This window comes from Martinezella lusitana (assembly GCF_900094565.1).
Lineage (GTDB): Bacteria > Pseudomonadota > Alphaproteobacteria > Rhizobiales > Rhizobiaceae > Rhizobium > Rhizobium lusitanum.
In genome coordinates, this window is sequence record NZ_FMAF01000008.1 from 1 (window position 1) to 54,710 (window position 54,710).

Annotated in this window: 60 protein-coding genes, 2 tRNA genes and 1 riboswitch (1 of these 63 running past the window's edge); of the genes, 28 read left to right on the plus strand and 34 right to left on the minus strand. The window is 59.8% G+C overall.

Going from position 1 to position 54,710, the window contains the following annotated elements; genetic code table 11:
- The coding region (locus tag GA0061101_RS17755) for a hypothetical protein (protein ID WP_092574371.1) at positions 1-473 on the minus strand (473 nt) is incomplete at its 3' end.
- A 438-nt stretch (positions 474-911) separates the two neighbouring features.
- Here GA0061101_RS17755 and GA0061101_RS17765 point away from each other — a divergent pair.
- The 7 genes from GA0061101_RS17765 to GA0061101_RS17795 all read left to right on the plus strand — a co-directional run bounded on the left by GA0061101_RS17765 (position 912) and on the right by GA0061101_RS17795 (position 4,645).
- Positions 912-1,703 (plus strand): XRE family transcriptional regulator, encoded by a 792-nt coding sequence (locus GA0061101_RS17765; protein ID WP_245297497.1) that lies wholly within the window; start codon positions 912-914, stop codon positions 1,701-1,703.
- A 213-nt stretch (positions 1,704-1,916) separates the two neighbouring features.
- Complete coding sequence (locus tag GA0061101_RS17770; RefSeq protein WP_092574373.1) at positions 1,917-2,111, plus strand: hypothetical protein; 195 nt, start codon at positions 1,917-1,919, stop codon at positions 2,109-2,111.
- A gap of 66 nt (positions 2,112-2,177) precedes the next feature.
- Positions 2,178-2,321: a hypothetical protein gene (locus GA0061101_RS39440; RefSeq protein ID WP_167669570.1), complete on the plus strand. Its 144-nt coding sequence runs from the start codon at positions 2,178-2,180 to the stop codon at positions 2,319-2,321.
- A 253-nt stretch (positions 2,322-2,574) separates the two neighbouring features.
- Complete coding sequence (locus GA0061101_RS39855) at positions 2,575-2,859, plus strand: hypothetical protein (protein ID WP_208865011.1); 285 nt, start codon at positions 2,575-2,577, stop codon at positions 2,857-2,859.
- Positions 2,859-3,341, plus strand: a complete 483-nt coding sequence (locus GA0061101_RS17785) for a hypothetical protein (RefSeq protein WP_092574379.1) — start codon at positions 2,859-2,861, stop codon at positions 3,339-3,341. Before GA0061101_RS39855 ends, GA0061101_RS17785 begins: the two co-directional genes overlap by 1 nt.
- A gap of 64 nt (positions 3,342-3,405) precedes the next feature.
- A complete protein-coding gene (locus GA0061101_RS17790) occupies positions 3,406-3,636 on the plus strand; it encodes a hypothetical protein (protein WP_092574382.1) in 231 nt (76 codons plus the stop codon).
- The gene (locus GA0061101_RS17795; RefSeq protein WP_092574384.1) at positions 3,623-4,645 is read left to right on the plus strand and encodes a tyrosine-type recombinase/integrase; all 1,023 of its coding nucleotides are present in this window, start codon (positions 3,623-3,625) and stop codon (positions 4,643-4,645) included. Before GA0061101_RS17790 ends, GA0061101_RS17795 begins: the two co-directional genes overlap by 14 nt.
- A gap of 17 nt (positions 4,646-4,662) precedes the next feature.
- Here the strand turns inward: GA0061101_RS17795 and GA0061101_RS38705 are convergent, their stop codons facing one another.
- The 4 genes from GA0061101_RS38705 to GA0061101_RS17815 all read right to left on the minus strand — a co-directional run bounded on the left by GA0061101_RS38705 (position 4,663) and on the right by GA0061101_RS17815 (position 7,193).
- The gene (locus GA0061101_RS38705) at positions 4,663-5,262 is read right to left on the minus strand and encodes a hypothetical protein (protein ID WP_141694088.1); all 600 of its coding nucleotides are present in this window, start codon (positions 5,260-5,262) and stop codon (positions 4,663-4,665) included.
- Between the two features lie 66 nt (positions 5,263-5,328).
- Positions 5,329-5,550 carry a hypothetical protein gene (locus GA0061101_RS17805; protein ID WP_092574388.1) on the minus strand — a complete coding sequence of 74 codons (222 nt, stop codon included), beginning with the start codon at positions 5,548-5,550 and terminating at the stop codon, positions 5,329-5,331.
- A 416-nt stretch (positions 5,551-5,966) separates the two neighbouring features.
- Positions 5,967-6,040 (minus strand) — tRNA-Gly (locus GA0061101_RS17810).
- 58 nt (positions 6,041-6,098) lie between these two features.
- Entirely contained in the window at positions 6,099-7,193 is a 1,095-nt protein-coding gene (locus tag GA0061101_RS17815) for a 2'-deoxycytidine 5'-triphosphate deaminase (RefSeq protein WP_037203141.1), read from the minus strand.
- Positions 7,194-7,365: 172 nt separating this feature from the next.
- Positions 7,366-7,444, plus strand: a riboswitch (SAM riboswitch).
- A gap of 43 nt (positions 7,445-7,487) precedes the next feature.
- On the opposite strand from GA0061101_RS17815, the gene GA0061101_RS17820 reads away from it, so the two are divergent.
- Positions 7,488-8,675: an O-succinylhomoserine sulfhydrylase gene (locus GA0061101_RS17820; protein WP_047641049.1), complete on the plus strand. Its 1,188-nt coding sequence runs from the start codon at positions 7,488-7,490 to the stop codon at positions 8,673-8,675.
- 82 nt (positions 8,676-8,757) lie between these two features.
- On the opposite strand, the gene GA0061101_RS17825 is transcribed toward GA0061101_RS17820, so the two are convergent.
- Positions 8,758-9,471, minus strand: a complete 714-nt coding sequence (locus GA0061101_RS17825; protein WP_037203136.1) for a DNA helicase — start codon at positions 9,469-9,471, stop codon at positions 8,758-8,760.
- 610 nt (positions 9,472-10,081) lie between these two features.
- Here GA0061101_RS17825 and apaG point away from each other — a divergent pair.
- Positions 10,082-10,474 carry a Co2+/Mg2+ efflux protein ApaG gene (apaG, locus tag GA0061101_RS17830; protein WP_037203135.1) on the plus strand — a complete coding sequence of 131 codons (393 nt, stop codon included), beginning with the start codon at positions 10,082-10,084 and terminating at the stop codon, positions 10,472-10,474.
- Between the two features lie 6 nt (positions 10,475-10,480).
- Here apaG and GA0061101_RS17835 read toward each other — a convergent pair whose 3' ends face one another.
- The 3 genes from GA0061101_RS17835 to GA0061101_RS17845 form a co-directional block, all read right to left on the minus strand.
- The gene (locus tag GA0061101_RS17835; RefSeq protein ID WP_037203133.1) at positions 10,481-11,470 is read right to left on the minus strand and encodes an Hsp33 family molecular chaperone; all 990 of its coding nucleotides are present in this window, start codon (positions 11,468-11,470) and stop codon (positions 10,481-10,483) included.
- A gap of 47 nt (positions 11,471-11,517) precedes the next feature.
- Positions 11,518-12,435, minus strand: coding sequence for an ornithine carbamoyltransferase (gene argF, locus GA0061101_RS17840; protein ID WP_037203131.1), 918 nt, complete (start codon positions 12,433-12,435; stop codon positions 11,518-11,520).
- Between the two features lie 73 nt (positions 12,436-12,508).
- Complete coding sequence (locus GA0061101_RS17845; RefSeq protein WP_037203129.1) at positions 12,509-13,708, minus strand: aspartate aminotransferase family protein; 1,200 nt, start codon at positions 13,706-13,708, stop codon at positions 12,509-12,511.
- A gap of 424 nt (positions 13,709-14,132) precedes the next feature.
- On the opposite strand from GA0061101_RS17845, the gene GA0061101_RS17850 reads away from it, so the two are divergent.
- Positions 14,133-14,666, plus strand: a complete 534-nt coding sequence (locus GA0061101_RS17850; protein WP_037203127.1) for a GcrA family cell cycle regulator — start codon at positions 14,133-14,135, stop codon at positions 14,664-14,666.
- A gap of 192 nt (positions 14,667-14,858) precedes the next feature.
- On the opposite strand, the gene phoB is transcribed toward GA0061101_RS17850, so the two are convergent.
- The 7 genes from phoB to phoR all read right to left on the minus strand — a co-directional run bounded on the left by phoB (position 14,859) and on the right by phoR (position 22,459).
- Positions 14,859-15,542, minus strand: coding sequence for a phosphate regulon transcriptional regulator PhoB (phoB, locus tag GA0061101_RS17855; RefSeq protein WP_004128368.1), 684 nt, complete (start codon positions 15,540-15,542; stop codon positions 14,859-14,861).
- A gap of 32 nt (positions 15,543-15,574) precedes the next feature.
- Positions 15,575-16,288 carry a phosphate signaling complex protein PhoU gene (gene phoU / locus GA0061101_RS17860; RefSeq protein ID WP_037203126.1) on the minus strand — a complete coding sequence of 238 codons (714 nt, stop codon included), beginning with the start codon at positions 16,286-16,288 and terminating at the stop codon, positions 15,575-15,577.
- A gap of 51 nt (positions 16,289-16,339) precedes the next feature.
- Positions 16,340-17,155 carry a phosphate ABC transporter ATP-binding protein PstB gene (gene pstB, locus GA0061101_RS17865; RefSeq protein ID WP_047641053.1) on the minus strand — a complete coding sequence of 272 codons (816 nt, stop codon included), beginning with the start codon at positions 17,153-17,155 and terminating at the stop codon, positions 16,340-16,342.
- A gap of 14 nt (positions 17,156-17,169) precedes the next feature.
- The gene (pstA, locus tag GA0061101_RS17870; protein WP_092574390.1) at positions 17,170-18,504 is read right to left on the minus strand and encodes a phosphate ABC transporter permease PstA; all 1,335 of its coding nucleotides are present in this window, start codon (positions 18,502-18,504) and stop codon (positions 17,170-17,172) included.
- Positions 18,501-19,982, minus strand: coding sequence for a phosphate ABC transporter permease subunit PstC (pstC, locus tag GA0061101_RS17875; protein WP_037203120.1), 1,482 nt, complete (start codon positions 19,980-19,982; stop codon positions 18,501-18,503). The genes pstA and pstC overlap by 4 nt, the downstream gene beginning before the upstream one ends.
- A 62-nt stretch (positions 19,983-20,044) precedes the next feature.
- A complete protein-coding gene (locus GA0061101_RS17880) occupies positions 20,045-21,079 on the minus strand; it encodes a substrate-binding domain-containing protein (RefSeq protein ID WP_037203119.1) in 1,035 nt (344 codons plus the stop codon).
- 186 nt (positions 21,080-21,265) lie between these two features.
- Entirely contained in the window at positions 21,266-22,459 is a 1,194-nt protein-coding gene (gene phoR / locus GA0061101_RS17885; protein ID WP_037203117.1) for a phosphate regulon sensor histidine kinase PhoR, read from the minus strand.
- Positions 22,460-22,765: 306 nt separating this feature from the next.
- On the opposite strand from phoR, the gene ppk2 reads away from it, so the two are divergent.
- Positions 22,766-23,650: a polyphosphate kinase 2 gene (gene ppk2 / locus GA0061101_RS17890; protein WP_047641056.1), complete on the plus strand. Its 885-nt coding sequence runs from the start codon at positions 22,766-22,768 to the stop codon at positions 23,648-23,650.
- Positions 23,651-23,668: 18 nt separating this feature from the next.
- Here ppk2 and GA0061101_RS17895 read toward each other — a convergent pair whose 3' ends face one another.
- Positions 23,669-24,919: a RodZ family helix-turn-helix domain-containing protein gene (locus tag GA0061101_RS17895; protein ID WP_047641057.1), complete on the minus strand. Its 1,251-nt coding sequence runs from the start codon at positions 24,917-24,919 to the stop codon at positions 23,669-23,671.
- Positions 24,920-25,185: 266 nt separating this feature from the next.
- Here GA0061101_RS17895 and GA0061101_RS17900 point away from each other — a divergent pair, with 266 nt between their 5' ends.
- The 4 genes from GA0061101_RS17900 to GA0061101_RS17915 all read left to right on the plus strand — a co-directional run bounded on the left by GA0061101_RS17900 (position 25,186) and on the right by GA0061101_RS17915 (position 27,487).
- On the plus strand, positions 25,186-25,497 hold the full coding sequence (locus GA0061101_RS17900; RefSeq protein ID WP_047641058.1) for a hypothetical protein: 312 nt from the start codon (positions 25,186-25,188) through the stop codon (positions 25,495-25,497).
- Positions 25,498-25,645: 148 nt separating this feature from the next.
- Positions 25,646-26,605 carry an NAD(P)H-dependent flavin oxidoreductase gene (locus GA0061101_RS17905; protein ID WP_047641207.1) on the plus strand — a complete coding sequence of 320 codons (960 nt, stop codon included), beginning with the start codon at positions 25,646-25,648 and terminating at the stop codon, positions 26,603-26,605.
- Between the two features lie 135 nt (positions 26,606-26,740).
- Positions 26,741-26,816: transfer RNA gene (locus tag GA0061101_RS17910), tRNA-Thr, on the plus strand.
- A gap of 188 nt (positions 26,817-27,004) precedes the next feature.
- The gene (locus GA0061101_RS17915; RefSeq protein WP_052224431.1) at positions 27,005-27,487 is read left to right on the plus strand and encodes a hypothetical protein; all 483 of its coding nucleotides are present in this window, start codon (positions 27,005-27,007) and stop codon (positions 27,485-27,487) included.
- A 60-nt stretch (positions 27,488-27,547) separates the two neighbouring features.
- On the opposite strand, the gene GA0061101_RS17920 is transcribed toward GA0061101_RS17915, so the two are convergent.
- Entirely contained in the window at positions 27,548-28,153 is a 606-nt protein-coding gene (locus GA0061101_RS17920; protein ID WP_047641209.1) for a class I SAM-dependent methyltransferase, read from the minus strand.
- Between the two features lie 310 nt (positions 28,154-28,463).
- Between GA0061101_RS17920 and GA0061101_RS17925 the strand changes: the two genes are divergently transcribed.
- Together GA0061101_RS17925 and GA0061101_RS17930 are read left to right on the plus strand one after the other, a co-directional pair.
- Positions 28,464-29,342: a glycosyltransferase family 2 protein gene (locus GA0061101_RS17925; protein WP_037203106.1), complete on the plus strand. Its 879-nt coding sequence runs from the start codon at positions 28,464-28,466 to the stop codon at positions 29,340-29,342.
- A 132-nt stretch (positions 29,343-29,474) separates the two neighbouring features.
- Positions 29,475-29,774, plus strand: a complete 300-nt coding sequence (locus tag GA0061101_RS17930) for a putative quinol monooxygenase (RefSeq protein WP_037203333.1) — start codon at positions 29,475-29,477, stop codon at positions 29,772-29,774.
- Positions 29,775-29,852: 78 nt separating this feature from the next.
- Here GA0061101_RS17930 and GA0061101_RS17935 read toward each other — a convergent pair whose 3' ends face one another.
- The 3 genes from GA0061101_RS17935 to GA0061101_RS17945 form a co-directional block, all read right to left on the minus strand.
- Positions 29,853-30,218, minus strand: coding sequence for a hypothetical protein (locus GA0061101_RS17935; protein ID WP_234903696.1), 366 nt, complete (start codon positions 30,216-30,218; stop codon positions 29,853-29,855).
- 300 nt (positions 30,219-30,518) lie between these two features.
- The gene (locus tag GA0061101_RS38715) at positions 30,519-30,749 is read right to left on the minus strand and encodes a hypothetical protein (protein ID WP_131511987.1); all 231 of its coding nucleotides are present in this window, start codon (positions 30,747-30,749) and stop codon (positions 30,519-30,521) included.
- 104 nt (positions 30,750-30,853) lie between these two features.
- Positions 30,854-32,080 (minus strand): LysR family transcriptional regulator, encoded by a 1,227-nt coding sequence (locus tag GA0061101_RS17945; protein WP_047641060.1) that lies wholly within the window; start codon positions 32,078-32,080, stop codon positions 30,854-30,856.
- 447 nt (positions 32,081-32,527) lie between these two features.
- Here GA0061101_RS17945 and osmF point away from each other — a divergent pair, with 447 nt between their 5' ends.
- The 4 genes from osmF (at position 32,528) to GA0061101_RS17965 (ending at position 36,416) form a co-directional block, all read left to right on the plus strand.
- Positions 32,528-33,436 (plus strand): glycine betaine ABC transporter substrate-binding protein OsmF, encoded by a 909-nt coding sequence (gene osmF, locus GA0061101_RS17950; RefSeq protein ID WP_037203099.1) that lies wholly within the window; start codon positions 32,528-32,530, stop codon positions 33,434-33,436.
- 123 nt (positions 33,437-33,559) lie between these two features.
- Positions 33,560-34,726, plus strand: coding sequence for an ABC transporter permease (locus GA0061101_RS17955; RefSeq protein ID WP_037203097.1), 1,167 nt, complete (start codon positions 33,560-33,562; stop codon positions 34,724-34,726).
- A 5-nt stretch (positions 34,727-34,731) separates the two neighbouring features.
- Complete coding sequence (locus tag GA0061101_RS17960; RefSeq protein WP_244655110.1) at positions 34,732-35,670, plus strand: ABC transporter ATP-binding protein; 939 nt, start codon at positions 34,732-34,734, stop codon at positions 35,668-35,670.
- Positions 35,667-36,416 (plus strand): ABC transporter permease, encoded by a 750-nt coding sequence (locus GA0061101_RS17965; RefSeq protein ID WP_037203095.1) that lies wholly within the window; start codon positions 35,667-35,669, stop codon positions 36,414-36,416. The genes GA0061101_RS17960 and GA0061101_RS17965 overlap by 4 nt, the downstream gene beginning before the upstream one ends.
- A gap of 67 nt (positions 36,417-36,483) precedes the next feature.
- On the opposite strand, the gene GA0061101_RS17970 is transcribed toward GA0061101_RS17965, so the two are convergent.
- The gene (locus GA0061101_RS17970) at positions 36,484-36,867 is read right to left on the minus strand and encodes a YciI family protein (protein WP_037203094.1); all 384 of its coding nucleotides are present in this window, start codon (positions 36,865-36,867) and stop codon (positions 36,484-36,486) included.
- 214 nt (positions 36,868-37,081) lie between these two features.
- Here GA0061101_RS17970 and GA0061101_RS17975 point away from each other — a divergent pair, with 214 nt between their 5' ends.
- Complete coding sequence (locus GA0061101_RS17975; protein ID WP_037203092.1) at positions 37,082-37,477, plus strand: VOC family protein; 396 nt, start codon at positions 37,082-37,084, stop codon at positions 37,475-37,477.
- A gap of 63 nt (positions 37,478-37,540) precedes the next feature.
- On the opposite strand, the gene GA0061101_RS17980 is transcribed toward GA0061101_RS17975, so the two are convergent.
- A complete protein-coding gene (locus tag GA0061101_RS17980) occupies positions 37,541-37,933 on the minus strand; it encodes a PRC-barrel domain-containing protein (protein WP_037203090.1) in 393 nt (130 codons plus the stop codon).
- 347 nt (positions 37,934-38,280) lie between these two features.
- Here GA0061101_RS17980 and GA0061101_RS17985 point away from each other — a divergent pair, with 347 nt between their 5' ends.
- Complete coding sequence (locus GA0061101_RS17985) at positions 38,281-39,978, plus strand: long-chain fatty acid--CoA ligase (RefSeq protein WP_037203088.1); 1,698 nt, start codon at positions 38,281-38,283, stop codon at positions 39,976-39,978.
- 174 nt (positions 39,979-40,152) lie between these two features.
- Positions 40,153-41,778, plus strand: a complete 1,626-nt coding sequence (gene pgi, locus GA0061101_RS17990; RefSeq protein ID WP_047641062.1) for a glucose-6-phosphate isomerase — start codon at positions 40,153-40,155, stop codon at positions 41,776-41,778.
- Between the two features lie 80 nt (positions 41,779-41,858).
- Here pgi and GA0061101_RS17995 read toward each other — a convergent pair whose 3' ends face one another.
- The 3 genes from GA0061101_RS17995 to GA0061101_RS18005 all read right to left on the minus strand — a co-directional run bounded on the left by GA0061101_RS17995 (position 41,859) and on the right by GA0061101_RS18005 (position 44,346).
- Positions 41,859-42,785 (minus strand): carbohydrate kinase family protein, encoded by a 927-nt coding sequence (locus GA0061101_RS17995; RefSeq protein ID WP_037203086.1) that lies wholly within the window; start codon positions 42,783-42,785, stop codon positions 41,859-41,861.
- A gap of 77 nt (positions 42,786-42,862) precedes the next feature.
- On the minus strand, positions 42,863-43,561 hold the full coding sequence (locus GA0061101_RS18000; RefSeq protein ID WP_037203084.1) for an orotate phosphoribosyltransferase: 699 nt from the start codon (positions 43,559-43,561) through the stop codon (positions 42,863-42,865).
- A gap of 134 nt (positions 43,562-43,695) precedes the next feature.
- Positions 43,696-44,346 carry a TetR/AcrR family transcriptional regulator gene (locus GA0061101_RS18005; protein WP_037203082.1) on the minus strand — a complete coding sequence of 217 codons (651 nt, stop codon included), beginning with the start codon at positions 44,344-44,346 and terminating at the stop codon, positions 43,696-43,698.
- 99 nt (positions 44,347-44,445) lie between these two features.
- Between GA0061101_RS18005 and GA0061101_RS41070 the strand changes: the two genes are divergently transcribed.
- Both GA0061101_RS41070 and GA0061101_RS18015 read left to right on the plus strand, forming a co-directional pair.
- Complete coding sequence (locus tag GA0061101_RS41070) at positions 44,446-44,718, plus strand: hypothetical protein (protein ID WP_037203081.1); 273 nt, start codon at positions 44,446-44,448, stop codon at positions 44,716-44,718.
- On the plus strand, positions 44,715-45,194 hold the full coding sequence (locus GA0061101_RS18015) for an anthrone oxygenase family protein (protein WP_037203080.1): 480 nt from the start codon (positions 44,715-44,717) through the stop codon (positions 45,192-45,194). The genes GA0061101_RS41070 and GA0061101_RS18015 overlap by 4 nt, the downstream gene beginning before the upstream one ends.
- Before the next feature lie 40 nt (positions 45,195-45,234).
- Here GA0061101_RS18015 and GA0061101_RS18020 read toward each other — a convergent pair whose 3' ends face one another.
- The 6 genes from GA0061101_RS18020 to GA0061101_RS18045 form a co-directional block, all read right to left on the minus strand.
- On the minus strand, positions 45,235-46,386 hold the full coding sequence (locus GA0061101_RS18020; protein WP_037203078.1) for a GGDEF domain-containing protein: 1,152 nt from the start codon (positions 46,384-46,386) through the stop codon (positions 45,235-45,237).
- 202 nt (positions 46,387-46,588) lie between these two features.
- The gene (gene pyrC, locus GA0061101_RS18025; RefSeq protein ID WP_037203331.1) at positions 46,589-47,629 is read right to left on the minus strand and encodes a dihydroorotase; all 1,041 of its coding nucleotides are present in this window, start codon (positions 47,627-47,629) and stop codon (positions 46,589-46,591) included.
- 143 nt (positions 47,630-47,772) lie between these two features.
- Positions 47,773-48,405, minus strand: a complete 633-nt coding sequence (locus GA0061101_RS18030) for a nucleoside triphosphate hydrolase (RefSeq protein WP_037203077.1) — start codon at positions 48,403-48,405, stop codon at positions 47,773-47,775.
- A complete protein-coding gene (locus tag GA0061101_RS18035; protein ID WP_173410348.1) occupies positions 48,402-49,211 on the minus strand; it encodes an ATP-binding cassette domain-containing protein in 810 nt (269 codons plus the stop codon). Before GA0061101_RS18035 ends, GA0061101_RS18030 begins: the two co-directional genes overlap by 4 nt.
- Complete coding sequence (locus GA0061101_RS18040; RefSeq protein WP_037203076.1) at positions 49,187-50,251, minus strand: ABC transporter permease; 1,065 nt, start codon at positions 50,249-50,251, stop codon at positions 49,187-49,189. The genes GA0061101_RS18035 and GA0061101_RS18040 overlap by 25 nt, the downstream gene beginning before the upstream one ends.
- 176 nt (positions 50,252-50,427) lie before the next feature.
- Positions 50,428-51,453 (minus strand): sugar ABC transporter substrate-binding protein, encoded by a 1,026-nt coding sequence (locus GA0061101_RS18045; protein WP_037203075.1) that lies wholly within the window; start codon positions 51,451-51,453, stop codon positions 50,428-50,430.
- 252 nt (positions 51,454-51,705) lie between these two features.
- Between GA0061101_RS18045 and GA0061101_RS18050 the strand changes: the two genes are divergently transcribed.
- Together GA0061101_RS18050 and GA0061101_RS18055 are read left to right on the plus strand one after the other, a co-directional pair.
- Positions 51,706-52,953 (plus strand): ROK family transcriptional regulator, encoded by a 1,248-nt coding sequence (locus tag GA0061101_RS18050; protein WP_037203074.1) that lies wholly within the window; start codon positions 51,706-51,708, stop codon positions 52,951-52,953.
- Positions 52,937-53,371: an RbsD/FucU family protein gene (locus GA0061101_RS18055; protein ID WP_047556392.1), complete on the plus strand. Its 435-nt coding sequence runs from the start codon at positions 52,937-52,939 to the stop codon at positions 53,369-53,371. The genes GA0061101_RS18050 and GA0061101_RS18055 overlap by 17 nt, the downstream gene beginning before the upstream one ends.
- Before the next feature lie 205 nt (positions 53,372-53,576).
- Here GA0061101_RS18055 and GA0061101_RS18060 read toward each other — a convergent pair whose 3' ends face one another.
- Entirely contained in the window at positions 53,577-54,614 is a 1,038-nt protein-coding gene (locus GA0061101_RS18060) for a 4-hydroxyproline epimerase (RefSeq protein ID WP_037203072.1), read from the minus strand.
- A 33-nt stretch (positions 54,615-54,647) separates the two neighbouring features.
- Positions 54,648-54,710, minus strand: partial view of an NAD(P)/FAD-dependent oxidoreductase gene (locus GA0061101_RS18065; RefSeq protein WP_037203071.1) — the final stretch only. It continues 1,185 nt past the right edge of the window; the window shows 63 of its 1,248 coding nt (coding positions 1,186-1,248); its start codon lies beyond the right edge, outside the window; it ends in the stop codon at positions 54,648-54,650.

A 54,710-nucleotide genomic window follows, 5' to 3' on the forward strand; every position in this document is an offset into this window, starting at 1 on the left:
AGGCCGACCCTCTGCCCGCCGCGTGCTTTCACGTTGGCGAGCGCCTTGCGTAGCGCCGCAATCCCGATTTCCAGTTCCGCCGCGTCCCGGTCCATCTTGGTCGCTTCCGCTGGCGTCACCATGAGATCGGCAATCGCAACTGCCCCGCCCGAAATCAGGTCGCCCGCCTTTCGCACCATGTCGGAATAGGCGGCGATAAGGCAGTGATCGGCCCCGCGCTCGCTTTCCGGCTCGACCAGCCGCTTGCCGTGCAGTTCTGCCATCGCCGAGGTGACGACCTGCACGCCGCATTCGGATTCCAGGGCGTAAACGGCGTGCAACGGCATCATTTCCGGGTCCGTCGCATTGTTCATGCGCCCGATGTGACTTTTCGAGATCGAGGAGATTTCCGCAGCTCGCTCGATGCCGCCGACAAGCCGGATGAGATCGCGCTGTGCTGCCTTGATGCGATGAAACCATGCAGTTTGAATCATGAGACAATGCCTTTCCCGCACCGGGAAAAGCCCGGTGTTTTTCCCGTAGTGGGAAATGATCGAAGATGAGAAATTCAGGGCGTTACGAAGCTACGGAGGCCCACATGCAAAACGAGATTTCCCCGCGCCGGGCGACAGACAAGAGAGCGCCACGGCGCGGGGTGCAGCAGGCCGGGAGGATTGGCCGCGCAATAGGTGCAAGAGGCCGGTCATTCTGCGGCCTCCGAAATCGGAAGGGGGCGAGGCACTTCATTCGGCCATGGCGTTCCGTCCGGCCAGTTGACCGAGAACCAAACCATAGCTGCCTCAAACGTGCCCGTCGTTATGTCGCTTTGGCCTTGAGCGATGCGATCGAGCGTTGAGCCTCTATTCAAGACAATCGTGGACACGCGCTGACGACCGACCTTGCGGGCGTGGGCGTAGACATCGGAGACCGTTATGAGTTGTTCGCGCAGCGTCATGGTTGCCAAAAATGCGGAACTGATTCCGCAAAGTCAACCTAATTTATTACGCATGACAGAAATCACCTCTGCGGATAGAATTCCGCACATGGCAAAAACTATTCATGACCGCATTCAAGAGCGACTTGAAGCTCTGAAGCTAAATCCTTCAGCGGCCTCGCTGAAAGCAGGATTGTCGCGCGAAGCGGTAAGGAAGCTTTTAGGCAACCGAGAGCAGATCCCCAACGGGAAAACACTCTTCAAACTAGCGCATGCTCTTGAGGTCAGCGAACAATGGCTGCTATCAGGCAGCGACAACGAACCAGCATCACTAGCCAACCACAATGCCAGTAAGCCCGAAGTACCGCATCGCTATGAAATGCCGAACGATGTGCCGGTCATGGGCACTGCGGCCGGTTCTCATTTGCGTGGCGCGTTTCAGATTTCTACAGACCCCGTTGACTATGTAAGGCGACCGCCAGCCCTAATGAATGCCCGAAATATCTATTCCCTCTATGTTGAAGGCTCATCGATGGAGCCGCAATATTTTCCCGGCGACCTAATCTACGTCCATCCCGACAAGCCCGCACGATTTGGCGACGCGGTGATTGTGCAGTGTCAAACAAGCCAAAACGGATCGACAGAAGCCACCATCGGAATCTATTCGAAACGCAACGGCGAGAACATCACAATAAAGAAGCATAATCCGGCTGCGGAGATCGAAATTGCAAAGGACTCAATCGTTAGCATCCACAAGGTGCTGACGCTTAACGAGATATTTGGCGTGTAGTTTCGACCGTCACCAAAAGACCAAGCTGATTCGCCCCGCCAAATCGTGCGGGGTTTTTTCATGCCTAATCCAATTGCGTAAAAAATTACGCATCTTTCTTGACTGCGGAAAGAAATCCGCATAGCCTTTTGCTCGTCCGGTGAATTCACCGCCCCAGCAAGGAGACTATCGCCCATGCGCATAGTCCTTAGAGCAAACGCAGGAAAGAACATCATGCAGACAGCAAGCGCCTACAATCCGATTCGCATCCGCAACGTTCCGCAAGAAATGGCCGAACTGGCGCGCGAACGCGGCGGCATGACCGAAGCCGACTTGAAGGCTGAAGGCTTCACCAAAGACGAAATCGCGAAGCACGCCCCGAAGGCGGCTGAAATGCTGCGCGCAGCAGAAACCGCGCGCGCCGCCTGATCTGGCATCCACTCCGGTTTCCGGCCTTCGGGCCGGTTTCCCGAACGGATGAACGGAGACCACATCATGTTCCGCATTTCCCCGATGACAGAGACGCCCGCGAGCCTACCCCGGCTCGAAAGGGAAGTGCGCGCGCTCTGCACTGCAATCGGTCTCATTACCGCCACCATGGCCATCGCCGTGGTGGCACTCACGCTCCCCTTTGATTGAGGCGATGCATGGTCAGGATAGAGGTTTCACCAAGGCTCAAGAACGACGGAACGCACGCCGCGATAGCTGCCACGCACATAGGCCAAGCCCACATCGCGGGGACAGGGCCATTAGACGCGACTTGCGGACAATGCGCATTTTGGCACGCATGGAAGCGCGCGAAGATCGATGGCGAAAGCCAGCTTGTCGCCGTCGAGCCGGGCAGTTTCAGCATGCGGCATAAGCAGCACCCCGGCGAGCGCAAAGACGCACATTGCAACCGGCCAATTCTCAACAAGGCGCGAAAGACCGTTCCGGCAACCGCTATCGCATGCCGATTTTTCTTGCCCAAGAACCAAGTCAACGAGACGCAACAACCATGAAGTCGCCCGAGGCCGACCAACCTAGGACCCGGAAAGCTCCGCTGTTCCGTGTCCGCTTCCGTGACGGTGCCACCGTCATCACCACTGCCGCAAACGCCCTGCAAGCCGAGCAGAAAGCTCGCCGACAGCGCCCCGGCTTCGTTGAAACCGTCCGCATCTTGAAAGGAAATCGCTGATGTCCCGCGCCTCGCTACCCCTCCCCGACGACCTTCACTACCTGCCCGCCGACTGGCTGGATGAGTGCGTGCCGCCGCCGCTAGACCTGCCCGATGCGTTCATTTTCCGCGACGGAGACCGTTGGATACTTAGGCCGGCGAATGACGATGACGTTGAACCGCATCTGGTTCGCGAACTGCGCGCTGGCGATATCGTCCAATTCTGCGAACATCGCCACTTCGGAAGCTTCACGCTCGATGTCCGCGAAGATGGCGGTTGGGAGATTGATCGCGACTATCCCGACTATGCGAACTGCTTTGCACTCCGTTCTGAGTTTGACACCATCGCCCACAGCGTTCCGGATCTGATCACAAATGCAGAGATCGAAGCGGACACCTGCGGCGACATTGAAATCTGGTGGTGGTCCGAAGCCTCTACGCCTTGGCAATTCGTAGTCGAAGGAGATAGCACACGCTTCGTCAAGTTCGTGGGTGTCGCGTGAAGATAAGCAGATACGAGCGCCGCCGTGATGCCGCCTACAGCCTTGCACCGGAAGGCGATCCCGCATGACCGCAATCAGCACCTCGCTAAAGAAGAAAACCCGCCGCCCTACCCTGCGCATCCGAGACGTGAACGCTACGCTTGAAGCCCTGAAACGTAACGGCATGACGCCGACCGCACTCGACACATTGCCAGACGGCACGTTTAGGTGGCATTTTACGCCGCCGGCACAAGAAGACGGCGATGAGCTAGACCGCGAATTAGCAGAGTTTGATAGGAAGCATGGTTACAGTTGAGCTAAAGGGTATCCACACCGTAAAGGCCAAGGGCAATACCTATTATTACGCTTGGCGTGGTGGCCCACGGCTCGACGGGGAACCGGGAACGACGGCATTCATGGCCTCCTATAACGAGGCCATTGCCAGCCGCGCCGAGCCGGAAAGCGGGCGGTTCCGGTCCATCGTCACACACTATAAGGCGACTGAATTCAAAAAGCTCGCCGATTCCACAAAGCGCGTCTGGACGCCGTGGATTGATCGGATATCCGCGCACTTCGGCGATTTGAGCATCGCGCAATTCAACCGCACTGACAAAATCCGGCCCCGCATTCGCCAATGGCGAGGCCAATACAGCGATACGCCACGCTCCGCCGATACCGGTATGCAGGTTCTATCCCGCATCCTATCCCATGGCGTGGACCCGATGGGCAAGCTTAGCTCCAATCCCGCCGAGGGCATCAAACATCTCTACAGTTCAGACCGTTCGGAAATCATCTGGACGGACGCCGACATTGCCCAGGTGAAGGCCGAATGCTCCGACGAAGTGAAATGGGTCATCGACCTTGCCGCACATACCGGCCTGCGCATCGGTGATTTGCTCAAGCTGTCATGGTCGCATGTCGGCGCTGATGCGATTATCACTTCCACCGGCAAGAGCAAGAACAAGCGCCAAGCGATCATTCCGCGCTACGACGCCCTGAATGAAATTCTGGACCGCATCCCGAAGCGCTCGCCGGTCGTTCTTACCAGCACCAAAAAGAAGCCTTGGAAGCAAGACGGCTTCAACACCATGTTCTGGCGAGCCAAGGACAAAACGAACATGCTGGAACGTGACTTGCACTTCCACGACCTGCGAGGAACCGCCGCGACGAAGTTCTATATCGCCGGCCTGTCCATCCGCGTCATTGCCGAAATCATGGCATGGGAGGAGGAAACCGTTGAGAAGATCATTCGCCGCTACGTGGGCCGAAACTCCGCGACGAAGGAAATGATTCGACAGCTCAACGAGGCTCGTCAGAAATCATAGGCAGCAAAGTGCTAATCCTAATCCGATAGAAGAATTGACTCGCGCAGTAGCTTCCATCCGTCGCTCATTACGGTTCGAACATATTCTACAGGTATCTGGGCTGCTTCAGCTAGCATCTCGTCGGTCACCTTGCCAGCGACATAGGCGCCCATGATTTCTTCTCGAAGGCTGAAAGGGAAAAGCATCGCGAGCGCTTGGTATATGGCGAGGTCATCAAAAAACCACTGAAGGTCAGCAGTCCCCTTAAAATGACGGGTTTTATCCGTTAGCTTATCGCCAAGTTGTATGACTTCAGACTTCTTATTTGTGCGTACCGCCGGGGAATCCAGAACATGGATAAGTTCCTTACAGCAAACAAGGCGCTGCCAACCAAGAGGTTGCTGAACACTATAGATGACCATAGCTATCGGGCCTGGCAGAATTGCAGACTCGTCAGATGATGGCCCGTGATGGTAACGGTAATGAGTGCCTCGAAGGACGTTCGCAGGTAGATCTACGCCCTTTACGCGCAGTCCAGCGTCAAGGATTGACCTTCGAAACTCATCAATTACTTCAGTCATTGAAACGGGAATACGTCCCAAAGCTTCGAAATGGCGAATCAACTTATTAATTGACACTTACGACTCCGCAAAAAAAATCCGGGCTTTATAGCCCGGATTCTATTTCAATATAAGCAGTTTTTTTTAGAAGCTGCGTGCGTAATCCACAATAGACACAACCTCGCGTCCATCAGATGGGATATCGTCCCCAGACTCGCCCGCCAACGCTGCTTGAATAGCCGCACTACCGGCTTCAAAAAGCTGTTCGGCCGACGCACAATCCGGGCCTGGGAAGAACTTCAGGTTATCAAGAACCCTTCCCTCCTCGAAGAGGAGCGAAAGGAATTTGTTATCGCTCGCTATCATGCCGACCTCCTGGTCATTAGAGTTCAGCAAAATCGCCGAACCATCGTTAAACCTATATATGTGCCGATTAAGCCCTTTTTAAGAGGGCGCGGCGCGTCTACACCAAAATTCGCCAAAGTCAATATGGTTCCGACGCATTAAAATCACCTTAACAGGACATATACGGTTGCGCTAGTGTCTATAGGCACACCATTAGTGGTAATTTTGCCACTTTCAACGACTGCCTCCTGTTTTTCCGATAATCCATGCTGTGAAATGCCCTCTTTCATCCCGCAAATCAGACATGTGAATATTTGCAAAACTCCGCCCACCGCCGAAGTTCACAGCACAAAAGACGAACCGTTCCTGTAAAACCACCTGTAAAACTCTTCGAAATCTCGGGCTTAGAAAATCGCGGAAAGCCTTGCGGAGCAGGCTGGAGCGGGTGAAGGGAATCGAACCCTCGTATTCAGCTTGGGAAGCTGCTGCTCTACCATTGAGCTACACCCGCCTGACACCCTGAGATGTCCAACAGTTGGCGGTCTCTGTCAAGGCCAGTCGCTAGCCCCTCAGAGCCGAAAGTGCTTCGACAGCTTCAGGCCCTGCGCCTGATAGTTCGAGCCGAGGCCGGAGCCATAGAGGCTGCTCGGCTGTTCCAGCATGTGTTCGTAGATCAGGCGCCCGACGATCTGGCCGTCCTCAAGGATGAAAGGCACCTCGTGGCTGCGCACTTCGAGCACGGCGCGGCTGCCGCGGCCGCCGGACGGCGCGTGGCCGAAGCCCGGATCGAAGAAGCCGGCATAGTGGACGCGGAATTCGCCGACCAGCGGATCGAAGGGCGTCATCTCGGCGGCATAATGCGGCGGAACATGCACGGCTTCGCGAGAGACGAGAATATAGAATTCGTCCGGGTCGAGGATCAGTTCGGTGCGACCGCGGCTATAGAGCGGCTCCCAGAAATCGAAGATATCGTGCTGGGCCTTCTTGTCGACATCGACAACGGCGGTGTGATGCTTGCCGCGATAGCCGATCAGGCCCTCCTTGTCGCCGGCAAGATCGATCGACAGCGCGATGCCGCCGCCGGTGATGTTCGGCTTCTTGCTGGCCACCAGCGTTTCGGTCTCGTGCAGGGCCAGCAGTTCCGGCTCGGTGAGCACGGCCTGGCCGACGCGAAAACGGATCTGCGACAGGCGCGAGCCGCGGCGCACGACGATCGGGAAGGTGCGCGGGCTGATTTCCAGATAGAGCGGGCCGGAATAGCCGGCCGGGATCTTATCGAACTCTTGCGCCCGGTCGGTGATGACGCGGGTGAAGATATCGAGGCGGCCGGTCGAACTTTTCGGATTGGCCGACGCAGACATGTCAGCCGGCAGATCGAGGCGCTCCATCAGCGGCACGATATAGACGCAGCCGGTTTCCAGCACAGCGCCTTCGGAGAGATCGATGACATGCAGCTTCAACCGGTCGAGCTTGTCGGCGACGAGATGCGACGGGCCGGGCATGAAGCTGGCGCGGACGCGGAAAGCATGCGCGCTGAGCCGAAGATCGAGGCTCGCCGGCTGGATCTGATCGGCGTCCAGTTCCCGTTCGCTCGTCAGCCGCCCCGCGTCAAAAAGCGCCGCAATGGCGCGATCGGCTAGAATTCCAGTATTGCGAGCCATCATGCCTCATCCCCGGCACACAATCCTGCAAACCATAGCGCGATCTGAAGGGTCATGTGCAAATTCCAAGTGTTACCGTGATCCTTTGCGCAGCCTACGGGCGCCAGGCACAGTAATTTGTCGCAGACAAAACCAAACTCAGGGAATTGACGCAAGCGATCAACGGCAGTATTGCAACTTATCCCGTGGTGATTTGGCCGGTCGGCTTGCAGCCACGTTAAATAAGTGGCTAAAAAGACCGGGTTGAAACCGGTCTGCAATTGCGGCCGGTTTTTTTGTTTTGAAAGTGGTGATGGCATGAGCAAGACTTGGCGCCCCGCAACCCAGCTCGTTCACAGCGGAACGCTCCGTTCGCAATTCGGCGAAACATCCGAAGCAATCTATCTGACCCAGGGCTTCGTCTACGACACCTCGGAAGCGGCGGAAGCACGCTTCAAGGGCGAGACGGATGGGTTCATCTACGCCCGCTACGGCAGCCCGACCAACGACATGTTCGAAAAGCGCATGTGCGCGCTGGAAGGCGCGGAAGATGCCCGCGCCACGGCCTCGGGCATGGCCGCCGTCACCGCCGCCATTCTCTGCCAGTTGAAGGCCGGCGACCATATCGTTGCCGCTCGCGCGCTCTTCGGCTCCTGCCGCTGGGTCGTCGAAACGCTGGCGCCGAAATACGGCATCGAATGCACGCTGGTCGACGGACGTTTCGTCGAAAACTGGGAAAAGGCCATCCGTCCCACGACCAAGGTCTTCTTCCTGGAAAGCCCGACCAATCCGACATTGGAAGTGGTCGACATTGCCGCCGTCGCCAAACTCGCCAACCAGATCGGCGCCAAGGTCGTGGTCGACAACGTCTTCGCCACCCCGCTCTTCCAGAAGCCGCTGGAGCTCGGCGCCCATATCGTCGTCTACTCCGCCACCAAGCATATCGACGGCCAGGGCCGCTCGCTCGGCGGCGTCATCCTTTCCGACAAGCAGTGGATCGACGAGAACCTGCAGGATTATTTCCGCCACACCGGCCCGGCCATGTCGCCGTTCACCGCCTGGACGCTGCTGAAGGGCATCGAGACACTGCCGCTGCGCGTCGCGCAGCAGACGGCGAATGCCGCCAAGGTGGCCGATTTCCTTGCCGGGCACCCCGGCAAGGTCGCCCGCGTGATCTATCCCGGCCGCAAGGATCACCCGCAGGCCGATATCATCGCAAAGCAGATGACCGGCGGCTCGACGCTGGTGGCCTTCGAGCTGAAGGGCGGCAAGGAAGCGGCCTTCAAGCTGCAGAACGCACTGGAAATCGTGCGGATTTCCAACAATCTCGGCGACAGCAAGAGCCTGATCACTCATCCGGCCACCACGACGCACAAGAACCTCACCGACGAGGCGCGCGCCGAACTCGGCATTTCGCCGGGCACCGTGCGCTTCTCCGCCGGTATCGAAGACAGCGAGGATCTGGTCGAGGATTTCGCCCGCGCTCTGGAACAGGTCTCCGCCTGATATCAATCGACAAGCCGCCCGGAGATTTTCCGGGCGGCCCGACCTGCCCTGAGCAGGCCATGATGCAAGCAGACGGCCAGCGTCAGCTCGCCGCCTTGTATTGAACCTTGCCGGCATGCAAGAAGAACAGCTTGTCGAAAAGCGCGAGATCCAGCGGGTTCGGCAGACGAACGTCATCGAGATCGGGCAATGGCTTCAGCGCCGGATCGTATGAACGGTCGATTTGCGAGATGAACACGACGATCACGCCCTTGTCGCGCGCGAAGGCCTTCAATGCCCGGACCTGGGTCATCAATTCTGGCTTCTCCCGCTTCTGATCGAGTATCTGCAGATAGTCGACCACCGCCAATGTGCCGCGCGGCACTGAGGCCAATTTGCGCGTGATGTAATCGGCACTTATGGCATCGGAACTGTCGAGCTCGAACAGTTCCCTGAACTCGGCCTGATCCACGCCGATGATCCGAAAGCGATCCAGGACGACCTTCTCCGTATCCTCCAGCGTGAAGAAGGCGCTGCGATTGCCAGCCTTCATGGCTCCGACGGCGAGCTTGAGGCTCATCAATGTCTTGCCCTGGCCGGGCCGCGCGCCGACCAGCACCAGATCGCCCGGACTCAAGAGCGAGAACAAATCGTCGGCGGGTACGGCCGCTTGCGTCTTGGCCGCAAGCAAGCTCCAGCCTTGAAATCCTTCGCGGGCCGCTACGCGATCCAGCGCGGCATGCAAAGGAATATTCTGTTGACGCGACAGCAGCCGCGCCTTGCGCTTCAAATGATAAACAGGGGCGGAAAGCCTCATTGTAAACCTCCTATTGCGAGCAATGACCGCAACCCCTCCTTATGCCCGGCGCTCAAACAGTCGGTTTGATGATCGACAGCCCCGCATGAAGTATACTTTCCCGGATGGAGGGGGGAGGCACGGGCCATGCCAGAATCAGATGATAGCCGAAATCCCCTCGCCGGGAAATCGCAGAGAAGCGCTTCTCGGGGAACACAAGACCGGTTTGGGAATTATATGATCTAGAGATTTGGATTGAGGCGTGGCGGACATGACAATCGAGTCTCAAGTCAACCTGCAATTTCCGTAAGCGTTTCCGCCCATGGAGGGTATTCGGGCAGCAGTATGCGGGATAACAGTGAAAGAGAAGCGGCCTGTGATACTTTTGGCTGCGGCCTATTAACCTTCGATATTAGCCGTAATAGCTAAAAACCGGGATGCTCCGGCCGATCACACGGGTTTTCACCGATCCGTTCCTTGACGGAATAGGTTGCTTGTAGGATACCGCTAGAGATCCTGCATTTTGCGGGACGGTGGAAAGCGGATAATATGCCGCAGACTTAAAGATACTGAGGCTTTTCCAGCGTTTGTCCGACGCTTGATGCTCCAGCGCAGTGGTAAGGTATCAGGCATGTATCGCGCCCTAACACGCGACATAGAAGTGGTCGTGGAGCCGTTTTATCTGGAGGAGCAATCCGATCCGGATGACGATCGCTATGTCTGGGGGTATCGCATCGTCATCTCCAACCACTCGAAAGTTTCCGTTCGGCTGGTGACGCGCTATTGGCATATCACCGACATGAACGGAATAGTCGACGAAGTGACCGGCCCCGGCGTCGTCGGCGAACAGCCGCATCTGCGGCCTGGCGACACCTATGAATATTCCTCAGGATGCCCGCTGGACACACCCTCGGGAATGATGTTCGGCCACTACCAGATGGAGACGGATGACGGGGAACTTTTCCATGTCAAGATCCCCGCCTTCTCCCTCGATACGCCCAACCTGATGCGCACGCTGAACTGAGCCCGATCAGGTCACATTTATCTCGGCTGCCTCGAAGCGGTACGTGGTCGAGCAGAATTCGCAGGTGACGGCGATTTCGCCGTTCTCCTGGCTGGCCTCGATCTCCTCGGCCGAGAACCCCTGCAACACGCCCTTCAGCTTGTCGCGCGAACAGGAACAGCGGTCGAAAACCGCCTTGGGTTCGTAGACGCGCACGCCGCGCTCATGAAAGAGGCGGAACAGCAGGCGCTCGGTGCCGACAAGCGGATCCGTCAATTCATCCGCATCGATGGTCTCCACCAGGCTGCGTGCTTCCGCCCAGGCATCGTCCTCGACATGATCACGCATGCCGCTATCGCCATCGCCGCCATGGAGATCCGGCTGGCGCATGCGCTCCGGCGCTTCCGGCAGGAACTGCGCGATCAGGCCGCCCGCCCGCCAGCGATGCCGCGGCTTGCCGTTCTCGTCACGATCGAAAAGTTCTGCGGCGCCCAGGCGAACCCGAGTCGGTATCTGCTCCGACTGGCGGAAATAAGTGCCGGCAATCTCCTCGAGCGAGGCGCCGTCGAGAGCGACGATGCCTTGATAGGGTTGGCTGTAGCGACCCTGATCGATAGTGAAGGCGAGCACGCCCTTGCCGAGCAGCTGTTCCGGCTCGGTTTCACCGGCGGCGATCGCCTTTGCCAGAGCCTCTTCATCGAAACGAGCGTAGGCGCGGACATTTTCCGGCGTCGAGAAATCGGCAACCAGGAGGTCGACGGGACCGTCGCTCTTGGTCTGCACGGTGAACTTGCCCTCGAACTTCAGCGAGGTTCCGAGCAGGACGGTCAGGACGATGGCCTCGGCCAAAAGCCGGGCGACCGGGGTCGGATAGTTGTGCCGGGCAAGAATTGCGTCCAGCAACGAACCAAGCTGCACGGCACGACCGCGCACATCGAGCCCTTCCACCTGGAAGGGAACCACGTGATCGTCACCGGCAAAATCAAACTGACCCAGCGAGGCTGCATTTTCGGCCATTGCTCTACTCCTACTGCGCCCGCGCCCTCAGACGCGGTTTCATATCCTCAGATTGCGCCCAGGCACCAAGCAAGAATCGACTTTTGCGCATGCAGGCGGTTTTCCGCCTCATCGAAAACAACGGATTGCGGACCATCGATCACTTCATCAGTCACTTCCTCCCCGCGATGGGCGGGCAGGCAATGCATGAACAACGCGTCCTTGCCGGCCTGTGCCATCAAAGCCGCGTTGACCTGATAGGGCTGGAAGACGTTGTGACCGCGGGCCCGGTGTTCCTGATTCATGGAAACCCAGGTATCGGTTACCACGCAATCGACACCGGCGACCGCACGGTCGGCATCATGCGAGAGCATGATTTCGGCGCCCTGGTTGCGGGCCCAGTTCAAATAGTGATCCTTGGGCTCGGAACCAAGAGGTACCGCCATGTTCATGCGATAGCCGAACCGCGCAGCGCCTTCGATCAACGAATGCAGCACGTTGTTGCCGTCGCCCGTCCAGGCAATAGTCTTGCCCTTGACCGGGCCGCGATGCTCCTCGAAGGTCATGATGTCGGCCATGATCTGGCAGGGATGCGTATCGTCGGTCAGCGCGTTGATGACCGGAACGGTCGCATGCTCCGCCAGTTCCAACAGGCGCGAATGATCGGTCGTGCGGATCATGATCGCATCGACATAGCGCGACAGCACCTTCGCCGTATCGCCGATCGTCTCGGCGCGGCCGAGCTGCATTTCGGTTCCGGACAGGAAAAGTGTCTCGCCACCGAGCTGGCGCATGCCGACGTCGAAGGAGACGCGGGTCCGGGTGGAAGGCTTCTCGAAGATCATCGCCAGCATCTTGCCGGCAAGCGGCTTATCGGCGGTACCCGCCTTCAACGCCCTTTTTCGCACGATCGCGTCATCGATGATGTGGCGCAGATCGGCGGCCGCTACAGCCGAGAGATCGAGAAAGTGTTTCGGAGAAGCCATGTCCTCACCTGTACTCCAGAAAAAACAATAACGCCCGCATAGGGCAAGAACGCCCCGACTGCGGGCGTCGAACTTAGGCCGATTTCTTGACGCGGGCGGCGCGTACACGCTCGGCCGCACGCTCGATGCGAGCAAGACCTTCGCGCGCTTCCTCGGCGGTCACGACCAGCGGCGGCAGCAGGCGAACGACATTGTTGCCGGCCGGAACACCCAGCAGATGCTCGGCGCGGATCGCCTGCAGCAGATCCGCTTGCGGGATGGCTGCCTTGATGCCGAGCATGAGACCTTCGCCGCGGATGTCCTCGATGATATCCGGGAAGCGATCCTTGAGCGAGGCAAGGCCCTGGCGGAAGACCAGCGCCATATCACGCACATGCTCCAGGAAGCCATCGGCCAGCACGATATCGAGCACCGCATTGCCGACCGCCATGGCAAGCGGATTGCCGCCATAGGTCGACCCGTGCGTGCCGGCCTTCATGCCGGAGGCTGCCTCTGCCGTTGCAAGGCATGCGCCGAGCGGGAAACCACCGCCGATACCCTTGGCCACCGCCATGATATCGGGCTTGATGCCGGCCCATTCATGGGCGAAAAGCTTGCCCGTGCGGCCGACGCCGCACTGTACTTCATCGAGCACCAGGAGCAGACCGTGCTCGTCGCAGATATCGCGGAGACCGCGCAGGAATTCGTTGGTCGCCGGGCGGATACCGCCCTCGCCCTGCACCGGCTCGATCAGGATCGCAGCCGTCGCATCAGTGATTGCGGCACGAACCGCATCAAGATCGCCGAAAGCCACCTGGTCGAAGCCGGGGGCCTTCGGGCCGAAGCCTTCGATATACTTTTCCTGGCCACCGGCAGCGATCGTCGCGATGGTACGACCGTGGAAGGCACCTTCGAAGGTGATGATATGGAACTTCTCGGGATGCCCGTTGGCAAACTGATAGCGCCGCGCCGTCTTGATGGCGCATTCCAGCGCTTCGGCGCCCGAATTGGTAAAGAACACCTTGTCAGCGAATGTGGCTTCCGTCAGCCGCTTCGACAGCTTCTCCTGACCGGGCACTTCGTAGAGGTTGGACAGGTGCCATACCTTGTCAGCCTGCGCCTTCAGCTCGGCCACGAGATGGGGATGCGCATGACCGAGCGAATTGACTGCCACACCGGCCGCGAAATCGAGGTAGCGTTCGCCATTTTCCGTGATCAACCAGACGCCCTCGCCTCGCTCGAACCGCAGCGGAGCGCGCATATAGGTGTCATAAAGCGCCGCTGTCTCGGCCATGGCGTATCTCCTCGATCACAACCCTAAGGACCAATCGCTTCCTTTCCATGAAACGGGTCCGAAAAAATTAAAAATGCCGCCTTGCGGCGGCGTGGGCACTATTGATGTTTTGCACCGCGATGTCAACAAAACTGGCGATTTAGCAGGTGCGAGAGAGCGGCCGAGGCCGAACGGGATGCGTTGGCCGGATCATATTGCATAAATGCCACGCCAGGACAGCAAGTTGGGGAAAACCTCGAAATCGATTCCTCAAGATTCCCGCGACTCTTGTCACGGAGTCAGCCTCACACTAGGTTAAAAACCAATTGCTAGACTGCATGCGGCGGAACTAGTCACCACAATTTTAGAGCGTTTCGCGCCTCGATCCTATGCGGGGCAATGGTGAAGGATTCTGCCATCGGAAACGCGACAGCGGAGACAGGGCATGAATTGGACAGACGAACGCGTCGAGAAGCTTAAAAAGCTATGGTCCGAAGGGTTGAGCGCCAGCCAGATCGCGGCGCAGCTGGGCGGTGTCAGCCGTAACGCCGTCATCGGCAAGGTGCACCGCTTGAGCCTGCCGGGCCGAGCGAAGGCGGGCGGCACGGCGACCGCTGCCCGAACGCCGAAGCGCGGCGCCTCGGCGCCCCGCGCATCGAATTATACATCGCGCGTCGCAACCCGCACGGTTACCCGCCAGCAGGGCGCGACCATGCTCAAGGAAGAGATTGAGGTCGATGCGGTCAACGAGATCCAATATCGTCCGGCTGCCAACGTCGTCGTTCCGATCTCTCGGCGCCTCGTCCTGACCGAGCTGACGGAACGCACCTGCAAATGGCCAGTCGGCGACCCGCTGAAGGACGATTTCCACTTCTGCGGCAACGAGAGCCCGGATGCATCGCCCTATTGCGGCTACCATCAGCGCCTGGCCTACCAGCCGGTGCATGAACGGCGTCGGCCAGCTCAACCGCGCGGCTGAGATGCCCCATAGAGCAATTCCAGGAAAAGTGCGTAGCGGTTTTCCGTCCGGAATTGCGTAAAAACAATAGTATAGAGCGGTCACGCGAGTCGGTGAAACGCGTAACCGCTCCAGAATAAGATAAACGAAACGGGCCGAAAGGCCCGTTTTCTGTTTCCGCCGCTATGTCGATGCCTGAACGGGCGTACCCGCTCAAGCTTCCATGGAGTAACCCGCACCGCGAACGGTGCGGATGACATCCTGCATATTGGAGAAATTGAGCGCCTTGCGCAGGCGGCCGACATGCACGTCGACGGTACGTTCGTCGACATAGATATCGTGTCCCCATACGCCGTCGAGCAGCTGCGAACGCGAGAAGACCCGGCCCGGCGAGGACATCAGGAACTCCAGCAGGCGGAATTCCGTCGGTCCCAGCCGCACTTCGCGGCTCTTGCGGTGAACGCGATGGGTCTCGCGATCCAGCTCGATATCGCCGCAACGCAGTACCGTGGAGAGAACCTCCGGGCGGGCGCGCCGCAGCATCGCCTTGACGCGGGCCATCAGCTCCGGCGTCGAGAACGGCTTGACGACGTAATCGTCCGCGCCGGTGGAAAGACCGCGCACGCGCTCGCTTTCCTCGCCGCGGGCCGTCAGCATGATGATCGGCAGGCGCTCCGTCTCCGGCCGCATACGCAGCCGGCGGCAGAGCTCGATGCCGGATACACCGGGGAGCATCCAGTCAAGGATCAGAAGATCGGGGATGCGCTCCTGGAGACGCAATTCGGCTTCATCGCCTCTGAGGATCGTATCGACCTCGAAGCCCTCAGCCTCGAGATTGTAGCGCAGCAGAACGCTGAGCGCTTCCTCGTCTTCTACAACAGCAACTCTCGGAACCATGCGCCTCTGGTCTCCTTTTCTTCGCTTCCAGATTATTCCGTCACCGCGCCAACGGTGTTGGCGGTATCATCCTTCGGGCGCTCGCCTTCTGGCTGGGCGCCGGTCGCCATGTAATAGATCGTCTCGGCGATGTTGGTGGCATGGTCGCCGATGCGCTCGATGTTCTTGGCGCAGAAGAGAAGATGCGTGCAGGTGGTGATATTGCGCGGATCTTCCATCATGTAGGTCAGCATCTCGCGGAAGAGCGAGGTGTACATCGCGTCGATTTCCTCGTCGCGCTCTCGGATCGACACAGCCTTGTCCGGCGAACGGGTGGCATAGACGTCAAGCACTTCCTTGAGCTGGCTGAGCGCCAGTTCGGAGAGATGCTCGATGCCGCGGGCAAGCCGCCGCGGAACGCCTGTGCCCTGCACGGCGATGACGCGCTTGGCGGTGTTCTTGCCGAGGTCGCCGACACGCTCCAGATCGGAAGCGATGCGGATCGAGCCCATGATCTCGCGCAGGTCGGCGGCCATCGGCTGCCGGCGGGCGATGGTGACGATCGCCTTGTCGCCGACTTCCCGTTCCGCATGATCGAGAATGACGTCGTCGGAAATGACCTTCTGCGCAAGACTGGTATCGCTTTGGACCAGTGCGCGAACGCTGTCGCTGACCATTTGCTCGGCCAGACCGCCCATTTCCGCAATGCGGCGCGTCAGGAACTTCAGGTCTTCGTCATAGGCAGAGAGAATGTGAGTGGAGACCATTTTTCTATCCTCAAGGTGAACTGTGTGAAAGGAGCCGCGCGCACGGCATCATCAACCAAAACGGCCCATGATGTAATCCTGCGTGCGGAAATCGTCGGGATTGGTGAACATTTTATCGGTATCGTTCTCCTCAACCAGATGGCCGAGATGAAACATTGCGGTGCGTTGCGAAACGCGGGCTGCCTGCTGCATGGAATGCGTCACGATGACGATGGTGAAGTTTTCCCGCAGCTCATGGATCAGATCCTCGACCTTTGCGGTTGCGATGGGGTCGAGCGCCGAACATGGCTCGTCCATCAGGATGACCTCTGGACTGACTGCGACCGCGCGAGCGATGCACAGACGCTGCTGTTGGCCGCCGGACAGGCTCGTGCCGGCATCATAGAGCCGATCCTTGACCTCGCCCCAGAGACCGGCTTTCTGCAGGCTGGTCTCGACGATATGCTCGAGATCGGCTTTCGAGCTGTGCAGGCCATGGATGCGTGGTCCGTAGGCGACGTTCTCGTAGATCGACTTCGGAAACGGGTTGGGCTTCTGGAAGACCATGCCGACACGCGCGCGCAGCTCCACGACATCGATGCTGTTGTCATAAACATCCTGATCGTCGAGCGTGATCTTGCCGGTGATGCGGCAGGTCTCGATCGTGTCGTTCATTCGGTTGAGGCAACGCAGGAAAGTGGACTTGCCGCAGCCGGAAGGACCGATCAGTGCCGTGACCGTATTGGCGCGAATGTTCAGGTTGACATCGAAGAGCGCGCGCTTGTCGCCGTAAAAGACCGAGACGTCCTGGCCGATCATCTTGTAGGGGATCGTCATCATCTTCTTGGCTAATGCTCTTTCGCCCGCGGCTTCCGTCATCATGTTCATTTGGTCGCCCTCCCCTACCAGCGCCGTTCGAAGCGGCGCCGCAGCAGGATCGCGCCGATATTCATCGCAACGAGGAAGAAGAGCAGCACGATAATCGCTCCGGAGGTCCTCTCGACGAAGGCCCGCTCCGCTTCGCTCGCCCACATGTAGATCTGCACCGGCAGCGCCGTCGAAGGATCGAGCGGCGAGGCCGGATAGTTGGCGACGAAGGCGACCATGCCGATCAGAAGCAGCGGCGCCGTCTCGCCGAGCGCATGCGCCAGCCCGAGGATGGTGCCCGTGAGGATGCCCGGCATGGCGAGCGGGAGCACATGATGGAAGACCATCTGCATGCGCGACGCGCCAAGGCCGAGTGCCGCGCTGCGGATCGATGGCGGTACCGCCCGCAGTGCCGAGCGCGTGGCAATAATGATCATCGGCAGCGTCATCAGGCTGAGCACCAGCCCGCCGACCAGCGAGGCAGAGCGCGGCAGCCCCATCATGTTGATGAACACCGAAAGGCCGAGCAGGCCGTAGACGATGGAGGGCACCGCCGCGAGATTGTTGATGTTGACCTCGATCAGATCCGTCAGCCGGTTTTTTGGCGCGAATTCCTCCAGATAGATCGAAGCGGCGACACCGACGGGCAAGGCGAGCGCGAGGACGGTCAGCATCAGATAGAGCGAGCCGATCAGCGCGACGCCGAGACCCGCGGCCTCGGGGCGGCTCGAGTTGCCCGAGAGGAAGAGACCGCTGTTGAAAGCTTCGTGCAGCGCGCCGCTGGCTGTCAGCTGCTTCATCCAGCCGAGCTGCCGATCGGAAACCTTGCGATCCTTCTCGTCGGCCGCCAGGTCGATCTGCCCCTTGTTGGCGGAGTCGATATTGGCGCTCGCAAGGAACGTCACATTCCCAGTCGTTCCGATGATCGAGGGATCGGCCATGATCTTGTTGCGCAGTGCAATCCGCGCACTGTCCGACACCATTGTCGTGGCTTCGCGCACGAGTACGCGATCGGAAGGATCGATGCCCAAGGCCTTCACCAGCGCATCGCGCATGAGGACCGGATAGTTGGCTGATATCAGCACCTTCGGATCGCTGGCGCGCTTGCCGGTGGGGTCGATGACTTTCTCGGTGAATTCGATCGGTAGGGTTATCGAGGTCTGCACGAAGGCGGTATAGCCGTTGCGGACCACGGTCGAGACAAGCGTGAGAAGGAAGACCAGGCCGAAGACTACGGCGGCGATGCCATAGGCCCGAAAGCGGCGCTCGGCGGCATAGCGCCGCTTGATGCCGATATCGCGCCGCGCCGGGGCGCCCGGCGTAAGCCCGCGCGGAATATTCTGTGACGAGGAGGATACGATGTCGCTCATTCGTATTGCTCCCTGTAGCGGCGGACGATGTAGAGCGCGTAGACGTTCAGGCAGAGCGTCAGGCAGAACAGCGTTATGCCGAGCGCGAAGGCGACCAGTGTCTGCGGCGAGGTGAACTCCAGATCGCCGGTCAACTGGTTGACGATTTTCACGGTAACCGTCGTCATGGGTTCGAAGGGATCGAACTGCATGCGAGCCGCGACACCGGCGGCCAGCACGACGATCATCGTTTCGCCGATTGCCCGCGAGGCGGTCATCAGCAGCGCGCCGACGATGCCCGGAAGTGCCGCCGGCAGCAAAACGCGCTTGACCGTTTCCGAGCGGGTGGCGCCAAGACCGAGCGAGCCATCGCGCAGCGACCGCGGCACGGCCATGATGATGTCGTCTGACAGCGAGGAGACATAGGGAATGAGCATGACGCCCATGACGAAGCCCGCCGTCAGGACGCTCTGCGCCTCGATGAAACTTGTATAGCTTCCCGTTAGCAGGCCATCGATCTCCGCCGAGATGTCTCTCAGGAACGGCCCGACCGTGACGAGGGCAAAGAAGCCGTAGACGATCGTGGGAATGCCGGCCAGCACTTCGAGCAGGGGCTTGGCGATCGAGCGCACGCGGGCCGAAGCATATTCGGCCATGTAGATGGCGGCGAACAAGCCGATCGGCACCGCGAACAACATGGCGACGAGACCGATATAGATCGTGCCGGCCAGCAAGGGTATCAAGCCGAAAGTTCCGGATGTCTGTGAGCCGGCACCGGTGAAGCGCGGATCCCAGACAGTGCCGAAGAAGAACTCATGGGCAGGTACCATGCTGAAGAAACGCGCCGCCTCCGAAAGCATCGAAAAGGCGATCCCGACCGTCGTCAGCACCGCAATGGAGGAGGCGACGATCAGGGCGCCGAGGATGACCTGCTCGACACGGTTGCGGGCGCGAAAACGCGGGGCGATGGCACGTAAGCCATGAACCGCGCAAAGCAACGACAGAAGGATCGCCGATGCAGACATCACCATCCGGCTGACTTCGCGCATGCCGTTATATTTATTGGCTGCATCGATCATGTAACCCGTTGGGCGGACCGCGAGTGGCACGCCCTTCTGCGCCAGAAGCAACTGGAGATCGGCCGCGCCGCCGTCAACCGCGGCGAGTTCCTGGCCATCGAGCAGGCGCATGCCGTGGGCAATGCTGCGCACCATGCCATAGCTGAGGTTAAGCTCCGCCTGCGGAAGGGTTCTCACCTCTTCCGGAAAGGACTTGACCACCAGGCGATCGATAATAATCGGGCTGACGATCAGCCAGACACAGACGAGCGCCAGGGCCGGCAGCACCGCCCAGATCGCAGCATAGGCGCCATGATAGCCGAGCCGGGAGTGCATCGAGGAAGACCTGCCGCCTGATATCGCAGTCGCCCTCGCGCGCCCGAGCACGAAGGCAAGGGCACCAATGACCGACAGACACAACAACAGCAGCGATATGCTCATTCCCACTCCCCGGCGAACACCGGCGCGGATCAAACCCGCACCGGTGCATAGTCTCTATGCACTTACATGATCTTCCCGCCGGCGAAGTCCTTGCGGATCTGGTCGCGCTCGCCATCCGGAGCGGGCACGAGGCCGTATTCCGCCAGCGGGCCGTCCGGTCCGATCATCTGATCGCTCGTGAAGAAATCGACATATTCCTTGAGGCCCGGAATGACGCCGAGATGCGCCTTCTTGACGTAGAAGAACAATGGACGCGACACCGGATAGGTGCCATCGGCGATCGTCTGGCCCGACGGCACGATGCCGCTGACGGTGGCGACCTTCAGCTTGTCGGCATTGTTCTGGTAGAAATACAGGCCGAAAACGCCGACGCCGTGCTTGTTGGCATTGATGCGGGCGAGCGTCTCGGGATAGTCGCCGTCGATATCAACTGCGACGCCATCCTTGCGTACAGCGACGCATTTCTTGGTTTGCTGGCCGGCATCGGAAACGGCTGCCTTGATCACGTCGACCGCTCCGGAAGCCTTGCAGCCGGCGGCAAGCACCCGCTCCTCGAAGACTTCCCGCGTCCCGTGCTTCTCGCCCGGAATATAGGCTGATATCTCGAAATCCGGCAGCGACGGCTTGATCTCCGACCACTTCTTGTAGGGATTCGGAACCAGCTTGCCATCAACGACCACTTCGGCGGCAAGTGCCTTATAGAGATCGACGGGCTCGAACTTGATGTCCGGATTGCTCTTGTCGAAAGCGAAAACTATGCCGTCGTAGCCGATCTTGATCTGCTGGATATCAGCGACGCCGGCAGCCTTGCAGGCTTCGATTTCACTGTCCTTGATCGGGCGCGATGAATTGGCGATGTCGATGGAATCCGTTCCGACGCCCTTGCAGAATTCCTTTAGGCCGGCCCCGGAGCCACCCGACTCGACCACGGGCGTCTTGAAATTGGTAAAGGTCTCGCCGAAGCTTTCGGCAACGATCTTGGCATACGGGAATACCGTAGATGAGCCGGCGATCTGAATCTGATCGCGAGCCGTCGCGGCACCAGCAAAGGCAGCCGATGCAACCAGCGCAAGAATAGACAATTTCAAAGCATTCATAATGAATCCCCCTGACGAGCTCTGAAGAGCGCTGTAACGGATGCCACATCCGCCTGGTTCAGCATCACTTTCTTAGCGGCCAAAGCACCGCCCTTTTATGTCAGGCGAGTGAAACAATTATGACAGGTCATCTCTTTGAAATTAATGGAATAAATCACGCCAAAAATGGGCGATTTATGGGGGTTCTTAGAAACGGACGGTAAAGTCCGTTCCCTTCCCGACTTCCGACTTGACGATCAATCTGGCGCGGTGCCGGGTCAGAATGTGCTTGACGATGGCAAGCCCGAGGCCGGTTCCCTTTTTGGAGCGGCTGTCCTCGACATTGACGCGATAGAAGCGCTCGGTCAGGCGCGGTACATGTTCTGCGGGAATTCCCGGCCCGCTGTCGGACACGACGACCTCAACCGCCTGGCCCGGCTCGTTCAGCAAGGTAACCTCCACCGCCTTGCCTTCCTGGCCGTATTTGCAGGCATTCTCCATGAGATTTTCGAAGACCTGCACCAGCTCGTCGCGGTCGCCCAGCACCTCCACCTTGCCCGCCGGCATATGCAGATTGATCGTCACGTCAAGATCGCCGGCAAGCGGTAGCAGCGAGTCGCGCACATGACCGAGCAGCGGCACGAGATCGACCTTCTGATCCGGGGCGATGTGCGATTTCAGCTCCAGCCTGGATAGCGACAGGAGATCATCGACCAGCCGGCTCATGCGCGTCGTCTGGTCGAGCATGATGCCGAGGAAGCGCTGCTGTGCCTTCGGATCCGCTTTGGCCGGCCCCTGGATGGTTTCGATGAACCCCCGCAGCGACGCAAGCGGCGTGCGCAGTTCATGGCTGGCATTGGCAACGAAATCGGAGCGCATGCGATCGATGTGACGCAGTTCCGATATGTCGCGAAACGACAGCAGGAAGAAGCCGGTCTCGACATCGGCCTCCGGCAGCTCGACCGGCGCGATGCGCACGATATAGACGCGCTCCGACGGCAGGCGCTCGGAATGCTCGATCTGGTTCGGCGTGTTGGTGGCTATGGTCTCGCGCACCATGTCGAGCAGGCCGGGGGAGCGCAGCTTCGAGGAGATATGCGCCCCCGCGGGGAAGGCGCCGAAGGCCTTTTCGACGGCTGCGTTCTGCACCAGTACGGATGCCTCGCGATCGATGATCAGCACCGGGATGTCGAGTGCAGCCAATCCCGCAAAAACCATGCGCAGCAGAACTTCCGGATCGATCGGCTGAGGTTCCTCCCGCGACGGCACGACGATCCGCTCCACCAGCGGAGGCCGGATCAGCGCGACGATCATGACGATGGCCCAGATCCAAAAGACAGCGCCGGTATTGATGCCCTCGATGAGCGCAAGTACGGCGATCAGCGTCGCCAGGATCAGCATAGCGCTCTCCTGCCGCAACCGCAGCGCCAGTCTCCTGACAAATGACCATTCGTCTTCCAATTGCGCCCGTCCCTTTGTCTGTCGTTACGGAATGCTGGATTCCGCCTCTTAACCGGGATTCATGACAGAAGTATTCGGCTCTATCCACAGAAGGCGATAACTCACAACAATAAACGTAGCCGGCAAAGAAGGAAACCCGCAAAGGGCTTGAAACCATTGGATAAAAGTCCCAGTTTGCCCAGCGAGCCTTTTGTCGTGCCCAAGCGACATGTTTAACAGAGCGTAAAGAGCCGAGGAGCCTGACATATGGGAGAAGAACAAGCGAAGAGCCGTGCCGTGGAGCTGGATATCCGCGGCAGCAAGCGCATATTCGATGTCGATGATCCCGTGCTGCCGGGCTGGATCGACGACGAAGCGCTGACTTCGGGCGGCTACCCTTACAAAAAGAAGCTCAAGGAAGAGGAATATCAGCAAGAGCTGGAGATGCTGCAGATCGAGCTCATCAAGGTGCAGTTCTGGCTGCAGGCGACAGGCAAGCGGGTGATGGCGCTGTTCGAGGGACGCGATGCCGCGGGCAAGGGAGGCTCGATCGCCGCAACCTCGGCGCATATGAACCCTCGCCTGGCACGCGTCGTGGCGCTCACCAAACCGACGGACCGCGAGGCCGGGCAATGGTACTTCCAGCGCTATGTCGCCCAATTCCCAACGGCGGGCGAATTCGTTCTCTTCGACCGCTCATGGTACAACCGCGCCGGTGTCGAACCGGTCATGGGCTTCTGCACCCCGAAGCAGTACGAGCAGTTCCTGAAGCAGGCGCCGCAGATGGAAAAGCTCATCGTCCAGGATGGCATCTCCTTCTTCAAATTCTATCTGGATATCGGCAGAGAGATGCAATTGAAGCGTTTCCACGACCGATGCCACGATCCGCGCGCCGTCTGGAAGCTTTCTTCCATGGATATAGCCGCCCTGCCGAAATGGAAGGACTACGGCGAAAAGCGCGACCGCATGCTGAAGGATACGCATACCGATTACGCGCCATGGACGGTCATCCGCGCCAACGACAAGCGTCGCGCTCGTCTGAACCTCATCCGTCACATCCTGCTGACGCTCGACTATGACGGCAAGGACAAAAAGGCCATTGGCGAAATCGACGAAAAGATCCTCGGCATGGGTCCAGACGTTCTCAAATAGGGGAAGGGCTACCCGGGCCTATTGTCCGGGCAGCACGCGGATGGCGTAGACGTTGATGCCGCGGGCCTTGCCGTCGACGTCGCTGTTGATGATCAGGCGGCCGGGGCTCGTCGGCGCCAGCGAGCGATCGTAGCGGACCTGAAACAGCGCATCCGTCTTCTGGCGGCTGACCGTAAAGCGATGCCGTCCACAGCTGCCGAGCGAGCCGAAGTCGCATTCGACGGTAATCTGCGTCGGCGTGTCCGAGGTGGACTGTAACGTCAGCGCGATCGTCGACGGCTTGCCCGCCATCTGCTGCAGCACATTGATAGGCACCTGGACCGAGGCCGCGCCATCCGCGCCGCTGCTGAGAGAGGTCAGCCGCACGGCCGGCCCCTCGTTTTCCGAAATATTCTCAGCCTTCGCCTGCGCGCCGGCGGTGACCTTCGACGCGTCCGTCGGCTTCAGTATCGCGACCCACTCTTCGGAAAAGCTGTTCTGCGGGTCGATGGTCGCCAGCCCCGGATTGGCAGGGCCGCTGCTATCCCCGTCGCCCGACGTATCTTCGTCGCTGTTGCTGCCGCTGAAATCCTGCGAATCGATATGCGCCGGCGGATTGCGGACACTCGTGTCTCTCTGCGCCGCCGACATGAACACGCCCGAAGTCTTGATCCACCAGGCTCCGACACCAAGGAAGGCGAGCAGAATGCAGAATACCAGCAGGCGCGAGAAGAACTTGCGCGGCTTGCGGCGAACCGCAGCGCGCTCGGGCTTGAAATTCATTGTTCGCGCCGCTGCCGGTGCGGCTGCGGTCGCCGGCCTTATGGCGCTATCGGCGCCGAGATGATCGGCCGGCCCTGCGCGCATATCACCGAAATCGCTCTCCGGTGCTGCGGGCTCGACTGTTTCGGGTTCGACCGGAGCGGAAGCGTGGACGGAAAGCGAGGGGTTGCGGGTTTCACCGCGCACGCTCATGACCGGTTCATGCTGTTGTGCCGGCTGCCCGGCCGCCGGTCGTGGCACCGCCGGGGAAACATGCGGGACATCGAGCTGCGGCGAAACCGATATTTCCTCCGCCGGGCGGACGCGCTCCTCGGCCTCGATCTGCCGGATCGTCGCTTCCAGCCGCTGACGCTGGGCGGAGACGACATTGATATCGGTAATATCCTGCTTGCGGAGGCCGGCTTCCAAAGCCTGCCGCGCCGACTGATAGATGCGAGCCCGGATTTCCGGATTGGCGCGATCGGACCGGTCCAACGCGCTTCTGATAGCCGTTTCTAATCCGCTCACATCAGGTCCTTTACTCTCACTCGCAACATACCTGCAGACTCTACCGACAAGACGGTCCCGGTCTTTATCATTCGTTAACCGGATTCGGTAACGCCCTGTCCGTCAATACGCAAGCCTCCGACCAAAGCCACAGGCACTCGGGCGGGGATAAATGTCAAAGACGACGCAATTGCGATGGCTGGAAGGCGCATCGGACTGCGCGGAACTCTCTCGACATGATCGATTTTCGAATGATAGCCTTTGTCCCTACAACGAGGTGCAAAAGGATGAGTGATCAAAAGACCCGAGAAAGCCGATCTCCATCGGAAGACAAGCTTCTTTCCTATGAGCGCGACGGACGGGATGCGTATGGTGAGAACAACAAAGCCAAGCGCAAGGCGATTCCACGATTCAAGGCGCAATCCAATAGGCAAGGCCGACATGCCTCTAATATCGTGGTCGCACAAATGAGCGGCGATGAAACGGTCGATGAGGAAGCGGGTCTTCTCGAAGCAGATAGGAAAGCTCGACGTCCGGCCAAGAGAAAGATTCCGGATATGGCGCTGGGAGATTATCTCAAGCGGAAAAATAAAATCTAAAGACTCTCCCCAAATCTGCGAGGAATTTAACCGGGTTTGGCCATAAGGCCGCCGATTGCACCTCCATGCGAGCACCATCTTCCCCTTCAAAAAGACATCTGTTATTCCTTTGACGTTTTCGTAAACGTCAAAGAAAGGGATGATGTACATGGCCCTCCCCTCAATCCTGACCGAGCGCCTGCGGCTGCCGGTCGTGGCCTCGCCGCTGTTCATCATCTCGCATCCGGCGCTGACGCTGGCGCAATGCAAGGCCGGCGTGGTCGGATCCTTCCCGGCCCTGAACGCGCGCCCGGAAAGCCAGCTCGATGAATGGCTGGCGATGATCACCGAGGATCTTGCCGCACATAATGCCGCAAACCCCGAACGGCCGGCAGCTCCATTTGCGGTCAATCAGATCGTCCATACGTCAAACAAGCGGCTGGAACACGATCTGATGCTTTGCATGAAATACAAGGTGCCGATCGTCATCTCCTCGCTCGGCGCCGTGCCTGAGGTGAATGCGGCAGTGCACTCCTATGGCGGCATCGTGCTGCATGATATCATCAACAACCGCCACGCCAACTCGGCTATCCGCAAGGGCGCGGACGGGCTGATCGCGGTCGCCGCGGGTGCCGGCGGCCATGCCGGCCAACTCTCGCCCTTTGCGCTCGTCCAGGAAATCCGCGAATGGTTCGACGGGCCGCTGCTGCTCGCCGGCGCCATCGCCACCGGCGGCGCCATTCTTGCAGCCCAGGCCGCTGGCGCCGATATGGCCTATATCGGCTCGCCCTTCATCGCGACGGAGGAAGCCCGCGCTGCCAACGCCTACAAGCAGGCGATCGTCGACGGCGCCGCCGCCGATATCGTCTATTCCAACTATTTCACCGGCGTGCACGGCAACTACCTGAAACCTTCCATCCTTGCCGCCGGGATGGATCCAGACAAGCTGCCCGAAGCCGACCCTTCGAAGATGGATTTCGAGGCGGCCACGACCGGCGTCAAGGCCTGGAAGGACATCTGGGGCTCCGGCCAGGGCATCGGCGCTGTCAAGGCCATCGAGCCCGTTGCGGCGCTGGTGGACCGGCTGGAGACGGAATATCATCAGGCGCGTGCACGGCTGGCGCTTTGAACGAGCAAGGAGCGGCCTGTTTTTTCACAGGCTTTTCGCTTTTTTGCGAAATGGCGATTTGGACGCTTGAAATCTGGCCGTATAGACTGTATCAGCGCCATGCAAATCGCGGGGCCGAACCAAAGCCCCTTGAATGCCGCTTTAGCTCAGGTGGTAGAGCACATCATTCGTAATGATGGGGTCGCAGGTTCGAGTCCTGCAAGCGGCACCATTTTTCCAGGCACTACTCTTTCCACACATTGCTACAGCCGTTCTCAGGTGTCTGTTTCCCCTATTTCGTGGCCGCGATATCGCGATTCGAAGCGGCCAATTTAGGGACCGAAGATAGTCAAGAACAAGATGGGCTGCACTCGACTTATCGAACGTGCAAGCTAATGATGGCTGCCATCGGAGGCCTCTATGAATCTCATGAACGCAATCGCCGCCGCCGCTTATCTGGCAGCCACCGGCATGGCATTAGCAGCTCCCGCGGAGAAGCCAATGCATATGCTCTGCAGGGGCGACGGTATTGATAACGTATATGTTCACCTAAATTCCAAAAAGCAGTTCGGCCACGTCCTTAGTTGCGTCAGCGGCCCATTCATCGCCGACATGATGCCGTGCGCGCCCAATGGCGGATACGGTTTGTCATCTCCCACCGGATCAGCGGCTCTCGTCGGCGTCGTCATGCGCTCGCAGGACTATCAACGCCACCTTGGCGGTGTCACCGGATTCACCCGGCAAGGAGACGACGTGACCTTCACGGGAGGTTTTATGGGCTCGAACGGCCTGCAAACATCTTGGACTTTGAAGCTCGATCCGGAAGGCAATGCGGTCGTTCGTGATAAGGAAGGCTCGATACCTTATAAGTGCAAGCCTTACACACCCGGTGCTTCCAAGTAAGCCTCTTCGGAATCATCGCCTGCGGCTACAATCGGTTCCGCAAACCGAGATCAGACGCACTCAGAGCCGTTTCAGCGAAAACGAAAAGTGCCCCTGGGATTCCACGGTCAGGTATTCGAATTGCCAATGGAAATCCTTGCAGAACTTGGTGCAGGCTTCGACCACGCCATAGGGGATAGCGTCGACGACGTTGCCGGTGCAAAAGTCGTGACCGGCGATGCGCCCATCCTGCTTCACCTTGAAGTGGCTGATCGACAGCTCTTCCCATGTCGTCTCGAAACTATGATTGGTATCGATATAGACCCAGTCGAAGAAGCTGTTCGGAAACTCCGCCAGCCTTACCGTCGAATAGCCTTGCACGATATGCAGGCGGCCGTTTTCCAGCGCCCCTCTGAATGTCGTCCTGATCTGCTCCAGACCGTCCTGGTAGCGGGGCGTATCCCATGCATCGATGAGGTAGAGCTCCCGTGGCGCGTTCTTTTCAAGAATTTCCCCGGTGAAGTCGCCGAAGGCCGCGCCGATCTCCGCGCAGATGCCTCCGTGCGGCAACCGGTGAAGAAGCTCGCCACGATCGGGCAGCAGCCGGGCATTTTCCGTATGGTGCAGGCTGAGTTGCGTATGCGGCATGCCGCCCTTGTAGTGAAATCTTGAATCGCGCGTGTTCATGCTGGCGGATACCTTCGACGTTGACTTCGGCCAAGACCGCAGAGACGGCCCGCTTTGAAAACCATGGATGCGAAAATTCTTGGCATTCATGGCTTGCGTCAGGCATTCGGGGCCGCCATCCGCTTCGGCCATGATCGGCGCGCCGGTCATCTCGCGGGCTTTCGCAGGACCTCGGCGGCGATCCTTCGTTTGCGGATCATGGCACGGGAAATCGCTTTGCAAGCGATGCGTTGAATCCGCGTAATAAATACAACCAAAGATTCAGATTTTGATGTTTCTGTGCGTTCTGGATGACATTGGGGGATGCACCATGAAGATTGCTGTGGGGGTTGCGACATGCGGTCGCAAAGCGATTTTGGCATGCATGATCGACAGGCTTGCCGCGCAGACGCGCAGGCCGGATCACCTTTTCCTCTGCCCGGCCACAGACGAAGATATCGACATGGAACGATTGCAATCGGCGCCGTTTCCCGTGAGCATCGTCTCATCTCAACGGGGAAGCTGCCCGCAGCGCAACGCGATCATCGATGCCGCCGCCGGCATGGATGCACTTATCTTCTTTGACGACGATTTCTTTCCCGCGGCAAACTATCTTGCCGAAACGGAAGCGCTGTTCGAGGCCGACAAGGAGATTGTCGTGGCGACCGGAGAGGTCATCCGCGACGGCATCCTCGGACCGGGCCTGACGGCGGAAGAAGCGGACCGGGCCATCGAGGAGGACGCGACCCCTGATCCTGTTCCATCGATCGAAGCCGCTCACAATGCCTATGGCTGCAATATGATCTTCCGCTTGCAGCCCATCCTGACCAATCGTGTCTATTTCGATGAAGCCTTGCCGCTTTATGCCTGGCAGGAGGACGTCGATCTGTGCCGGAGGCTGCGTCCATACGGCAAGATCGTCAGGTTCAATCGGCTGCGCGGCGTCCATCTCGGGGTCAAAATGGGGCGCACATCGGGCATGCGTCTCGGATATTCCCAGGTCGCCAATCCGCTTTACCTTGTGAAAAAGCGCTCCGTGTCGTTGCAATGGGCGCTCAAGCTGATGGGCGGCAACGTTGCCTCGAATATCGTCGGCGCAGTCAATCCACCAGCCTATATCGACCGGCGCGGCCGCCTGCAGGGCAATATCATTGCATTCGGGCATCTGCTTAGCGGATCGCTCGATCCAAAAAATATCAACCGCATGTGAGGCTTTCGGGCTGAGCCGAACAGTCAAGCGTTCGAGCGTCGTCTTTTTGTGATAATGGTCGAAACCGGTCGCGGAATCGGCGGCATCCGGTATTTTTCACCGGCATCATCCAATTGTTTCAAGGACATCATCATGATCCACGTTCTCGCCATCCTCACCGCCCTGCCCGGCAAGCGGGCCGAAGTGCTCCAAGCCTTCCAGGCGAACGTTCCGGCTGTCCACGCCGAAAATGGCTGCATCGAATACACGGCTGTCGTCGATGTCGACGGCGCCGATCCGGCATTCGGGCCTGATACATTCGTCGTCGTCGAGAAATGGGCGAGCATGGACGCATTGAAGGCTCACGCCGCCGCAGCGCATATGGCTGCCTATGGCGAGAAGGTGAAGCATCTTATGGCTGCCCGTGCCGTTCATGTTCTGAATCCGGCATGAGCTTATGACGCCGGACAGCAGGTAATCCGTTGGGAAAACGGCGCCGGAAGGTGCCGTTTTGCATATCAGCCGGCATGTTCAGTTATGCGAGAAATGCGGCTGGTTGCGCCATCTATGCCAGCCACCGCCGCCATGCCATCCGTGATGGTATCCTCGGTCACCATACCAACCAGAATGGTATCCCCGACCACCATACCAGCCATGACTATAGCCAGGCCAGCCGAACAAGCCAAAGGAGTAATAGGGCTGGTAATAATCATTATAATAATAGGGGCGGTAATAGGAATAAGGCCGATAGTAATAGGGTCGATAGTGGTGGTGGTAGTGACGATAGATGATCACCGTATGATGATGATGCCAGCGGTGATGTTGGCGTGCATCGACATGGGTTGCGGGTAGAATGACTACGCCGAGCGCGATGAGCGCTGTTGCCAGAATTTTCATTTCCAGCCTCCTTGGAAGCCGGACGCTGACGCGGCTCGAATCATCCGCGCTTGTCCAGACCAGCAAATAAAACGCGGTTGCGCTCCGATTGTTCCAAAACGCCCGGAGATGGCGGGTATTTTCGAGAGGTTCCGGCCTCACCGTGCCCGGCAAGGGGCCGGACACGTTCGTCGTCAAGAAAGTGGGCAAAAACATGGGCCTGCGCCGGTCACGCTCTGGAACCTGCCAAGGTCGGACATCGGTAGCCTCAATAAGAAACGGCGCCGGAAGGCGCCGTTTATACATGTCAGTTGCTTATCGTCAGTCGTGCGAGAAATGCGGCTGGTTGTGGTGCCGCCTATCCCAGCGATGATGATGGTATGGCCGGTCGTTACGCCAGCCGTGGTGGCGATTCCAACCATGGTCAGGCTGGTGATGTTGAACGACCATAGGGCGATGATGATGCCAGCGATGATAATCTTGAGCCTCAGCATAAGTTGCGGGCAAAGCGACAATGCCCAGCGCGACGAGCGCTGTTGCCAGAATTTTCATTTTTATTCTCCTTGGGTGCCGAACGAGATCGGGGGGGCTTATAGTATCCGTACGTCCGGACTAACGTAACCTACCCAAACGCAAAGGTGGTACAATGGTTCCACCTATCCCCGGAATGCCGGATATTTTCCGGGTGCTTCCACGTCAGCCACCAGTTCGCGAACAGCCTGGTGGATCAGGCGGCATGCCTCGATCGACGCTTTGCGGCCATTGTGGGCGAGATGATAAGACAATGGCAGGATCTGCTCGGGGTCGACGATCCTGACCTTGTCGGTGATCGGAAGCGCGCTGACGCGGCCAAGGAACGAGACGTAACCGTGATTAGCCACGAGATCGACGATGACAGGCAGGGAATCGGCCGAGGTGATGTCGCGGCCGCGGAAGCGGCGCCGGTCGCGGCTATCGTAGCCGAAGGCCGTCGCGGCATTGCCGATGCCGGTACGCGAACTCGGCACGCAGAGCGGGTGATTTTCCACCAGCGCGGCCACCGTCTGCTCCTTGCTGTCAAGCGGCGCGATCGCCACCATGTCGGTCGCGACAAGTTCCATGTGCTCGAAAGCATCGAGGCCGAAGACGGAATCGACGATGGCGACATCGATGCGGCCGAACCGCAGCGCCTCGCGCAGGTCGTCCGCGGTCATCAGCATCAGCGACAGCATGTTGCGGTTGCCGCCGATATTCCAGCGCGACACGAGGCTTGCAAGCGAGCGAGCGACCCAGCTTTCAGAGCCTGTCGGGATGATCGACCCGATGCGAACGGCACGCGCGGTCCGCTGAAACCGCTCATCCGCCGCGGCCTTCATCTCGTCCCAGGCCTGGGCGATGCCGGCGAGGATGGCATGGACTTCCTGGCCGGCATCGGTCAGCACCGAGCCCTGCGCCTGCCGCTCGAACAGGCGGCAACCGAACAGTTCCTCCAGATTGGCGATCTGCAGCGAGAGCTGCGGCTGTCCCAGCCGCAGGCGTCGCGCGGCGCGGTTGATGCTGCCCTGATCGGCGACTTCGAGGAAGCGCTCGATGGTGGCGATCTTCAGCGGCAGGCGCGCCGCCCATTGCGCATAATCATCAGGCGCGGGCGGCTCCTTCACCCGGGCGGAAAGCTGGCGGATACCGGCAAGGATAGGCTGGAGCCCCTTCTGGACCTTCGAGCTGGCAAGCAGGGTTGCGAGCTCACCGGATGCCCGCTCGACGAGCTTCATGGCAAGCTCCGTTTCCAGACGGCGGAGCGCACTGGAAACGGTCGAGGGAGAAAAAGAGAGCTGACGGGCGGTCTCCCTGACGGAGCCGACCGAGAACACCATGTCGGCTATGAACAATGCGCCGAGATACAAACCCTTCTTCCTTCCACGCCAAGCGAGCGCCCTGCTGCGGCCGCGAGACCGGCTTTGATAGCCCGACGATATGATGTGTTCTTGAAAAAAGATATCCCTAAGCACAGGGGCGGCCGCTATCGTTTCTTCGTCGCCTAACCGATCCAGCCACAGAAATGAGATCGGAACAGCGTCAAACGGGTAAGGGGAACAAAAACAAACGCACTTGCCCCCGAAAAAAGAAATCCAATTTCGCGCGAATGTCGAGTACGCTCGTCATAATCGCGCGACTGCAGCGGGAAACCGAAGCGACATCGTTTTTTTCTCGATGAGCGGTATTTGCCCGAAGCAGCCAGAAATTCGCTTGTGGGTTGTCGGCTCACACGAACGCTTGTGTGTCCGGACAGTGGCCTTGAGGCGGCGCGGGCCTGCAAAACAAAGGTTTAACGGGGTACAAAGGGAAACATCATGTTCAAGAATCTTGCACTTGCCGCCACGCTGACGGCGTTGCTCGCCAGTGGTGCCAGCGCCGCCGACGTCGTCGTCTCCTCGAAGATCGACACCGAAGGCACCCTGCTCGGCAACATCATCCTCGCCACGCTCAATGCCAACGGCATCAAGGCGCAGGACCGCATCGCGCTCGGCACGACGCCGGTCGTGCGCAAGGCGATCACCGCAGGCGAGATCGACATCTATGCCGAATATACCGGCAATGCCGGCTTCTTCTTCAACAAGGCCGACGATGCGGCCTGGAAGAACCTGCAGCAGGGCTACGACCTCGCCAAGAAGCTGGACTATGACGCCAACAAGATCGTCTGGCTGACGCCCTCGCCCGCCAACAACACCTGGGCGATCGCCGTTCGCAGCGATGTCGCCGGCCCGGCCAAGCTGAAGACCATGTCCGATTTCGGCAAGTGGGTTGCCGGCGGCGGTCCCGTGAAGATTGCGGCGTCCTCCGAGTTCGTCAATTCGCCGGCGGCCTTGCCGGCATTCCAGACGACCTACGCCTTCCAGCTCAAGCCCGACCAGGAAGTCGTGCTCTCCGGCGGCGACACGGCGGCGACGATCAAGGCGGCGGCCGACCAGACCAACGGCGTCAACACGGCCATGGTTTATGGCACCGACGGCGCCATCGAAGCGGCCGAACTGACGGTTCTCGAAGACGACAAGAGCGTGCAGCCGGTCTATGCCCCGACGCCGATCATCCGCGAGGCCGTGCTCAAGGCCAATCCGAAGATCGAGGAGGTACTGGCTCCAGTCTTCAAGGGTCTGACCGCCGACGTGCTGCGCAAGCTGAACGGCCGCATCCAGGTGGATGGCGAGCCGGCCAAGGCTGTCGCCGAATCCTACCTCAAGGACAATGGCTTCCTGAAATAAGGCTTCACCGCTGATCTCGCGGCTCCGTTTTCGATAGAGTGGAGCCGCGGGACATTAAAATGGGCATGACCTTGTCCGAAACCGCCTCATTTTTTGGGCTCATGCGCTGACGGAGCTTGCCTTATGGAAGATGCGCTAGCGGTCCGCAGAGTGGACCGTCTCGGAGTGGTGCTGGTGGCGGGCGGCGCGCTGGCGGCGGCCTTGATGCCGTTCATCATCGTCAAGGCAAACCGCATCGCTGCCGGCAAGCCGCAGTTGCTCACGCAGCTTCTTGGCCAGCCGACCACAATGGTCCTGCTTGCCCTTCTCGTGGCCGCCGCCCTCGCCGTGCTGTTCCTGCGCAATCAATTTCTTCGCCTCGCCATCGGCACCCTTGCGATCGCCATGCTCATCGTCACGCTCGGGCTTGTTTCGACGGCGGCAACGCCGACTGGAAGCACGGTGGCGCGCATTACGCCCGGCGGCTCCTTCTGGGTGTTGCTGGCCGTTGTGGGGTTGATGATTTCGGATGCGCTGGTGAAGCTTCGGCTGACGCCCTGGCTTAGGGTCGCCGCGCTGGCGCTCTATGCCGCCCTGCTCGTCGCCGTTCTGCGCTCCGGCCTGCTCGATAATCTGTCGATCATGAAGGAATATGGCAATAACGCCGACAAATTCTGGCGCGAGGCGCTCGGCCACATGTTTTTGTCCCTCGGTTCCGTCGCCATCGCCATCGTGCTCGCCCTGCCGCTCGGCATCTTCTGCTTTTGGCAGCCGCGCCTGCGCGCCGTGGTCTTGCGGGCGCTGAGCCTGGTGCAGACCATTCCAAGCCTGGCGCTGTTCGGCATTCTGATGCTGCCGCTCGGCTATATCGCCGCCCATGTTCCCTTCGCCGCCGCGATCGGCATCCAGGGCATCGGCGTGGCGCCGGCGCTGGTGGCACTGGTGATCTATTCCTTGTTGCCGATCGTCGCCAACACCGTCGTCGGCCTTGCCGGCGTCGATCCCTCCGTGCGCGATTCCGCCGCCGGCATGGGTTTGACGCGAAGGCAGATCCTGACGGGCATCGACCTGCCGCTCGCCTTTCCGGTCATCCTCACCGGCATCCGCATCGTGCTGGTACAGGCGATCGGCCTCGTCACGGTCGCGGCCCTAATCGGCGGCGGCGGTTTCGGCCTCTTCATCTTCCAGGGCATCGGCCAGACGGCCAATGATCTGGTGTTGCTCGGCGCCGTGCCGACAGTCATTCTCGCCTTCTCATCGGCCGTCATCCTCGATGCGGTCATCGACAGCATCCGGGGACAACGCGCATGAGCAACATGATCGAGCTTAAGGGCGTGACCAAACGCTACGGCGCCGCCACCGTGGTCGATGATGTCAGCATGAGCATGGAGAAGGGCACGATCACCGTCATCGTCGGCACGTCGGGCTCCGGTAAATCGACCCTGATGCGGATGATCAACCGACTGGTGCCGATATCCGAGGGCCGCATCTCTGTTGGCGGCGAGGATATTATGAGTGTGCCGGCGACCGAGCTTCGCCGCCGCATCGGCTATGCCATCCAAGGCCACGGGCTGTTTCCCCACCGCACCGTTGCGCAGAATATCGCGACCGTCCCCGAGCTGCTTGGTTGGGACAAGACGCGCATCGAGGGGCGTGTCGAAGAACTCCTCAATCTCTTCCGTCTCGATCCCGGCACCTTTGCCGCCAAATATCCGAGCCAGCTTTCCGGCGGCCAGCAGCAGCGCGTCGGCGTCGCCCGCGCGCTTGCCGCCGAGCCGGAATTGCTGCTGATGGACGAGCCCTTCGGCGCGCTCGATCCTGTCATCCGCGGCAAGGCGCAGGACGATCTGCTTGATATCCAGAAGCAGTTCGGCACGACGGTCGTTCTCGTGACCCATGACATGGACGAGGCCTTCCATCTCGGTGACAAGATCGCCGTGATGAGCGGCGGCAAACTGCTGCAATGTTCAGAGCCCGAGAAGATCCTGACCGAGCCGGCCGATCCCTTCGTGCAGCAATTGACCGGCACGTCGGACCGCGCGCTGAAGCTGATGTCGTTGCTGCCGCTGAAAGAGAGCATGCAGCCTCTCAGGCCCGGTCTCGGCTACAGCCTGCCGCAAACGCTTAATCTGCGTGACGCGCTGGCCGAACTGATCTGGCAGGGTGCCGACGAGGCTTCGGTCGAGGATGAGAGAAAGGTGCCGGTCGGTTCGATCTCGATCCAGCATCTGATAGAGCTGGGCCGCAAAGCATGAAACTTCTCGCCGCTAATCTCTTTCGTCTGCTGGCGCTGGCACTGCTGCTGGTGTTGCTGTTCCGTCCGGAATGGCTGACGCCGATCCTGGCGCCGCTGACGAAATTCGGCGCCTCACCGATCTATACGCAGAACAGTCTTCCGAGCCTTGCCCTCAGCCATCTCGAGCTGATCTTCGTCTCGATCGGCGCGAGCGGTATCCTGGCGGTGCTTGGCGGCATCTTCGTCACGCGGCCGATCGGGGCCGACTTCCTGCCGCTTTCGCGGGCGATCGCCAATGCCGGCCAGACCTTTCCCCCCGTCGCGGTGCTGGCACTCGCCATTTCCACCACCGGCTTCGGCGCGGTCCCGACATTGATCGCGCTTTTCCTCTATGCGTTGTTGCCGATCTTCGAGAACACCGTCGCCGGATTGCAGCAGGTGCCGGCCTCCGTGCTCGATGCCGCCGACGGCATGGGCATGAATGGCTGGCAGCGGCTGTTCCGCGTCGAGCTACCGCTTGCTCTGCCGCTGATCATCGAAGGACTGAAGATCGCCACCGTCATCAATATCGGTACGGCAACCATCGGCTCCACCGTCGCCGCCAAGGGCCTCGGCGAGGTCATCATCGCCGGGCTGATCAACGACAACACCGCCTTCATCCTGCAAGGCGGCCTGATCGTCGGCCTGATGGCGGTGCTGATCTATGATGGCATGGAGATGATCGAACATTCGATAACCCGCAAGATCGGCCTGCAGCCCCACTGAAGCTCCAAGGTGTCGCCTCGTCGGATCGAAAGCAGCGGCCCCACGATCAACGATACCTCAATGCCTGCTAGTTTTCCTCGCTCGGGGCCAATGACGCTCCGGGCACATAGAGGGAGATCGGCCTGATTTCATAGACGGCGGTCGGGTTGACGCGACGCAGGTCGCGCGCCACTTCAACGGCTGCCTCCAGCGTTGGAAAATCGACGACATAGAAGCCGAGCAGCTGCTCTTTGGTTTCTGCAAACGGTCCATCGATGACCATGCCTGCGCCCTTGCCCCGCAAGGTCACGGCGCGCTGCGTCTGGCCAAGGCGGGCTGCCGGCCCGAGCGACTTCTCCTTGACGAGACGATCATTGATCTGGAGCAACTCGGCCATGAGCGCTGCATCCTCTTCCTCGCTCCAGGATTCCACTACGCCCTCTTCGTGATAGGCCAGGATAGCGTAGTACATAGGTCCCCCCTTCGAACATCAGTTAGTTTTGGCCGATCGAGCCGTTGGCCTGAATGCTCGGAGTGTAAGCAGGCTGATCGAAATTCAAAAGCCCCGGAGCCGCCTTAATCTCAATAGTTGAATGTTGGTATGGCACCACCCAAGCGCACTTGTCTTGTCCGGCGACCGATGGCATTGGCTTGGGAAGATGCTCAGATGATATACGGAGGCGCCGATGGCCAAGATGATTCACACGATGATCCGTGTCCTCGACGAGGCGCGTTCGGTTGAATTCTACAACAAGGCTTTCGGGCTTGAGATCGCCGACCGCGTCGCCTTCCCGACCTTCACGCTGATCTATCTCAGCAATGCCGAGACCGGCTTCGAGCTGGAATTGACAGTCAACCAGGGCCGCAGCGAGCCTTACGTGCTCGGTGAAGCCTATGGTCACCTGGCCGTCTCGGTCGATGAGTTGAAAGACGAACACGCACGGCTGGCCGCCCTCGGGCTCAATCCCGGCAAGATCGTCGAACTCAATCGCGATGGGAAACTTTTCGCCCTGCTGTTTTTCGTCACCGACCCCGACGGCTACAAGATCGAGGTCGTACAAAGACACGGGCGGTTTCAATAAAGCCGCACAAGCCAAAGCCCCGCGGCACCGGCGGGGCTTATGAAACCGGATCTGGCGGCGCGCTTACATCCAATAAGGCGGCACGCCAAAATAATCGTGGCTCTTGTGGCCATGATCCTTATGGTCGTGTTCGTCTTTGCTGGCGAAGCGGCGCGCTTTTTCAATGTCATTCTTGGTCATGCTGACACGATAACCGTCGATACGAGCATCATAGCGCAGCTTTTCCCAAGGCAATCGGTAGTGATCCTGACCGATGCCGAAAAAGCCGCCGAAGCTCAGAATGACGAAAGCGATGCGTCCATCACTTTTTTCAAGCATCAGCCGCTCAATATGACCAATCTGCCTACCATCCGAACCGAATACCTTCGATCCTTCGACGCGGTCGCAAGCGACCAGCATCGACATGTCCTTGACGTAGAGGTCACGGCCAGAGATTTCGGCACTCTCTTTATGCATATGCGCACCTCCTTTTGGATACGCGTCACATAAACTTTGGAGCGCCCCATCTGCTCAATAAGGGCAAGACGAGGCTCCTATGGGTATGCGCCCACGGCCCATTAACGCTCCGTTACCGCAAAAGTTCCAGCATTTTTTTCAAAACTGTAAAAAAACGTGAGCGCACGACGATTATTGACGTTTACGTCAAGGTTATTATAGCTTTCATCGCGCTCGGATGATTTAGTTGCGAGCGAAAGCTGCGACGATATGAAAAGCGGGAGACTTTTCCGTCGCGCGGTGACACTTTACATAACCGCCGCCCAAGCGGCGGGGCGTGGTGATGATGCGTAGAGGAGGAAGTGCGCATGAATTCAGTCTCCGCTCCTTCGGATAGACCGCAAGTCAAAAAAATATGGCTTGCTTCCTATCCGGACATAGTACCGGCCGAACTGCCGCCGCTGGAGCATACATCACTCGTCGCACTGCTGGAGGAAAGCTGCGCGCGCTACGCCGACCGGCTCGCCTTCACCAGCATGGGCAAATCGATCACCTATCGCGACCTCGATACGCAAACGCGCAAGATCGCCGCCTGGCTGCAAAGCCTCGGCCTTCAGAAGGGCGATCGTGTCGCCGTCATGATGCCGAACGTGCTGCAAAATCCGGTCACCACCTACGGCATACTTCGCGCCGGCCTCGTCGTCGTCAACGTCAATCCGCTCTATATGCCGCGTGAACTCGAGCACCAGCTGCGCGATTGCGGCGCGAAGGCGATCTTCGTCCTCGAGAATTTCGCCCATACGGTGGAGCAGGTCCTGGCGCATACGGATGTGCGCCATGTCGTCGTCACCGCCCTCGGCGACATGCTAGGCGTGAAGGGCCATATCGTCAATTTCATCGTCCGCAAGGTGAAGAAGCTGGTACCGGCCTGGTCCATCCCCGGCCATCGCAATTTCAAGGCCGTGATCGCCGAAGGGGCGCGCCTGCCGCTGAAGCCTTCCGAACTCTCCGGCAGCGACATCGCGTTTCTGCAATATACCGGCGGCACGACCGGCGTTGCCAAGGGTGCGATACTGACGCATACCAATCTGCTCGCCAACCAGCTGCAATTGCTGCTCTGGCTGCAGTCCGCCTATATCAACAAGCCGCGGCCCGAGCAGCTGACCTTCGTCTGCGCGCTGCCGCTCTATCACATCTTCGCATTGACGGTGAACTCGCTGATGGGCATGTCGATCGGCGGCCATAACGTGCTGATTGCCAATCCGCGCGATATACCGGGCTTCATCAAGGAGCTTGGCAAATACAAGTTCGACATGTTCCCCGGCCTGAACACGTTGTTCAACGCCCTGATGAACAATCCCGAGTTCATCAAGCTCGACCTGTCGCACACTGCGACGCTGGCTGGTGGCATGGCGGTGCAGCGGCCTGTGGCCGAACGTTGGCAGAAGATGACGGGCGCCTGGATCACCGAAGGTTACGGTCTTTCCGAGACGTCGCCGGTCGCGAGCGCCAACCGCTTCGACAGCTCCGAATTCTCCGGAACGATCGGCCTGCCTATATCAGGCACCGATTTCGATATTCGCGACGAGAACGGCAATTCGCTGCCGCTCGGCGAGGTCGGTGAAATCTGCATCCGTGGACCGCAGGTCATGGCCGGCTATTGGAAGCAGCCGGCCGAAACTGCGCGGGTGATGACATCGGACGGTTTCTTCCGCAGCGGCGACATGGGCTTCATGGACGAGCGCGGCTATACGAAGATCGTGGACCGCAAGAAGGACATGATCCTGGTCTCGGGCTTCAACGTCTATCCGAACGAGATCGAGGAGGTCGCCGCCATGCATCCGGGCGTTCTCGAGGCGGCAGCGATCGGCGTTCCGGACCCGCATTCCGGCGAAGCGGTGAAGCTCTTCATCGTCAAGAAGGATCCGGCACTGACCGAGGCCGATATCAAGGCGCATTGCGCCGCCAACCTCACCAACTACAAGCGCCCGCGCTTCATCGAATTCCGTGCGGAGCTGCCCAAATCGAATGTCGGCAAGATCCTGCGCAAGGAGTTGCGCGGCTGACATAATTCCATGCCATTCAGGAGGCTGCTCGTCCTAATCCGCGAGCGGCCTTTTTTCGTTTTGGACGATACGTGAACTTGATTTACGCCCTACATAGGGAATAGTTTCCGCGACCAAACTCAAAGCGCCCGGCCCCGTCTGACGGCAAGCGGCGCGAACCGCAAGGAGCCTCCCATGAACGCCCTCGTCGATCAATTGAAGAGCACCGCATCGGCAACGAAGGCCACGGATATCCGCGCCGCCTTTGCCGCCGATCCCAAACGCTACTCCCGCTTCAACGCTTCGTTCGACGATCTGCTGATGGACTATTCCAAGACCGCGGTGAACGACGATATCCTCGTCCTTCTCGAAAAGCTCGCGGCTGAAGGCGGCATTGCGGCCAAGCGCGAAGAGATGTTCTCGGGCGTCGCCATCAACTTCACCGAAAACCGCGCCGTGCTGCACACAGCGCTTCGCAACCGCTCCAACACGCCCGTGCTGGTCGACGGCAAGGATGTCATGCCTGATGTCAACGCGGTGCTGGCGGCCATGGGCAAGTTTGCCGACGGCATCCGCTCCGGCGCGCTGAAGGGCTCGACCGGCAAGGCGATCACCGACGTCATCAATATCGGCATCGGCGGCTCCGATCTCGGCCCGGTCATGGCGACGCTGGCGCTGGCGCCTTTCCATGACGGTCCGCGCTCGCACTTCGTCTCGAACATCGACAGCGCGCACATCGCCGACATTCTGAAGCTCGTTAAGCCGGAAACGACGCTGTTCATCGTCGCCTCGAAGACCTTCACCACGATCGAAACGATGACGAATGCCCAGACGGCGCGCAAGTTCATCGCCGATGCGCTCGGCGAAGCCGCCGTGCAGCACCACTTCGCCGCCGTTTCGACGGCGCTCGACAAGGTCGCCGCCTTCGGCATCGACAGCCAGCGCGTCTTCGGCTTCTGGGATTGGGTCGGCGGCCGCTACTCGATCTGGTCGGCCATCGGCCTGCCGCTGATGATCGCCGTCGGCCCCGAAAACTTCGGCAAGTTCCTCGACGGCGCGCATGCGATGGACAACCATTTCCGCAAGGCGCCGTTCAAGGAAAACCTGCCGATGCTGCTCGGCCTCATCGGCTTCTACCATCGCAACGTGCTCGGCTATCCGACGCGCGCCATCCTGCCCTATGACCAGCGCCTGTCGCGCTTCCCGGCCTACCTCCAGCAGCTCGACATGGAATCGAACGGCAAGGGCGTCACCATCGACGGCACGCCGGTCGAAGGCAATTCCGGCCCGGTCGTCTGGGGCGAGCCCGGCACCAACGGCCAGCACGCCTTCTACCAGCTGATCCACCAGGGCACGAGCGTCATCCCGGCCGAATTCATGATCGCCGCCAACGGTTTCGAGTCGGAGCTGCGCCACCAGCATCAGCTGCTGATGGCCAATTGCCTGGCGCAGTCGGAAGCATTGATGAAGGGCCGCACCTTCGAGGAGGCCAAGGCGCAGCTCACCTCCAAGGGCATGGACGACAAGAAGGCCGATTTCATCGCGCCGCACCGCGTCTTCACCGGCAACCGCCCGTCGATCACCTTCGTCTACGACAAGCTGACGCCATTCGCTCTTGGCCGCCTGATCGCGCTCTACGAACACCGCGTCTTCGTCGAAGGCGTGCTGTTCCGCATCAACTCCTTCGACCAGTGGGGCGTCGAGCTCGGCAAGGAACTGGCAACCGGTCTGCTGCCTGTCATCGAAGGCAAGGAAAGCGCTGCCGGCCACGATTCCTCGACACAGGGGCTGGTGGCCGCGCTGGCGAGCCGCGCGAAGTAATATTCTCCATCGTAAACGAAAGAGCCCGCCTGAAACATCAGGCGGGCTCTTTTATTGGAAGCCTTGAAATTCGAGCGAGCTCAGAGCCCGATCTCATGCGCCCAAGGCGGGTTTGCGCCGGCGCGCGATACGGTAACTGCCGCAGCCTTGGCGCCCAAAGCCAGGGCATGCTGCAATGCCTTCTCATCGAGCGCGGCAACCTGCGCCTTGGTCAGCAGGCCATTCATCTTCAGCGACGCCAGGATGCCTGCGTCGAAGGTGTCGCCTGCCCCGACCGTATCAACGACGGTGACGCGCTCGCTCGGCACGGAAACCTTCAGCGACTTCGTGTAGCCCGTCGCGCCCTCGGCACCCTTGGTGACGACGACCAGCTTGGCGCCCTGGTTCAGCCAATGCGCAGCCAGCTCATCGTGATTGCCAGCAATGCCGAACCATTCCAGGTCCTCGTCAGAGAATTTCAGGATATCGGACATGGCGGCCATGCGGCTGATGCGGCCCATATGCGCCTGCTTGTCCTTGATGAACCCCGGGCGGATGTTCGGATCGAGCGAGATGACCCGGCTTTGATATTCGCGCTTCATCAGCGCCTCGTAGGTCTCGCCGCACGGGTTGGGGATCAGGCTGATTGCACCGAAATGCAGGGCTTCGCAATCATCGCCGAGGGTCGGCAGGTCGGCTTCGGTGATCATGCGACCGGCAGAGCCCTCATCGTAGAAGGCATAGGTAGCCTGGCCGTTGACGAGCTTGACGAAAGCGATCGTGCTCGGACGGGGAGCGATGGCACAATAGCTGTAATCCACCTTGGCGGCCGCAAGTGTCTCGCGCAGGATATCGCCCATCATGTCGTCGGCGATGCCGGTGAAGAAACCCGTGGGAACGCCGAGGCGGCCGAGCGCAATCGCGGTGTTGAAGATCGCGCCGCCGGCATAGGGGGCAAAGCCCTTTTCGCCCTGCGTCGTCTCCCGCGGCAGCATATCGATCAAAGCTTCGCCACAGCACAATATCATTCCGACCTCCCAAAGAGCGCGTCTGTCATGTCCAGTCTCATAAATCGATTAGATAAATTCATGGCAAAAGCAAAGCATCACTTTTTGGGAAGCTCCGAAACGCCGCCATTCCGTCCCGACCAGGCAAGCGGCGCGTTGAGAAAGGCTTCGACTTCCTCGAGCGTCTTGTCGTCGAACAGGTTCTGTTCCCTGGCGACAGCAAGCACATCCCGCCAGGTGGCGATATGATGCAGGCGGACCTTGCCGTTGGCAAACCGCTCCTCGGCTTCGGGGAAGATATCATAATAGAACAGCGCCATGCCGTGCTCGACGATGCCGCCGGCGGCGCGGATGGCATCGATGAAGGTGAACATGCTGCCGCCGGCCGTCGTCAGGTCCTCGATGACGAGCACGCGGGCGCCGTCGGGCATATGGCCTTCGATCTGCGAATTACGGCCATGGCCCTTCGGCTGCTTGCGGACATAGATCATCGGCAGGTTCAGCCGCTCGGCCAGGAAGGCAGCGAAGGGAATGCCAGCGGTCTCGCCGCCGGCGACGCAATCGAACTGCTCGAAGCCGGCATTGCGGACGATGAGGCTGGCGGCGAAATCCATGACCGTCGAGCGGATGCGCGGATAGGAGATCAGCTTGCGGCAATCGATATAGACCGGGCTCGCCATGCCGGAAGCCAGCCTGTAGGGCTTGTCGGCGCTGAAATGCACCGCCTTGATCTCCCAAAGCATCCTGGCCACCAACTCAGCCATGACGGCGCGATCGGAAAAAGTCATCTGGGTCATGCGGGCCTCCTTCGCAGCTGGAATGTTTCAGCGGCAATAGCAGCTAGCGCCAGCGGTTTCCAGACGAATAGACGGTTTTGCGTGCATCCGCCATCGGCATGGCCGGATTGCCAACATGCGGCAGTTTGGAGCGTCTAGCGGACTGCGCCGAGATCGGCAGGCAGCATCGCCTTGAACAGCGCAATCGCCCTGTCGCCCTCTTCCCTCTCGATCGAGATCGCATAGCGAACCGCGGCTGCGACCAGCTGCATGGTCAATCGAGCGATCCGTGCGAGTTCCATATGATCGCGCTCCGGCCAGAGACGTTGAAGGACGGCAAAAAAGGCCTGCGAATGCCACTCCATGTCCTCGGCATCGACCTGCTGCAGCAGCTTGTCCGCCTGGGTGGCGTGCCAGATATCTCGCATCACGGGCTCGCCGAGAAACATGGCGTAGTAGCCGTCGATAATGCGGCCAAGCCCGGCCTGGAGGTCGCCGGCGCTTTTTATCGCCGCCAGCTCGTCCTCGACGCATTGGCGCCCCTGCTCGTTGAAGCGTTCGGCCAGGACGCGGATGATCGCTGTTTTATCAGGAAAATATTGATAGAGCGAGCCGAAGGACACATCCGCCTTCTCGACGATTTCTCCCATGCGCAGCGCATCGCTGCCATTCCTAGCGATCAGCTCCGTCGCCACGGCCAATATGCGCTCGACGCGTTCGCGGCCACGCTGCTGGCTGGGGATGCGACGCGGCGTTCCTGCCTCATCCTTGCTGCGCCTGCGTCTCGCAACCGGTTCCTGCACCATCTCATTCCTCGTTCGTCACTGTTGACAGACAATATAAGAGAGTTTATCACATTTCACAAATGAGAGAGTTTATCACATTTTGAACTGGAGGAGTTCGATATGCAGATCTCAACTGTCGCCATCATCGGCGGATTGGGAAAAACCGGCGGCCGCGTCGCCGACTGCCTTGAGCCCCTTCCCGCTGAGATGACCGCCTTTGGGTTGCCACGAGAAACGACCGATCTCCCTCATGAACTCTTCACGCAGGTTCTGGACGGGCGCAATTCGCACTTTGCGGATGGCGTTAGACAGATCCTAGGGAGGCAGCCGAAGGATTTTTCCGTTTATGCCCGCGAAACCGCCGCAACCGGCATCTGGAGTATCCAGTCATGACCTTTCCGATCACCAATATCGCCCTTATCATCGCGGCGCTCAGCAGCGGCCTCCTCGCCGGCGTTTACTTCGCCTTCTCGACATTCATCATGCAGGCCTTTGCCCGCCTTCCCGCCGACCAGGGGATCGCTGCCATGCAATCGATCAACACGACGATCGTGCGCTCGCCCTTCATCGTGCTGTTTCTGCTGACGGCCGCGCTGTCGGTGTTCGTTGCTATCATGGCGATCCTCTATTGGCGTGATGGTATCAGCATGCTGATGCTGACAGGCGCGGTGCTCTATATCGTCGCGAGCTTTCTTTCGACCATACTGTTCAACGTGCCGTTGAACGACGCACTGGACAAGGTCGATGGCCATACGGCGGAGGGCGCGCAACTATGGTCGACCTATCTCAGCGATTGGACGCGATGGAACCATGTGCGCGCGGTGGCATCGCTACTTGCAGCTTGCGCCTTCGTGCGAGCCCTGTTCTGATCAGTCGCGGTATGACAGGGCTTTTTATCGAAATGATCGATTAAACTGCGTGCAGATAGGCCGCGACCTCGACACGGTTGCGGCCGTTGCGCTTCGCCTCGTAGAGCGCCTTGTCGGCTGCGCGAAGGACATCATCGAAACCGACCCCTTCGACCGTGCCGGTCGCGACACCCGCGCTGACCGTGCAGGTCAAGTATTTGTCGTCAATGCTGATTGTTCGTGCCGCAAAAGCATCGCGCACCCGTTCGGCGACCTGCTCGGCGCGGCCGGGCAGCGTATTGTCGAGCACAAGCGCAAACTCCTCGCCGCCGAGCCGAGCCACCGTGTCCGAAGCGCGCAAGCCCGCGGATAGGTCCTGACCGAAAAATTTGAGCACGAGATCGCCGGCCGCGTGCCCATGCTGATCGTTGATCGTCTTGAAGCGATCGATGTCGAAGACGATGACAGCCATCGACGGACCGAAGGAGCGGCCCCCATGGAGATCGAAAAGCGCGCGGCGGTTCAGCAGTCCGGTCAGCGCATCGGTGATCGCCTCCTGCCGGTGCAGCGCGGCCTGACGCCATTGATGCAGAGCAAGCGACAGCGCGCCGATCCCGGTCATTCCGGCAATGCAGACGGCAAGGCTGAAATCCTCCGCCCAATTATCAGGCGCATGGCCAAGCACGAGCTTACCGTCCGCGATCAACATAGCCGCGCAAAGTGCAAAGGAGATCGCGGTCAATGTGTAAAGCGCGGTAATGCCATAGAGCGGCGTGGGTGCCTCATGGCGGCTCAGCCAATATTCACGCGCCGTCAACAGCAAGAGCAGGCTGATGACGACGTTCTCACCGATGAAAGCCAGACCGTCATAACCGACAAGCATGGCAGACACCGACACCGCGATACCGGGGAGGCAACCAAGCAAGAAGCGAATTTTCGAAAGGCGGCGGGTGCGAAACTGGTGACCGGCCACCCAGACCGTCGCGAAACCGATGAAAAGCAACACAAAAGTCAGAACGGCGAAAATCGGCCGCGGCCTGTCGACATAGGCGCCATATATGAAAATGCCACCCACGATAGGCACCAGGCCGGCAGAGCACGTCAGCAGAAAAGTATCAGGCCGGCGAGAAAACCAGCTTCCCACCAATGTGACCGCTAGGCAGGTCGCGGAGACGCCGAGGGCGAGAAGGAGGGAATTGTAATCGACCAGCATCGTGCTCTTTCGACGGTCTCATCATTACCGTGGAGGGATCAATGACACGCTAGCCCTCAAGGGGTATCGAATTGGTTACGGCAAATAATAAAGAAAATACATTTCAATAAAATATACGTCTCATTTAGTGGCAAGACACGAATACTTTGACGCCAATATCACCCGTTAAATTCATTATTGCTTATATTCACCGAACCTAAAATCAGGATTCAACGTCCCAATGTAACGGGAACATCGGGTCAAAAACAGTGACCGGACCGGCCCCGGTCTCGATCTTCGACGGGAATGTCACGGCATCGGGCCGGCGCACCAAGGTGATGCTGTCTTCATTGACAGGCAGTCCATACCAGGCCGGCCCGTTCAGCGAGGCAAAGGCCTCCAGCCTGTCCAGCGCATTCTCCTGCTCGAAGACATGCGCGAGGCAACTCATCGTGTTGATCGAAGTATAGATGCCGGCGCAGCCGCAGGCGCATTCCTTCAGCGGATCGACATGCGGCGCCGAATCCGTGCCGAGGAAGAACCTGATGTCGCCGCTCGTGGCGGCCGCGCGCAGCGCCAGGCGGTGGCTTTCCCGCTTGGCGACAGGCAGGCAATAGTAATGCGGACGAATGCCGCCGACGAGGATGGCGTTGCGGTTGATGATCAGATGATGCGTCGTGATGGAGCCGGCGAGATTGGCCTTTGCCGATTTGATGTAATTCACGCCGTCCGATGTCGTCACATGCTCCATCGTCACCTTCAACTCCGGCAGGCGCTTTCGCAACGGATCGAGCACGGTCTCGATGAACACGGCCTCGCGGTCGAAAATATCCACCTCCGGCGTCGTCACCTCGCCATGGACGCAGAGCGGCAGGCCGACCTTCGCCATGCGCTCCAATACCGGCATTGCATTGTCGAGATTGCGCACGCCGCCATGGGAATTGGTCGTAGCACCTGCTGGATAAAGCTTGACGGCCGTAATCAGGCCACTCGTCTTGCCCTCTTCGACATCGTCAGGGCTGGTATGTTCGGTGAGATAGAGCGTCATCAGCGGCTGGAAGCGGTCGCCGGCCGGCAAAGCCTTGAGGATGCGTTCACGATAGGCGGTCGCATCCGCCGTGGTCACGACCGGCGGCACGAGATTGGGCATGATGATGGCGCGGGCAAAATGCCTGGAGGTATCGCCGATCACGCCTTCGAGCATTGCTCCATCTCGCAGATGCAGATGCCAGTCATCGGGACGGCGGATGGAGAGCTTTTGCATGGACACGACCTCTGGAAATGTAAGCACGATCTCGTCCGAAAACGCTTCACATTTTTCGGGATCATGCTTTGGGCTATCGCGCTTCGATAGCACCAACCGCCACCGCAAAACAATCCGCGACGGCGGTTAAATGACGGCCAGGTTCAGTCTTGCACGATGTCGATGGTGACATCGGCCGGGCGGCGGTTCTCCAGGATCAGCCGGCCATTCGGCAGATCGTTGCCATAGACCTTGGCGCGGGCGGCCTCGTCGTCGAGATCATAGCCCTTCCAACGCTCCCAGAGCCGCTGCTCCAGAACCTCCATCGGCGGCGCCAGCATGATCGAATAGTCGAACATGCCCTCAAGCTCCGCCCATTTTCCCTGACTGAACAGCAGATAGTTTCCCTCGATCACGATGAACCGGTGATCCGGCGAAACGACGCGGGCCGATGCGATGGCAATCTCGCGAGAGCGGTCGAAGACCGGCACGAGCACCTCCTGATCGGCAGCCCGCACGGCCCTGACGATATCGAGAAAGGCGCGCACGTCGAAGCTCTCTGGCACGCCCTTCCGCTTCAAAAGCCCCTTTTCGATCAGGACGGCGTTGTCCATGTGGAAGCCGTCCATCGGCAGAACCTCGGCGCTTTCGCCTTTGGCCTTCAACGCCTTGACGACGTTATCCGCCAATGTCGATTTGCCGGCGCCGGGTGGGCCGGCAATCGCCACCAGGATGCGTTTTGCGTCGCCGGCGCGCGCAATGATGTCGCCGGCAACGTCTTCGAGCGCAACACTCATGCAGCGACAGTCTCCGCCGGCGGAGCCTTGGCCCCGGTCATGAAGGCAACCGCATCCGACATGGTATAGTCCTTGGGGTTGATGACGGTCAGACGGCGTCCGAGGCGATGGATATGGATGCGGTCCGCCACCTCAAAGACGTGAGGCATATTGTGCGAGATCAGCACGATCGGCAAGCCGCGAGCCCGCACGTCGAGGATGAGTTCGAGCACCTTGCGGCTTTCCTTGACGCCGAGTGCCGCCGTCGGTTCGTCCATGATGACGACCTTCGAGCCGAAGGCGGCGGCACGCGCCACGGCCACGCCCTGACGCTGGCCGCCGGAGAGCGTTTCCACCGCCTGATTGATGTTCTGGATCGTCATCAGGCCAAGCTCGGTGAGCTTGTCGCGGGCGCGCTTTTCCATCGCCGGCCGGTCGAGCATGCGGAACCAGGAGCCGAGGATGCCGGGCTTGCGGATCTCGCGACCGAGGAACATGTTGTCCGCAATCGAGAGCGCCGGCGACAGCGCCAGGTTCTGATAGACCGTTTCGATGCCGGCCTCGCGCGCTTCCATCGGCGACCTGAAATGGACAGGCTTGCCTTCCAGCCTGATCTCACCTTCATCGGGCGTGACCGCGCCGGAAATCGCCTTGATCAGCGAGGATTTTCCGGCGCCGTTGTCGCCGATGACGGCAAGAATTTCGCCGGGATAGAGATCGAAATCGGCATTGTCGAGCGCGGTCACGCGTCCATAGCGCTTGACGAGGCCACGCGCGGTGAGAAGGGGTTCGCCAGTCGTGGTCATGCCGATACCTTTCTGATCCATTGATCGATCGCGACGGCGCCGATGATCAGCACGCCCGTCAGGAGGACCTTCCACTGCGGATCGGCTCCGAGCATGTTAAGGCCCATGGAGACCACGCCGACGATCATCGCGCCGAACAGCGTGCCGAGGATCGAGCCACGGCCGCCGAAGAGCGAGATGCCGCCGATCACGGTCGCGGTAATTGCCTGAAGATTGAAATCCGTCACAGCCGAAGAAGGCGAGACCGAGCCGTTACGGCCAATCGAAACCCAGGCGGCAAAGGCCGCGATCAGTCCCGAAACGCCGTAGACAGCGAGCAGCACCTTCTTGGTCTGGATGCCCGACAATTTCGCCGCTTCCGGATCATCGCCGACAGCATAGACATGCCGGCCCCAGGCGGTGTGATTGAGAATATACCATAGGCCCAGCACCAGGAGCACCATGGCGATGACACCGAGGGTCAGCACCGCACCACCGAGCCGGAAGCTGATGGCAAAGAAATGCAGCAGCGGCGCCTGTTCATCGACATCGGTATCGCGGATGGTTTCATTGGCCGAATAGATGAAATTCGTCGCCATGACGATATTCCACGTACCGAGCGTCACGATGAACGGCGGCAGCTTCATGTTGGCGACAAGGAAACCGTTGAGCAATCCACAGAGACCGCCCACGATCATGCCTGCCAAGATGGCGACAGGCGTCGGCAGGCCATAAGTGACGGCGACGTTGCCCATGACGACGGAGGAAATGACCATGATGACGCCGATCGACAGATCGATGCCGGCAGTCAGGATAACCAGCGTCTGCGCCGCGCCGAGAATGCCGACAATGGCGATCTGCTGCAGGATCAGCGTCAATGTGTAGGCGGAGAAGAAACGCCCGCCGATGGCAAAGCCGAAGATGATGATTGCCATCACCAATACGATCAACGGCACGGCGGCCGGTGTCGAATGCAAGAAATGCTGCATGCGTTTGAGAAGAGAGACATCCTGGTGCTCGAACGAGGCAACATTTTTGTCGCTGCCGTCGAGAACACGCTCGAATTCCTGTGCTCCGGTCATTGTATTCCTCCGCTGCCGCGCCGAATTATACGCGGAAACCGCCGGCTGTTGAAACCGGCCGAAGCGAGAGCCCGGCCGGCGTTGATGTCAGGAAGGTGATCGCAAATCCAAGGACCGCTTCAGCGAAAAGTGTGAAGCCGTTTTCGGATAAGATCACGCCAAGTTCAGGATGAGGCTTAGCCCCAGCACTTGGCGGTGCCTTCCTTGGTGTCGATCGACTTCAGGCCAGGGACCGGCCTGTCCGTTACCAGCGAAACGCCGGTATCGAAGAAGGACTTGCCTTCGGTCGGCTTCGGCTTTGCGCCGGTGTCAGCGAACTTCTTGATCGCCTCGACGCCGAGGGCAGCCATCATCAGCGGATATTGCTGCGACGTCGCGCCGATCACGCCTTCCTTGACGGACTTGACGCCCGGGCAACCGCCGTCAACGGACACGATCAGAACCTGCTTTTCCAAGCCGACGGCCTTCAGGGCCTGGTAGGCGCCGACGGCAGCCGGTTCGTTGATGGTGTGGATGACGTTGATGCTCGAATTCTTCTGCAGGAGGTTTTCCATGGCCTTGCGGCCACCTTCCTCATTGCCGTTGGTGACGTCATGGCCGACGATACGTGGATCGGTTTCGTCGCCGATCTTGTTCGGATCCTTCGGGTCAATGCCGAAGCCGATCATGAAGCCCTGGTCGCGCAGCACGTCGACGGAAGGCTGCGACGGCGTCAGATCCAGGAAGCCGACCTTGGCGTCCTTCACCTTGTCGCCCAGCGTTTCCTTCGCCCACTGACCGATGAGCTTGCCAGCAAGAAGATTGTCGGTGGCGAAGGTCGCATCGGCGGCGTCAGCCGGCTCCAGCGGCGTGTCTAGCGCAATGACCAGCAGGCCCGCATCGCGTGCCTTCTTGACCGAGGAAACGATACCCTTGGTATCGGAAGCGGCGATCAGAATGCCCTTCGCGCCATCGGCGATGCAGCTTTCGATCGCGGCGACCTGGCTTTCGCTGTCACCATCGATCTTGCCGGCATAGGACTTCAGCGTCACGCCGAGTTCCTTCGCCTTGGCGGTCGCGCCTTCCTTCATCTTGACGAAGAAAGGATTGGTGTCGGTCTTGGTGATGAGGCAGGCGGATACGCCAGCGGCCTTGGCCGGCACTGCAAAGGCGACGCCGATCGCCAGAGCGGCGAGCGCGGCGGAGATAACAGATTTTTTCATTCAATCCTCCCGATGTTTGAAAAGCCGGACCCTCCGGCAGTCACAGGCTCAATCCGAACCCGATTTAAAGATGCGCCATGCCTGTCAGATTGTTTCCGGTGGACCTCCTCCAAGGTCATATGCACATCCTCGACGGCCCATATCTGAGCCTAAAGATTTCTCCCTGTCAATAAATAAATCGGATTGAATTATTAATTGGATGTGGCATTCTGCCGAAAAATAAGGCATGGCCATGGTGGAAGGAGCAGCCCCATGTCTCTCGTGCACGACCCGGAGGACACACCCACAGCACCTGTGATTCTCGACCCCAGCGGGGGCGCGAACCAGATTGGTGTGCGCGCCCATAACGAGCGGCTCGTGCTGTCGCTGGTGCGTCGCCATGGGGCGCTGTCGAAAGCGGATATCGCCCGACGCAGCGGCCTTTCGGCGCAGACCGTTTCCGTCATCATGCGGGAACTGGAGAAGGATGGGCTGCTCTCACGAGACGCGCCGGTGCGCGGCCGCGTCGGACAGCCATCCATCCCCATGCGGCTCAATCCCGATGCGGTGCTCTCCTTCGGCGTCAAGATCGGCCGCCGCAGTGCCGATCTGGTGCTGATGGATTTCGTCGGTAGCATCAGGATGCAGCTTCATCAGATCTACCCTTATCCGTTGCCGCAGGACATCCTCTCCTTCGTCACGGCCAGCATCCAGGAGCTCGAGGGGCGGCTCAGCAACGAAGAGCGGCGGAAAATTGCCGGGATCGGCATCGCCGCGCCGTTCGAATTGTGGAACTGGGCGGAACAGGTGGGTGCGCCGGCCGGAGCGATGGACGTATGGCGCGGCTTCAACCTGCAGACAGAGATCGCCTCGCGCGTTGCCTACCCCGTCTTCCTGCAGAACGACGCCACCAGCGCTTGCGGCGCCGAGCTCGTCTTCGGCGTCGGCTCGCATTATCCGGATTTCGTTTATTTCTTCATCGGCTCCTTCCTCGGCGGCGGCATCGTCCTCAATTCCTCGATTTTCGTCGGGCGAACAGGCACGGCCGGCGCGCTCGGCCCGCTGCCCGTGCGTGGCCGCAACGGCGAGAACCGCCAGCTTCTGGAAATCGCCTCGATCTTCGTGCTCGAAAACCTGTTGAAGGATCACGGCTTCGACCCGCGTCCGCTCTGGTACTCGGCCAACGACTGGGTCGATTTCGGCGAGCCTTTGGAAATCTGGATTCAGGACACGGCCAAGGCGCTGGCGCAGGCGATCGTCGCATGCGCCTCGGTCATCGATTTCAGCGCCGCCGTCATCGACGGCGGCTTTCCACATTGGGTGCGGGAACGCGTGGTGCGCGCAACCATCAAGGCCGCTTCGGAGCTGGACTTGCAGGGCGTCGTCATGCCCGACATTATCGAAGGCGCGGTCGGGCCGCAGGCACGTGCCATCGGCGGCGCCAGCCTGCCGATCTTCGCCCGCTACCTCATCGACCAGAACGTCCTCTTCAAGGAGATAGAGCATGCTGAAGGGCATTGACCCGCTGTTGAGCCCCGAGCTTTTGGCGACCCTACGCGCCATGGGCCACGGCGACGAGATAGCCCTCGTGGACGGCAATTATCCCGGCCTCGAACACGGGCGCCGCCTCATCCGCCTCGACGGCCACGGCGTCATTCGCGTGCTTGACGCCGTGCTCAGCGTCCTGCCGATCGACGATTTCGTGCCGCAGGCGATCTTCCGGGCGACCGTCCGCCAGGATCGCGACGCAGTCGATCCCGTCCATGCCGAAATGATCGAGTGCTGCGCGCGGCACGTGCCCGACATCAAGGTCGTGCCATTGCTGCCGGCGGAGTTCTACGAGCGCGTCAAACAGGCGCACGCGCTGATACAGACCAGTGAGCCCAGGCTCTATGGCAATATCATCCTGCGCAAGGGCGTAATTTATCCGAAGGGATAGCGAGGCCCCTCGCCCAAAGCCCCTCATCTGGCCTATCGGCCACCTTCTCCCCGCACGCGGGGCGAAGGAGATGGGCGCACCCACAGCCTTCTTTCCGGCCAATTGCTCTGACGAGACTTAGAAGTAGTCCCCTCTCCTCGTCGAGACGGGGAGAGGGTTAGGGGCAAAACTCTCTATGCGAACGGAACCGATTCCTTGTCCGCCCTTAAATATCGCCCGCCGAAGGCCCCCAGACATCCGTCATCGCAAAGCCCTCTGCCATCGGATCGAAGGGATCGAGCGCGACCTGGCTCAAGCCGAAGGTGAAGCCCCGGCCGGTGATGGTGGGGATGATGGCCGGTTTGCCGGCAACTTCGGTCACCGCCTGCAGGCCCACCTCGAACTCCGAACCGATGATCGAGCGGGACTTGAAGACATCGCCGACCTTGGCCTTGCCGCGCGCATGCAGCGTCGCCAGATTAGCGGAATTGCCGGTGCCACAGGGCGAGCGATCAGCGCGGCCTGGCCACATGGTCGTGCATGTGCGGATGGCGCCATCGGCATCGATGTCACGGAACATCACATAGGCGACGCCGGAGATCGCCGGGATTTCCGGATGGACGACCAACATGGTGCGGTTGATCAAGTCCTTGAGGATCATGCCCGCCTGAACGAGCGATGCGGCATTGGCCTTCTCGATCGTCAGGCCGATCTGGCCGACATCGACGAGCCCATAGAAAATACCGCCGTAGCAGAGGTCGAGCTTGATCCTGCCCCATTGCGGCGTGTCGATCTCGACATCCAGCTCATGCACGAAGGAGGGCACCATGGTCAGCCGCACCTTCTCGCAGCGGCCGTCGCGGCAGGTGGCGGTTGCCCTGACCAGACCGGCGGCGGTTTCGAGCGTCACCACCGTTTCCGGCTCCTTCATCTCGACGATGCCGGATTCAAGCAGTGCCGTGGTCACGCAGATGGAATTGGAGCCGGAGCTTGCATGCGCCTGATCGGGCTGCAGGATGATGAAGGCGGCATCGGCATCGGGATGCTTGGCCGGCAGCAGCAGGTTGACGGAACCGATCGGCGCGCCGCGCGGCTCCAGCACCAGGAAGCGACGCAACTCCTCGCCCTTCGGATCGGAGTTCAGCCAATGCAATTGCTCGGCAATGCTGTTGCCGGGAATCTTCGGCACGCCGCCGATGGCAACCCGGCCGATCTCGCCCTCGCAATGAACGTCCAGCAACTGGATCGTGCGTTTCCATCTCATATCGTTTGCTCCAATCCGGACATCGGTCTTGTCCTAGTAGCGGTTGATGCGGAACGGCGTCATATCGACAGCAGGGGCGATGCCGGTCATCATATC

Bases quoted from the DNA above. Each gene is read 5' to 3' on its own strand.
- GA0061101_RS18030 (WP_037203077.1), bottom strand. From the start codon at position 48,405: ATGAGTGTTGCGCTCGAAGACGTTGCCGGCGACATCATTGCGCGCGCC.
- GA0061101_RS17850 (WP_037203127.1), top strand. From the start codon at position 14,133: ATGAATTGGACAGACGAACGCGTCGAGAAGCTTAAAAAGCTATGGTCC.
- phoR (WP_037203117.1), bottom strand. From the start codon at position 22,459: ATGCTGATCCTGGCGACGCTGATCGCCGTACTTGCGCTCATCGAGGGC.
- GA0061101_RS39440 (WP_167669570.1), top strand. From the start codon at position 2,178: ATGTTCCGCATTTCCCCGATGACAGAGACGCCCGCGAGCCTACCCCGG.
- GA0061101_RS18055 (WP_047556392.1), top strand. From the start codon at position 52,937: ATGCTGAAGGGCATTGACCCGCTGTTGAGCCCCGAGCTTTTGGCGACC.
- GA0061101_RS17905 (WP_047641207.1), top strand. From the start codon at position 25,646: ATGGCCCTCCCCTCAATCCTGACCGAGCGCCTGCGGCTGCCGGTCGTG.
- GA0061101_RS17920 (WP_047641209.1), bottom strand. From the start codon at position 28,153: ATGAACACGCGCGATTCAAGATTTCACTACAAGGGCGGCATGCCGCAT.
- phoB (WP_004128368.1), bottom strand. From the start codon at position 15,542: ATGGTTCCGAGAGTTGCTGTTGTAGAAGACGAGGAAGCGCTCAGCGTT.
- GA0061101_RS18020 (WP_037203078.1), bottom strand. From the start codon at position 46,386: ATGCTGGTCGATTACAATTCCCTCCTTCTCGCCCTCGGCGTCTCCGCG.
- GA0061101_RS17980 (WP_037203090.1), bottom strand. From the start codon at position 37,933: ATGCATAAAGAGAGTGCCGAAATCTCTGGCCGTGACCTCTACGTCAAG.
- GA0061101_RS17985 (WP_037203088.1), top strand. From the start codon at position 38,281: ATGAATTCAGTCTCCGCTCCTTCGGATAGACCGCAAGTCAAAAAAATA.
- GA0061101_RS17790 (WP_092574382.1), top strand. From the start codon at position 3,406: ATGACCGCAATCAGCACCTCGCTAAAGAAGAAAACCCGCCGCCCTACC.
- GA0061101_RS17805 (WP_092574388.1), bottom strand. From the start codon at position 5,550: ATGATAGCGAGCGATAACAAATTCCTTTCGCTCCTCTTCGAGGAGGGA.
- GA0061101_RS38715 (WP_131511987.1), bottom strand. From the start codon at position 30,749: ATGAAAATTCTGGCAACAGCGCTCGTCGCGCTGGGCATTGTCGCTTTG.
- pgi (WP_047641062.1), top strand. From the start codon at position 40,153: ATGAACGCCCTCGTCGATCAATTGAAGAGCACCGCATCGGCAACGAAG.
- GA0061101_RS17995 (WP_037203086.1), bottom strand. From the start codon at position 42,785: ATGATATTGTGCTGTGGCGAAGCTTTGATCGATATGCTGCCGCGGGAG.
- GA0061101_RS17965 (WP_037203095.1), top strand. From the start codon at position 35,667: ATGAAACTTCTCGCCGCTAATCTCTTTCGTCTGCTGGCGCTGGCACTG.
- GA0061101_RS17960 (WP_244655110.1), top strand. From the start codon at position 34,732: ATGATCGAGCTTAAGGGCGTGACCAAACGCTACGGCGCCGCCACCGTG.
- phoU (WP_037203126.1), bottom strand. From the start codon at position 16,288: ATGGTCTCCACTCACATTCTCTCTGCCTATGACGAAGACCTGAAGTTC.
- GA0061101_RS17900 (WP_047641058.1), top strand. From the start codon at position 25,186: ATGAGTGATCAAAAGACCCGAGAAAGCCGATCTCCATCGGAAGACAAG.
- GA0061101_RS17930 (WP_037203333.1), top strand. From the start codon at position 29,475: ATGATCCACGTTCTCGCCATCCTCACCGCCCTGCCCGGCAAGCGGGCC.
- argF (WP_037203131.1), bottom strand. From the start codon at position 12,435: ATGGCTTCTCCGAAACACTTTCTCGATCTCTCGGCTGTAGCGGCCGCC.
- GA0061101_RS17770 (WP_092574373.1), top strand. From the start codon at position 1,917: ATGCAGACAGCAAGCGCCTACAATCCGATTCGCATCCGCAACGTTCCG.
- GA0061101_RS18045 (WP_037203075.1), bottom strand. From the start codon at position 51,453: ATGAAAAAATCTGTTATCTCCGCCGCGCTCGCCGCTCTGGCGATCGGC.
- GA0061101_RS41070 (WP_037203081.1), top strand. From the start codon at position 44,446: ATGCAGATCTCAACTGTCGCCATCATCGGCGGATTGGGAAAAACCGGC.
- GA0061101_RS18035 (WP_173410348.1), bottom strand. From the start codon at position 49,211: ATGGATCAGAAAGGTATCGGCATGACCACGACTGGCGAACCCCTTCTC.
- GA0061101_RS17925 (WP_037203106.1), top strand. From the start codon at position 28,464: ATGAAGATTGCTGTGGGGGTTGCGACATGCGGTCGCAAAGCGATTTTG.
- pstC (WP_037203120.1), bottom strand. From the start codon at position 19,982: ATGAGCATATCGCTGCTGTTGTTGTGTCTGTCGGTCATTGGTGCCCTT.
- GA0061101_RS17975 (WP_037203092.1), top strand. From the start codon at position 37,082: ATGGCCAAGATGATTCACACGATGATCCGTGTCCTCGACGAGGCGCGT.
- GA0061101_RS17785 (WP_092574379.1), top strand. From the start codon at position 2,859: ATGTCCCGCGCCTCGCTACCCCTCCCCGACGACCTTCACTACCTGCCC.
- osmF (WP_037203099.1), top strand. From the start codon at position 32,528: ATGTTCAAGAATCTTGCACTTGCCGCCACGCTGACGGCGTTGCTCGCC.
- apaG (WP_037203135.1), top strand. From the start codon at position 10,082: ATGTATCGCGCCCTAACACGCGACATAGAAGTGGTCGTGGAGCCGTTT.
- GA0061101_RS17935 (WP_234903696.1), bottom strand. From the start codon at position 30,218: ATGAAAATTCTGGCAACAGCGCTCATCGCGCTCGGCGTAGTCATTCTA.
- GA0061101_RS17835 (WP_037203133.1), bottom strand. From the start codon at position 11,470: ATGGCCGAAAATGCAGCCTCGCTGGGTCAGTTTGATTTTGCCGGTGAC.
- pyrC (WP_037203331.1), bottom strand. From the start codon at position 47,629: ATGCAAAAGCTCTCCATCCGCCGTCCCGATGACTGGCATCTGCATCTG.
- GA0061101_RS18050 (WP_037203074.1), top strand. From the start codon at position 51,706: ATGTCTCTCGTGCACGACCCGGAGGACACACCCACAGCACCTGTGATT.
- pstB (WP_047641053.1), bottom strand. From the start codon at position 17,155: ATGAACATGATGACGGAAGCCGCGGGCGAAAGAGCATTAGCCAAGAAG.
- GA0061101_RS17955 (WP_037203097.1), top strand. From the start codon at position 33,560: ATGGAAGATGCGCTAGCGGTCCGCAGAGTGGACCGTCTCGGAGTGGTG.
- GA0061101_RS17880 (WP_037203119.1), bottom strand. From the start codon at position 21,079: ATGAATGCTTTGAAATTGTCTATTCTTGCGCTGGTTGCATCGGCTGCC.
- GA0061101_RS18005 (WP_037203082.1), bottom strand. From the start codon at position 44,346: ATGGTGCAGGAACCGGTTGCGAGACGCAGGCGCAGCAAGGATGAGGCA.
- GA0061101_RS18000 (WP_037203084.1), bottom strand. From the start codon at position 43,561: ATGACCCAGATGACTTTTTCCGATCGCGCCGTCATGGCTGAGTTGGTG.
- GA0061101_RS18015 (WP_037203080.1), top strand. From the start codon at position 44,715: ATGACCTTTCCGATCACCAATATCGCCCTTATCATCGCGGCGCTCAGC.
- GA0061101_RS17795 (WP_092574384.1), top strand. From the start codon at position 3,623: ATGGTTACAGTTGAGCTAAAGGGTATCCACACCGTAAAGGCCAAGGGC.
- GA0061101_RS17815 (WP_037203141.1), bottom strand. From the start codon at position 7,193: ATGATGGCTCGCAATACTGGAATTCTAGCCGATCGCGCCATTGCGGCG.
- GA0061101_RS18060 (WP_037203072.1), bottom strand. From the start codon at position 54,614: ATGAGATGGAAACGCACGATCCAGTTGCTGGACGTTCATTGCGAGGGC.
- GA0061101_RS17970 (WP_037203094.1), bottom strand. From the start codon at position 36,867: ATGTACTACGCTATCCTGGCCTATCACGAAGAGGGCGTAGTGGAATCC.
- GA0061101_RS18040 (WP_037203076.1), bottom strand. From the start codon at position 50,251: ATGACCGGAGCACAGGAATTCGAGCGTGTTCTCGACGGCAGCGACAAA.
- GA0061101_RS17765 (WP_245297497.1), top strand. From the start codon at position 912: ATGAGTTGTTCGCGCAGCGTCATGGTTGCCAAAAATGCGGAACTGATT.
- ppk2 (WP_047641056.1), top strand. From the start codon at position 22,766: ATGGGAGAAGAACAAGCGAAGAGCCGTGCCGTGGAGCTGGATATCCGC.
- GA0061101_RS17845 (WP_037203129.1), bottom strand. From the start codon at position 13,708: ATGGCCGAGACAGCGGCGCTTTATGACACCTATATGCGCGCTCCGCTG.
- GA0061101_RS17825 (WP_037203136.1), bottom strand. From the start codon at position 9,471: ATGAGGCTTTCCGCCCCTGTTTATCATTTGAAGCGCAAGGCGCGGCTG.
- GA0061101_RS17820 (WP_047641049.1), top strand. From the start codon at position 7,488: ATGAGCAAGACTTGGCGCCCCGCAACCCAGCTCGTTCACAGCGGAACG.
- GA0061101_RS17915 (WP_052224431.1), top strand. From the start codon at position 27,005: ATGAATCTCATGAACGCAATCGCCGCCGCCGCTTATCTGGCAGCCACC.
- pstA (WP_092574390.1), bottom strand. From the start codon at position 18,504: ATGAGCGACATCGTATCCTCCTCGTCACAGAATATTCCGCGCGGGCTT.